The 54,889-nt window shown below is 63.3% G+C and carries 60 protein-coding genes and 3 pseudogenes (2 of these 63 running past the window's edge); 36 read left to right on the forward strand and 27 right to left on the reverse strand.

Translation table 11 applies throughout. The features are described 5' to 3' along the window. The 5 genes from DC366_RS04425 to DC366_RS04445 all read left to right on the forward strand — a co-directional run. On the forward strand, positions 1-532 hold the final stretch of the coding sequence (locus DC366_RS04425) for an NAD(P)/FAD-dependent oxidoreductase (RefSeq protein ID WP_108691002.1). Its footprint begins 686 nt before the window's first position; only the last 532 of its 1,218 coding nucleotides appear in the window; its start codon lies beyond the left edge, outside the window; it ends in the stop codon at positions 530-532. A gap of 71 nt (positions 533-603) precedes the next feature. Further along, positions 604-1,641 (forward strand): amino acid ABC transporter substrate-binding protein, encoded by a 1,038-nt coding sequence (locus DC366_RS04430; RefSeq protein ID WP_108691003.1) that lies wholly within the window; start codon positions 604-606, stop codon positions 1,639-1,641. 181 nt (positions 1,642-1,822) lie between these two features. Beyond that, positions 1,823-2,992: an amino acid ABC transporter permease gene (locus DC366_RS04435; RefSeq protein ID WP_108691004.1), complete on the forward strand. Its 1,170-nt coding sequence runs from the start codon at positions 1,823-1,825 to the stop codon at positions 2,990-2,992. 10 nt (positions 2,993-3,002) lie between these two features. Next, positions 3,003-4,079: an amino acid ABC transporter permease gene (locus DC366_RS04440; RefSeq protein ID WP_108691005.1), complete on the forward strand. Its 1,077-nt coding sequence runs from the start codon at positions 3,003-3,005 to the stop codon at positions 4,077-4,079. Positions 4,080-4,088: 9 nt separating this feature from the next. After that, positions 4,089-4,838 carry an amino acid ABC transporter ATP-binding protein gene (locus DC366_RS04445; protein ID WP_108691006.1) on the forward strand — a complete coding sequence of 250 codons (750 nt, stop codon included), beginning with the start codon at positions 4,089-4,091 and terminating at the stop codon, positions 4,836-4,838. 121 nt (positions 4,839-4,959) lie between these two features. On the opposite strand, the gene DC366_RS04450 is transcribed toward DC366_RS04445, so the two are convergent. Then, positions 4,960-5,733, reverse strand: a complete 774-nt coding sequence (locus DC366_RS04450) for a FadR/GntR family transcriptional regulator (protein WP_165802845.1) — start codon at positions 5,731-5,733, stop codon at positions 4,960-4,962. 223 nt (positions 5,734-5,956) lie between these two features. Between DC366_RS04450 and DC366_RS04455 the strand changes: the two genes are divergently transcribed. The 5 genes from DC366_RS04455 (at position 5,957) to DC366_RS20445 (ending at position 10,902) form a co-directional block, all read left to right on the forward strand. After that, complete coding sequence (locus tag DC366_RS04455) at positions 5,957-7,612, forward strand: thiamine pyrophosphate-dependent enzyme (RefSeq protein ID WP_108691339.1); 1,656 nt, start codon at positions 5,957-5,959, stop codon at positions 7,610-7,612. Positions 7,613-8,046: 434 nt separating this feature from the next. Further along, entirely contained in the window at positions 8,047-8,412 is a 366-nt protein-coding gene (locus tag DC366_RS04465) for a 2Fe-2S iron-sulfur cluster-binding protein (protein ID WP_108691009.1), read from the forward strand. Positions 8,413-8,460: 48 nt separating this feature from the next. Next, complete coding sequence (locus DC366_RS04470; protein WP_108691010.1) at positions 8,461-9,912, forward strand: L-lactate permease; 1,452 nt, start codon at positions 8,461-8,463, stop codon at positions 9,910-9,912. Positions 9,913-10,003: 91 nt separating this feature from the next. Beyond that, positions 10,004-10,495 carry an arginase family protein gene (locus DC366_RS20440; RefSeq protein ID WP_108691011.1) on the forward strand — a complete coding sequence of 164 codons (492 nt, stop codon included), beginning with the start codon at positions 10,004-10,006 and terminating at the stop codon, positions 10,493-10,495. Next, positions 10,399-10,902, forward strand: a complete 504-nt coding sequence (locus DC366_RS20445; RefSeq protein WP_108691340.1) for an arginase family protein — start codon at positions 10,399-10,401, stop codon at positions 10,900-10,902. The genes DC366_RS20440 and DC366_RS20445 overlap by 97 nt, the downstream gene beginning before the upstream one ends. A 44-nt stretch (positions 10,903-10,946) precedes the next feature. Here the strand turns inward: DC366_RS20445 and DC366_RS20550 are convergent. The 4 genes and pseudogenes from DC366_RS20550 to DC366_RS04500 form a co-directional block, all read right to left on the reverse strand. Further along, positions 10,947-11,554 (reverse strand): annotated as a pseudogene (locus DC366_RS20550) (DUF1203 domain-containing protein). Continuing rightward, the gene (locus tag DC366_RS04490) at positions 11,496-11,789 is read right to left on the reverse strand and encodes a pyridoxal-phosphate dependent enzyme (protein ID WP_243405036.1); all 294 of its coding nucleotides are present in this window, start codon (positions 11,787-11,789) and stop codon (positions 11,496-11,498) included. Before DC366_RS04490 ends, DC366_RS20550 begins: the two are co-directional and overlap by 59 nt. Continuing rightward, complete coding sequence (locus tag DC366_RS20210; protein ID WP_243405037.1) at positions 11,701-12,339, reverse strand: cytochrome b/b6 domain-containing protein; 639 nt, start codon at positions 12,337-12,339, stop codon at positions 11,701-11,703. The genes DC366_RS04490 and DC366_RS20210 overlap by 89 nt, the downstream gene beginning before the upstream one ends. Positions 12,340-12,354: 15 nt before the next feature. Then, positions 12,355-12,792: a hypothetical protein gene (locus DC366_RS04500; RefSeq protein WP_108691012.1), complete on the reverse strand. Its 438-nt coding sequence runs from the start codon at positions 12,790-12,792 to the stop codon at positions 12,355-12,357. Positions 12,793-12,875: 83 nt separating this feature from the next. On the opposite strand from DC366_RS04500, the gene DC366_RS04505 reads away from it, so the two are divergent. Beyond that, on the forward strand, positions 12,876-13,346 hold the full coding sequence (locus DC366_RS04505) for a MarR family winged helix-turn-helix transcriptional regulator (protein ID WP_108691013.1): 471 nt from the start codon (positions 12,876-12,878) through the stop codon (positions 13,344-13,346). Between the two features lie 72 nt (positions 13,347-13,418). On the opposite strand, the gene DC366_RS04510 is transcribed toward DC366_RS04505, so the two are convergent. Genes DC366_RS04510 through DC366_RS04535 form a run of 6 tightly spaced genes read right to left on the reverse strand, consistent with a single transcriptional unit; the run spans position 13,419 to position 17,169 of the window. Beyond that, on the reverse strand, positions 13,419-13,688 hold the full coding sequence (locus DC366_RS04510) for a hypothetical protein (RefSeq protein WP_133176169.1): 270 nt from the start codon (positions 13,686-13,688) through the stop codon (positions 13,419-13,421). Between the two features lie 52 nt (positions 13,689-13,740). Next, positions 13,741-14,421, reverse strand: coding sequence for a hypothetical protein (locus tag DC366_RS04515; protein ID WP_108691015.1), 681 nt, complete (start codon positions 14,419-14,421; stop codon positions 13,741-13,743). Next, complete coding sequence (locus tag DC366_RS04520) at positions 14,418-15,233, reverse strand: hypothetical protein (RefSeq protein WP_108691016.1); 816 nt, start codon at positions 15,231-15,233, stop codon at positions 14,418-14,420. The genes DC366_RS04515 and DC366_RS04520 overlap by 4 nt, the downstream gene beginning before the upstream one ends. Next, entirely contained in the window at positions 15,230-16,198 is a 969-nt protein-coding gene (locus DC366_RS04525) for a hypothetical protein (RefSeq protein ID WP_108691017.1), read from the reverse strand. Before DC366_RS04525 ends, DC366_RS04520 begins: the two co-directional genes overlap by 4 nt. Positions 16,199-16,201: 3 nt before the next feature. Continuing rightward, positions 16,202-16,669 carry a DUF4150 domain-containing protein gene (locus DC366_RS04530; RefSeq protein ID WP_108691018.1) on the reverse strand — a complete coding sequence of 156 codons (468 nt, stop codon included), beginning with the start codon at positions 16,667-16,669 and terminating at the stop codon, positions 16,202-16,204. Then, positions 16,669-17,169, reverse strand: coding sequence for a DUF2169 domain-containing protein (locus DC366_RS04535; protein ID WP_108691019.1), 501 nt, complete (start codon positions 17,167-17,169; stop codon positions 16,669-16,671). The genes DC366_RS04530 and DC366_RS04535 overlap by 1 nt, the downstream gene beginning before the upstream one ends. A 364-nt stretch (positions 17,170-17,533) precedes the next feature. On the opposite strand from DC366_RS04535, the gene DC366_RS04540 reads away from it, so the two are divergent. Both DC366_RS04540 and DC366_RS20555 read left to right on the forward strand, forming a co-directional pair. After that, entirely contained in the window at positions 17,534-18,250 is a 717-nt protein-coding gene (locus DC366_RS04540) for a F0F1 ATP synthase subunit gamma (RefSeq protein ID WP_108691020.1), read from the forward strand. Between the two features lie 148 nt (positions 18,251-18,398). Then, positions 18,399-18,686: pseudogene (locus tag DC366_RS20555) on the forward strand (CBS domain-containing protein); the annotation flags it as partial. A 62-nt stretch (positions 18,687-18,748) separates the two neighbouring features. Here the strand turns inward: DC366_RS20555 and DC366_RS04550 are convergent. Continuing rightward, on the reverse strand, positions 18,749-19,195 hold the full coding sequence (locus DC366_RS04550; RefSeq protein WP_207768658.1) for a MarR family winged helix-turn-helix transcriptional regulator: 447 nt from the start codon (positions 19,193-19,195) through the stop codon (positions 18,749-18,751). Between the two features lie 237 nt (positions 19,196-19,432). On the opposite strand from DC366_RS04550, the gene DC366_RS04555 reads away from it, so the two are divergent. The 7 genes from DC366_RS04555 to DC366_RS04585 all read left to right on the forward strand — a co-directional run bounded on the left by DC366_RS04555 (position 19,433) and on the right by DC366_RS04585 (position 24,628). Further along, the gene (locus DC366_RS04555) at positions 19,433-19,858 is read left to right on the forward strand and encodes a VOC family protein (protein WP_108691022.1); all 426 of its coding nucleotides are present in this window, start codon (positions 19,433-19,435) and stop codon (positions 19,856-19,858) included. Between the two features lie 69 nt (positions 19,859-19,927). Continuing rightward, positions 19,928-20,722, forward strand: coding sequence for a VOC family protein (locus tag DC366_RS04560; protein WP_108691023.1), 795 nt, complete (start codon positions 19,928-19,930; stop codon positions 20,720-20,722). Further along, positions 20,719-21,195, forward strand: coding sequence for a VOC family protein (locus tag DC366_RS04565; protein WP_243405038.1), 477 nt, complete (start codon positions 20,719-20,721; stop codon positions 21,193-21,195). Before DC366_RS04560 ends, DC366_RS04565 begins: the two co-directional genes overlap by 4 nt. A gap of 34 nt (positions 21,196-21,229) precedes the next feature. Beyond that, the gene (locus DC366_RS04570) at positions 21,230-21,853 is read left to right on the forward strand and encodes a glutathione S-transferase family protein (RefSeq protein WP_108691024.1); all 624 of its coding nucleotides are present in this window, start codon (positions 21,230-21,232) and stop codon (positions 21,851-21,853) included. Then, complete coding sequence (locus DC366_RS04575; protein ID WP_108691025.1) at positions 21,850-22,197, forward strand: VOC family protein; 348 nt, start codon at positions 21,850-21,852, stop codon at positions 22,195-22,197. Before DC366_RS04570 ends, DC366_RS04575 begins: the two co-directional genes overlap by 4 nt. Positions 22,198-22,565: 368 nt before the next feature. After that, a complete protein-coding gene (locus DC366_RS04580; protein WP_108691342.1) occupies positions 22,566-22,940 on the forward strand; it encodes a DUF542 domain-containing protein in 375 nt (124 codons plus the stop codon). Between the two features lie 32 nt (positions 22,941-22,972). Continuing rightward, positions 22,973-24,628 carry a cytochrome c oxidase subunit I gene (locus DC366_RS04585; RefSeq protein ID WP_108691026.1) on the forward strand — a complete coding sequence of 552 codons (1,656 nt, stop codon included), beginning with the start codon at positions 22,973-22,975 and terminating at the stop codon, positions 24,626-24,628. Positions 24,629-24,755: 127 nt separating this feature from the next. On the opposite strand, the gene DC366_RS04590 is transcribed toward DC366_RS04585, so the two are convergent. The 3 genes from DC366_RS04590 to DC366_RS04600 all read right to left on the reverse strand — a co-directional run bounded on the left by DC366_RS04590 (position 24,756) and on the right by DC366_RS04600 (position 27,517). Then, positions 24,756-25,148, reverse strand: coding sequence for a cytochrome C-552 (locus DC366_RS04590; protein ID WP_108691027.1), 393 nt, complete (start codon positions 25,146-25,148; stop codon positions 24,756-24,758). Between the two features lie 60 nt (positions 25,149-25,208). Next, a complete protein-coding gene (locus tag DC366_RS04595; protein WP_108691028.1) occupies positions 25,209-26,474 on the reverse strand; it encodes a sulfite oxidase in 1,266 nt (421 codons plus the stop codon). 158 nt (positions 26,475-26,632) lie between these two features. After that, a complete protein-coding gene (locus DC366_RS04600) occupies positions 26,633-27,517 on the reverse strand; it encodes an HAD-IIA family hydrolase (RefSeq protein ID WP_108691029.1) in 885 nt (294 codons plus the stop codon). 247 nt (positions 27,518-27,764) lie between these two features. Between DC366_RS04600 and DC366_RS04605 the strand changes: the two genes are divergently transcribed. The 6 genes from DC366_RS04605 to DC366_RS04630 all read left to right on the forward strand — a co-directional run bounded on the left by DC366_RS04605 (position 27,765) and on the right by DC366_RS04630 (position 33,455). Next, positions 27,765-28,544: a DeoR/GlpR family DNA-binding transcription regulator gene (locus tag DC366_RS04605; protein ID WP_108691343.1), complete on the forward strand. Its 780-nt coding sequence runs from the start codon at positions 27,765-27,767 to the stop codon at positions 28,542-28,544. Further along, positions 28,541-29,557: an ABC transporter ATP-binding protein gene (locus tag DC366_RS04610; protein WP_108691030.1), complete on the forward strand. Its 1,017-nt coding sequence runs from the start codon at positions 28,541-28,543 to the stop codon at positions 29,555-29,557. Before DC366_RS04605 ends, DC366_RS04610 begins: the two co-directional genes overlap by 4 nt. Positions 29,558-29,620: 63 nt before the next feature. Continuing rightward, positions 29,621-30,895 (forward strand): ABC transporter substrate-binding protein, encoded by a 1,275-nt coding sequence (locus tag DC366_RS04615; protein ID WP_108691031.1) that lies wholly within the window; start codon positions 29,621-29,623, stop codon positions 30,893-30,895. 66 nt (positions 30,896-30,961) lie between these two features. After that, positions 30,962-31,855 (forward strand): carbohydrate ABC transporter permease, encoded by an 894-nt coding sequence (locus tag DC366_RS04620; protein WP_108691344.1) that lies wholly within the window; start codon positions 30,962-30,964, stop codon positions 31,853-31,855. After that, a complete protein-coding gene (locus tag DC366_RS04625) occupies positions 31,852-32,661 on the forward strand; it encodes a carbohydrate ABC transporter permease (protein ID WP_108691032.1) in 810 nt (269 codons plus the stop codon). Before DC366_RS04620 ends, DC366_RS04625 begins: the two co-directional genes overlap by 4 nt. A 5-nt stretch (positions 32,662-32,666) precedes the next feature. Next, entirely contained in the window at positions 32,667-33,455 is a 789-nt protein-coding gene (locus DC366_RS04630; protein WP_341476681.1) for a phosphodiesterase, read from the forward strand. Between the two features lie 77 nt (positions 33,456-33,532). Here DC366_RS04630 and DC366_RS04635 read toward each other — a convergent pair whose 3' ends face one another. From DC366_RS04635 to DC366_RS04655, 5 genes are all read right to left on the reverse strand, one after another. Then, positions 33,533-34,342 carry an ABC transporter permease gene (locus DC366_RS04635; RefSeq protein WP_108691034.1) on the reverse strand — a complete coding sequence of 270 codons (810 nt, stop codon included), beginning with the start codon at positions 34,340-34,342 and terminating at the stop codon, positions 33,533-33,535. Beyond that, complete coding sequence (locus tag DC366_RS04640; protein ID WP_108691035.1) at positions 34,339-35,160, reverse strand: ABC transporter permease; 822 nt, start codon at positions 35,158-35,160, stop codon at positions 34,339-34,341. The genes DC366_RS04635 and DC366_RS04640 overlap by 4 nt, the downstream gene beginning before the upstream one ends. A 58-nt stretch (positions 35,161-35,218) precedes the next feature. After that, complete coding sequence (locus tag DC366_RS04645; RefSeq protein ID WP_108691036.1) at positions 35,219-36,340, reverse strand: ABC transporter substrate-binding protein; 1,122 nt, start codon at positions 36,338-36,340, stop codon at positions 35,219-35,221. Between the two features lie 27 nt (positions 36,341-36,367). Further along, positions 36,368-37,435, reverse strand: coding sequence for an ABC transporter ATP-binding protein (locus DC366_RS04650; RefSeq protein ID WP_108691037.1), 1,068 nt, complete (start codon positions 37,433-37,435; stop codon positions 36,368-36,370). 88 nt (positions 37,436-37,523) lie between these two features. After that, complete coding sequence (locus DC366_RS04655) at positions 37,524-38,426, reverse strand: LysR substrate-binding domain-containing protein (RefSeq protein WP_108691038.1); 903 nt, start codon at positions 38,424-38,426, stop codon at positions 37,524-37,526. A 155-nt stretch (positions 38,427-38,581) separates the two neighbouring features. Between DC366_RS04655 and DC366_RS04660 the strand changes: the two genes are divergently transcribed. The 6 genes and pseudogenes from DC366_RS04660 to DC366_RS04685 all read left to right on the forward strand — a co-directional run bounded on the left by DC366_RS04660 (position 38,582) and on the right by DC366_RS04685 (position 45,050). Beyond that, a complete protein-coding gene (locus tag DC366_RS04660) occupies positions 38,582-40,162 on the forward strand; it encodes a zinc-binding metallopeptidase family protein (RefSeq protein WP_207768659.1) in 1,581 nt (526 codons plus the stop codon). Positions 40,163-40,175: 13 nt separating this feature from the next. Next, complete coding sequence (locus DC366_RS04665; protein ID WP_207768660.1) at positions 40,176-41,093, forward strand: dimethylarginine dimethylaminohydrolase family protein; 918 nt, start codon at positions 40,176-40,178, stop codon at positions 41,091-41,093. 414 nt (positions 41,094-41,507) lie between these two features. Beyond that, positions 41,508-42,785, forward strand: a complete 1,278-nt coding sequence (locus DC366_RS04670; RefSeq protein WP_108691040.1) for a flavin-containing monooxygenase — start codon at positions 41,508-41,510, stop codon at positions 42,783-42,785. 15 nt (positions 42,786-42,800) lie between these two features. Then, on the forward strand, positions 42,801-43,229 hold the full coding sequence (locus tag DC366_RS04675; protein ID WP_108691041.1) for a RidA family protein: 429 nt from the start codon (positions 42,801-42,803) through the stop codon (positions 43,227-43,229). Next, on the forward strand, positions 43,226-43,900 hold the full coding sequence (locus DC366_RS04680; RefSeq protein ID WP_108691042.1) for a DUF1028 domain-containing protein: 675 nt from the start codon (positions 43,226-43,228) through the stop codon (positions 43,898-43,900). Before DC366_RS04675 ends, DC366_RS04680 begins: the two co-directional genes overlap by 4 nt. A 99-nt stretch (positions 43,901-43,999) precedes the next feature. Further along, a pseudogene (locus tag DC366_RS04685) lies at positions 44,000-45,050 on the forward strand (aldehyde dehydrogenase family protein). Here DC366_RS04685 and DC366_RS04690 read toward each other — a convergent pair. Beyond that, positions 45,036-45,977, reverse strand: coding sequence for a LysR substrate-binding domain-containing protein (locus DC366_RS04690; protein ID WP_108691043.1), 942 nt, complete (start codon positions 45,975-45,977; stop codon positions 45,036-45,038). The pseudogene DC366_RS04685 and the gene DC366_RS04690 overlap by 15 nt on opposite strands. 32 nt (positions 45,978-46,009) lie before the next feature. Beyond that, complete coding sequence (locus DC366_RS04695) at positions 46,010-47,569, reverse strand: 4-hydroxyphenylacetate 3-hydroxylase family protein (protein ID WP_108691044.1); 1,560 nt, start codon at positions 47,567-47,569, stop codon at positions 46,010-46,012. A gap of 441 nt (positions 47,570-48,010) precedes the next feature. Here DC366_RS04695 and DC366_RS20560 point away from each other — a divergent pair, with 441 nt between their 5' ends. The 4 genes from DC366_RS20560 to DC366_RS04710 all read left to right on the forward strand — a co-directional run bounded on the left by DC366_RS20560 (position 48,011) and on the right by DC366_RS04710 (position 50,465). Continuing rightward, positions 48,011-48,862: an ABC transporter ATP-binding protein gene (locus DC366_RS20560; protein ID WP_369333108.1), complete on the forward strand. Its 852-nt coding sequence runs from the start codon at positions 48,011-48,013 to the stop codon at positions 48,860-48,862. A gap of 2 nt (positions 48,863-48,864) precedes the next feature. Beyond that, positions 48,865-49,152, forward strand: coding sequence for a GMC family oxidoreductase N-terminal domain-containing protein (locus DC366_RS20220; protein ID WP_243405039.1), 288 nt, complete (start codon positions 48,865-48,867; stop codon positions 49,150-49,152). A 79-nt stretch (positions 49,153-49,231) separates the two neighbouring features. After that, a complete protein-coding gene (locus DC366_RS04705) occupies positions 49,232-49,981 on the forward strand; it encodes a GMC family oxidoreductase (protein WP_243405040.1) in 750 nt (249 codons plus the stop codon). Between the two features lie 187 nt (positions 49,982-50,168). After that, complete coding sequence (locus DC366_RS04710) at positions 50,169-50,465, forward strand: PRC-barrel domain-containing protein (RefSeq protein ID WP_108691045.1); 297 nt, start codon at positions 50,169-50,171, stop codon at positions 50,463-50,465. A gap of 319 nt (positions 50,466-50,784) precedes the next feature. Here DC366_RS04710 and DC366_RS04715 read toward each other — a convergent pair whose 3' ends face one another. The 5 genes from DC366_RS04715 to DC366_RS04735 all read right to left on the reverse strand — a co-directional run. Next, positions 50,785-51,945 (reverse strand): oxygenase MpaB family protein, encoded by a 1,161-nt coding sequence (locus DC366_RS04715; protein ID WP_108691046.1) that lies wholly within the window; start codon positions 51,943-51,945, stop codon positions 50,785-50,787. After that, on the reverse strand, positions 51,945-52,703 hold the full coding sequence (locus tag DC366_RS04720) for a hypothetical protein (protein WP_108691047.1): 759 nt from the start codon (positions 52,701-52,703) through the stop codon (positions 51,945-51,947). The genes DC366_RS04715 and DC366_RS04720 overlap by 1 nt, the downstream gene beginning before the upstream one ends. Positions 52,704-52,909: 206 nt before the next feature. After that, entirely contained in the window at positions 52,910-53,470 is a 561-nt protein-coding gene (locus DC366_RS04725; RefSeq protein WP_108691048.1) for an NADPH-dependent FMN reductase, read from the reverse strand. Between the two features lie 93 nt (positions 53,471-53,563). Then, entirely contained in the window at positions 53,564-54,532 is a 969-nt protein-coding gene (locus tag DC366_RS04730; protein ID WP_108691346.1) for a glutathione S-transferase family protein, read from the reverse strand. A 106-nt stretch (positions 54,533-54,638) separates the two neighbouring features. Further along, positions 54,639-54,889, reverse strand: partial view of a DoxX family protein gene (locus DC366_RS04735; protein ID WP_108691049.1) — the 3' portion only. Its footprint extends 151 nt past the window's final position; 251 of the gene's 402 nt are visible here — the last part of the coding sequence; its start codon lies beyond the right edge, outside the window — the gene reads right to left on this strand; the stop codon is at positions 54,639-54,641.

Genomic DNA, 54,889 nt, shown 5'->3' on the forward strand with positions numbered 1-54,889 from the left:
GGTGGCGGGCATGGCGGGGCTTAGCATTCCGGTCGAGCCGCGCAAACGGCACAGCTTTGTCTTTGCCAGCCGCAATCCGATACCGGGCCGGATGCCCAACGTCATCGACCCCGGCGGCACGTTCGTGCGCCCTGAGCACGAGCTTTTCCTTACCGGCAACACGCCCACCCCCGACGGGCCGGCGGATTCGGAGGATTTCGAGACCAAGCACGACGAGTTCGACGATTATATCTGGCCCGCCCTCTATCACCGCATCCCGGCTTTCGACGCGCTCAAGGTGCAGCAGTTCTGGACCGGGCATTACGCCTATAACACCTTGGATCACAACGCGATTGTCGGGTTTCATTCGACTGTGCGAAATTTCATGTTTGCCAACGGATATTCGGGCCACGGGTTGCAGCAATCCCCCGCGGTCGGGCGCGGGGTGGCCGAACTGATCGTGCATGGCGAGTACCGCACGCTCGACCTCAGCCCGCTTTGCTACGAGCGCACCGAAAGGAACGAGCCGTTTCTGGAAGAGGCGGTCATATGATGATTGCGGAGTGAGTCATAATATGTATGATCTATGATGAATGACAGGGAAACGCAGAGGAGGAGATTGGAATGACAAAGGGGATTTTGGCCACACTTGGCGCTGGCGCGCTGGCCGCGGCGGGTTTTGCCGCACCGGCGCTGGCGGATGCAGGACCGACACTGAAAGAGGTGCAGGAGCGCGGTTCGCTGAATTGCACCGGGCATAACGGATCATGGCTGGGCTTTGCCGAGGTGGACGATCAGGGCAACTGGACCGGCCTCGACGTGGATTTGTGCCGCGCCGTGTCGGTCGCGATCTTCGGCGATCTCGACTCGCTCAACATCGTGCCTGTCAGTTGGGCGCAGCGTTGGCCGTCTCTGCAATCCGGTGATGTCGATCTGGTCATCAAGGCGTCGGGCGGCACGTTCAGCCGCGACACCGAACTGGGCCTGCAATTCTCGCGCCCCTACTATCTGGGCACGACCGTGGTGATGACGCACAAGGATCTGGGCGTAGAGGATTTCGCCGGTCTTGACGGCGGCTCGGTCTGCATCCCAGCCGGCACCACGATCGAACGCCAGGTCGCCGCCTATGCCGATCGTGTCGGGATCGAAGTGGAATCTGTGACGTTCGAAAAGACCGAGGAACTGCGCGAGGCGTATTTCTCGAAGCGCTGCGACGCCTATGCGCAGTGGGGTCCGACCGTGGGCATCGCGCGTTCGGTTTCCGACAATCCCGAGGGTCACGTGATCCTCGACGACGTTCTGGCGCTGGAGCCGGAGGTCGCGATCATGCGTCAGGGTGATGATCAATGGGTCGATGTGGTCAACTGGGTCTTTTCCGCGCTCTGGTTCGCCGAGCAGGAAGGTGTCAATTCCGACAACGTCGATGAAATGAAGGCCAATCCGCCGACCGCCGAGGTAGGCAAGGTTCTTGGCGCGACGCCGGGTGTCGGCGGGCCTCTGGGCCTGTCGGATGACTGGGCCTATAACGTCATCAAGCATGTCGGCAACTACGGCGAAATCTTCGGCCGCAACATCGGCGAGCAGTCCGATTACGGCATGCCGCGCGGCCTGAACAAGCTGTGGAACGATGGCGGCATCCACTACCCGATGGTCTTCGACTAAATCCATCCTTCCTGCGGCTCCGACCCGGCGTGGTTGGAGCCGTTCTTTCCTAAAGCGTTTCGCCTTTAACCTGAGACATCAGATAAAGGCGAAACACGGGCAAGACTGATATGTCATACGCGTTTCGCGAAAATCTGTGATGCACGTTTTTCGCGAAACGCTTTAGCGCACGGATGCCTGCATGCTGACCGTCTGGAACAACATCAAGTTGCGCAACGCGCTGTTGCAAATCTTCTATGTGGGCGGGTTCGTCGCATTGGTCGCAACGCTGATCGTGATGGGGCGCACCAACCTGCAAGAGCAGGGCATCATCTCGGGGTTTGACTTCCTGTGGAAATCGACCGGCTGGGACGTCAGCTTTTCGCTGATCGAATTTACCTCCCGCGATCCTTACTGGCTGGTGCTGGTCGTCGGTATTCTCAATACGCTGTTTCTGGGCATCATCGGGCTGGTTCTGGCCACGGTAATCGGTGTCGTCATCGGCATGGCACGCACCTCGGAGAATGATCTCGCGCGCCTGTTGGGCGCGATTTATGTCGAGGTGTTTCGAAATATCCCGCTGATCGTGCAGGTGTTTTTCTGGTACGCGGTCGTCACCCGCTTTCCGGGGCCGCGTCAGGCGATCAATCTGGCCGACAGCGTGTTCCTGTCCAGTCGGGGATTATACGCGCCGGGTCTGAACATCACCGGCCTGTCGGCATTCCTGGGTATCCTCGCCTTTCTGGCCGGGCTGGGCGTGATCGTCTGGATCAGCGCCGCGCAGCGGTTTCGCCGGATGGAGCCTGCGCACAAAGCGCGTCTGCGATGGCTGATCCTGCTGGGTGCGATCATTGCCACCGGCGTCATCTTCTGGGCTGGCCGTCTGCCCGATACCGCGCTGGTGAGCATGCCCGCCTTGAAGGGGCTGAATTTTCGCGGCGGCATCCGCATCTCAACCGAACTGTCGGCAATGGCGATTTCCATCGCCATCTACGGCGGCGCCTATATCGCCGAGATCGTGCGCGGCGGGTTCAAGTCGGTTGGACGCGGCCAGATCGAAGCTGCGCAATCGGTCGGCCTGACCAACTGGCAGGTGTTTTCGCGCGTGCGCTTCCCACTGGCGCTGCGCGCGATGCTGCCGATCCTGACCAACCAGTATGTCTGGCTCATCAAGGCGACGACGATGGGCATCGCCATCGGGTTCGCCGATTTCTTCATGGTGGTTTCGACCGCGATCAACCAATCCGGCCAGACGCTGGAGCTGCTGGGCATCCTGATGGGCGGTTTCCTCCTCATCAATTTCTCGCTTGCGGCGGTGCTGAACCGGATCAACCGCGCCATCGCCCTCAAGGGCGACGGGCTGAGAAGCTGAGGAGCAGGCGATGGCAATGACGGATCAGATGGGACGGACCGGCATGTTGGCAGTGCTGCGCGAGCGGTATTTCTCGTCGCCGGGCAACACGATCCTGTCGATCATCTGTTTCGCAATCCTCGCGCTGATCGTCTGGACTGTTCTTGACTGGGCGATCTTTTCGGCCGTGTTTTCGGCCGCGAAAGGTCCCGGGGCGTGCAAGGCGGCAGATGGCGCCTGCTGGGCCGTGATAGACGCGCGCTGGCAGCTGATCCTGTTCGGCCTTTATCCGCACGAGGAACACTGGCGCTCGGGGCTGGCCTGCCTTGTCGTCGTGGTGATGACGGTGCTCAGCTGTATCCCCTATTTCTGGAACGGGCGGTCGATCTCGATCATCTGGATCGGCGGCTTTCTGACGTTCTATTTCCTGATGAAGGGCGGCATTTTCGGCATGACCGTCGTTGACGAGCAGCGTTGGGGCGGGCTGTCGCTGACCGTGTTCATCTTTGTCTCGACGGTTCTCGTCGGAATGCCGCTGTCGATCCTTCTGGCGCTGCTGCGCCGCTCCGATCTGCCGTGGATTTCGGGCCTCACCGGCATCATCATCGACAGCGTCCGCTCATTGCCGTTGCTGACGATCCTCTTTGCCTTCGCGGTGGTTTTGCCTTTCGTGCTACCGGACTGGGCGTCGGGGGACAAGCTCTACCGCGCGATCCTTGGCTCGGCGCTTTTCTTTGCCGCCTATCAGGCCGAGATCATCCGCGGCGGGATGCAGGGCGTGCCAACCGGGCAGGAAGAGGCAGCAAAATCGCTGGGTGTGCGCTATTTTCACCGCATCCAGCGCATCCTGCTGCCGCAGGCGTTCAAGAACGCACTGCCCGCGACGATCAATCAATTCGTCATTACGTTCAAGGAAACATCGCTGTTCATCATCATCGGATTCTTTGAAATCCTCGCCTCGGGCAATGCCGCCTATGGCACCGGCAACTGGACCTTCGCCTTTGTCGAGGTCTACGCCTTTATCGCGCTGATTTATTTTGCCTTCGTGTTCTCCCTGTCGCGCTACGGCGCGTTTCTGGAGCGGCGGATGGATGTCGGCGACCAATAGGATCCTGTCATGACACAAACTTCTGAGCCCGCCATCACCATCCGGGGCATGAACAAATTTTATGGCACCTTTCACGCGCTGAAAGATATTGATCTGACCGTCGAGCAAGGCGAGCGGATCGTGATCTGCGGCCCTTCAGGGTCCGGCAAATCGACGCTGATCCGCTGTGTTAACCACCTTGAAGCGCATCAGAGCGGTAACATTACCGTTCTTGGCACTGCTCTGGACAACAACATCGCCCATATCGACGAAGTCCGTCGCGAGGTCGGCATGGTGTTCCAGCATTTTAACCTGTTTCCGCATATGACGGTGCTGGAAAACTGCGCGCTGGCACCGATGCTGGTGCGCAAATGGCCCCGCGCCAAGGCCGAAGAACTGGCGATGCAGTATCTGGAAAAGGTCAAAATTCCCGATCAGGCCGAGAAGTTTCCCGGCCAATTATCGGGTGGGCAGCAACAGCGTGTGGCCATCGCCCGCTCGCTCAGCATGCAACCCAAGGTACTGCTGTTCGACGAGCCGACATCGGCGCTGGACCCCGAGATGATTTCCGAGGTGCTGGATGTCATGGTGTCGCTGGCAAATGAGGGCATGACGATGCTCTGCGTCACGCATGAGATGGGGTTCGCACGGCAGGTGGCCGACCGGGTGATTTTTATGGATCAGGGCGAAATCATCGAACAGAACCCACCGGAAGAATTTTTCGGCAATCCGCAAAGCGAGCGCACTCAGAAATTCCTGTCGCAGATTTTGGGGCATTAAAGCGTTTCTCGAAAAACCTGGATCACAGATTTTCGCGAAACGCGCGCGACATATGGGCGTTGCGCGCGCGCGCCTCTACCTGATGTCTCAGGCTAGAGGCAAACGCTTTGAGTCACCGGCGTCAGCCCGGATCGACGTCCTTGAGGAAATCCATGATCGGGATTTCGGTCCCGTCCACGCGATCCTTGGCACCGACCTTGCGCGATAGTGCGCGCAAGCGATCCAAGCTATTCAGAAGATGCAGGCGCATGGCCTTCTGCGCCGCGTGCGGATCCAGCGATTCGATGGCAACAACGATGGCGCTATGCTCTTCGTGGATCACTTCGTAATATCGTTCCTTGAACTCCTGCGAGACCAGCGTGCTCAGTTGGAACCGGCGGGTGAAGGTTGGCTCAAGGAATTTCAGGAAACGATGAAAATAAGGGTTTTGCGTGCCTTGCGCGATGGCAAGGTGAAATTCGAAATCATAATGCACCTCGACGATGTCGGGATCGCCGTGGCGGGCGTCCACTTCCTCCATCACACGGCGGATATTGCGCGCATCCTCGTCCGAACGGCGCTCGGCGCAGAGGCTGGCGGATTCCACCTCGATGGCGAGGCGCAGTTCCAGAATGGCGATGGTTTCGGGCAGCGTGTTCAGCGCATCTGAGTTCAGTTCGAACTTGGACGAAAACGGGTATTTCGAGACAAACATGCCCCGGCCCTGACGCGAGACCAACAGCCCGTCCGAACGCAGTTGCGCCACCGCCTCACGCACCACTGTGCGGCTGACCTCGAACTGCTCGCACAGCTCGGTTTCCGTGGGCAGCTGCTCGCCCGGCTTCAGCGTGCCGTCCAGCACCCGTTTTGACAGATCTTCCGCCACGATTGCCGTCAGTGTCTTGCGCCGCGCCATTCTTTTCCCCGCCCGTGTATTTCTGTTTCGTCGAATTTGCAGACCAAAGGCTGATTTTCCACCCGTAAACGCGCCGTCCTTAGACATACATAACAGCTTACGATCTGCCGACCACCATATGTCTGTCGTTGCAGTTCTTGCACAGGCGCTATTGTGTCATATGATGTCTTATGAATACAAGTATGACAAACGCGCCTTGGCGCATGCGAGGCAAGGATACATCATGACACAGAATGGCGGACAGCTATTGGTCGAAAGTTTACGCGCACTTGGCGCGACCAAGGCGTTTGGCGTGCCGGGAGAGAGCTATCTGGCGGTGCTGGATGCGCTATACGATACCCAGGGCAGCCTCGATTTCATTCTCTGCCGCAACGAGGGCGGTGCTGCCTTCATGGCAGCCGCCTATGGCAAACTGACAGGCAGCCCCGGCATCTGCATGGTCACGCGCGGGCCGGGTGCGACCAACGCGTCGATCGGAGTTCATACCGCGATGCAGGACAGCGCGCCGATGATCCTGTTCGTCGGGCAGGTCGGCACCGACATGAAGGGGCGCGAGGCCTTTCAGGAACTGGATTATCGCGCGGTGTTCGGCACCATGGCGAAATGGGCGGTCGAGATCGACGAGACCGCCCGCATCCCGGAAATCCTGGCCCGCGCCTGGGCGCTGGCCACCACGGGCCGTCCCGGACCGGTGGTCATCGCGCTGCCCGAAGACATGCTGAGCGCCTTGTCTGATGCGCAGCCGCTCAAGGGGCCGATGACATACCACGCGCCGCAACCGGCTGCCGAGGCGATCCGCGCGGCTCAGACTATGCTGGATGGGGCCGAACGACCTTTGATTCTGATGGGGGGGTGCAACTGGTCGCCTGAGGGCGCCACCGCACTGCAAGGATTTGCCGAGGCCTCCGATATTCCGGTGGTCGCCGCGTTTCGATATCAGGATCAATTCGACAATCATTCCGCAGTGTTCTGCGGCGAGGCGGGCGTTGGCATGCCCGCCCATGTCCAACGCCTGATGCGCGAGGCCGATGTCATTTTGGCTGTCAACGCCCGCTTTGGCGAAATGACTACAGGCGGTTACACCCTGCTGGACGTACCGCAGCCGCGACAAAAGTTGATCCATGTCCATGGGTCGGATCTGGAGATCGGTAAGATTTATCAGCCTGCCATCGGCATTCATGCCGGACCTGACCAATTTGCGCAGGCACTCAGCCCCGTCAAAGGTGGTTGGGCTGAGTGGCGCCGCGAAGCGCGCGCGGCATATGAGGGCAGTTTTGATCTGCCATCGCTGCCGTCGCCTGTCGATATGGGGCAGGTCAGCGCATGGCTGCGCGCAAACCTGCCGCCGGACGTTATCGTCACCAATGGCGCTGGAAACTTCACCGTCTGGCCAAACAAGTTTCTGACCTACGGCCCAGAAGCCCGCCTATTGGCACCGCAGTCCGGCGCGATGGGCTATGGTCTGCCCGCGGCCGTCGCGGCCAGGGTGGCATGCCCGGATCGCACGGTCGTCTGCTTTGCCGGGGATGGCGATTTCCAGATGAACTGCCCCGAGATGGGTACGGCAATGCAGGCGGGCGCGCAGCCCATCATCCTGTTGCTGAACAACGGTATTTACGGCACGATCCGCGCGCATCAGGAGCAGCACTATCCCGCGCGCGTCTCAGGCACGACATTGAAAAACCCTGATTTTGTGGCACTGGCGCAGTCCTATGGCTTTCACGCCGAAAAAGTGGCGGAAACTGCTGATTTTCCCGCCGCGTTCCAGCGTGCCATGGCCTCGGATACCGGCGCGTTGCTGGACTTGGCGATCTCGCCCGAGGCGATAACGCCGCGCCGGACCCTGGCTCAGATCCGCCAAGCCGGGCAGGGCGGCTGACGTGCTGCGCGGCGCTGCATTTCCGGGTTCGGGTGAGGTCAACGTGAACATGCCGGCCCAGTTCATGCGCTATTTCGGGCATATGTATTGCGTGTCTACGCGACGGTGAAAACCGGCGGCACTTTGATGACGCGTTCGCGGGGCCAGATTTCAGACCGGTTCACGCCTGATGCGGTGGCGGGGGCGGCAGTCCAAGAGACTCCGCCGCCGCTTCATGACTGGCCGAGAACTGCGGAGATCACGGCGGTGATCGAGGAGGCTGACGGGATCCGCTCTATCTGGTTCTGCAATTCCTTGGCGGCATTGGGGTCTTTGGATGTCTATGAAGCAGCGCAGCACATCCGGCTGCAGGCCCTGGACGGGCGGGCAGTCTGGCGAGCCTATACTATTTCCGGTGTCGCGCACGGGTCGTCCTGTGCGGCGCGGAAGAGTTCATGACAGCGGCACGGCAGCCTTTCGCAACGGCAGGTGTGCCTGATGCGTCCGTCGTGTCGGAGACATTCATCTCGCCGGATATCGAGATGGATTTGGGCGCCCCCACCGCGACCGGGCCGTTCGAAGTAAAGCTCCGGGCATCGTGTATCGTCGCCGAGTGGACAGCCAAGCACGGCACGCTGCTTGACCTCGCCGAGGCCAATGGCATTGTTGCGCCCTCACATTGCCGGGCAGGGCTGTGCGGCACTTGCCGCACAACGGTTCATTCCGGAGACACGGAAAGCCTGACAGGAGCCGCAACACATGATGCAACAATCCTCACATGTTGTTCGGCGCCTTTAGGGCCGGTGGAGCTTGATCTTTAGAATGCTGCCCCGGTTCGATACTCACCCTGTGCAGAGAATGATTTAAGCGTGAGCGCAGTTCTCGCGGCCCTTCCGATTGTCATCGCGCTTGCGCTGTTGCTCCTGCAGGCTGGTCCCGTTCGCGGCGCTCTCGCGGGGGTGGTCAGTGCATTTGCAATTGCGATGCTGGCATTTCCCGCGCCCCTTCCACGCCTTCTGGCCGCACAGATCGATATGGCGCCGGTCGCTCTGGAGGTGGCCCTCATCCTCTTGGGCGGGCTGATCCTGAGCAATCTGATGAGCGCGAGTGGCGCGCAGGAGCGGTTGGGGCATTGGGTGATTGCCGCGTGCCGCAATCAGATCCGCGCTGTGCTGCTCGTCGTGCTTGGCGTCATCCCCTTTGCGGAATCGGTCACGGGCTTCGGGATCGGTGTGGTCGTCGGCATCCCGCTTCTGGTTCAGATCGGGCTGAGTGGTCGGCGTGCCGCTGTCGTCGGCCTGTTGGGCCTTGTGACCGTTCCGTGGGGGGCGCTGGCCCCCGGCACTCTTGTGGCGTCCCGTCTGGCCGGTGTCGATTTTCAGGGGCTGGGCGTGGCCAGTGCATGGCTTTCGGGGCCGGTGTTTCTGGTGGCAGGGGCGGGCGCGGTGATCGTCGCCTTTGGCTGGCGGATGGCCTTGCGATCTGCGCCGGACCTGTTTTTTGCGGTGATCCTTCTCTGGCTGGGGGTTTGGGGGTCGAACACTTTGATCGGGACGCCGCTTGCGGGCGTCTTGGGCAGTCTATTCACCATCGCCATCCTGCTGCTGCGTGCGCGGTTTTCGGGACCGGGTCAGCGAACAAATAAAGGCCGCCTGTTGCAGGAGTCCGCACCTTACCTGATCCTTGTCGCCGGGCTGCTGGCGGCGAAGGCACTTTCCCTTGTCGTGTCGCCAGCCTTCCTCCCGGCGCTTGAGATACTCGGCAGCCCGGCCACCTGGCTGTTTCTGGCGAGCGCCACGATTCCGATGGTGCAAAAGCTGCCCGCCAACAGGGCTCGAACCCTGACGACTGCCTCCGCCAAGCAGTGGCACCCGATTGCACTGACCACGGTGCTGTTCCTCATCCTCGGTGTCATACTGGCGGCCAGCGGCATGAGCGAAGCACTGGCAAACGCAGGCGCACGAGCAGGTTACCTCTACCCCGCCATTGCCCCGTGGATCGGCGCCTTGGGCGGCTTCCTCACCGGATCAAACACCGGTGCGAGCGCCATGTTCGCAGCAAGTCAGGCGCAGGCCGCGCAGGTGGTCGGCTATCCGGTTCCGACCCTCGTTGCCCTGCACAACGTCGGTGCGTCGCTTGCGATGATGGCCGCCATCCCCAAGGTGATGATGTCCACCCGCCTTGCCGAGGACGCGACAGGGCAGGCAACTGATCCGGTGCGGCAGCGGATTTCAACATCAGCCGTGTTCGTGCCGGTGGCGGTGATTAACGTGGCAATCCTGGCTATTCTGTCGGTGTTGGCGCTGCTGTTGGCGCCATGACCAGACCGGCGGATGGAAGAGGTTATCACGTGACCGATGCGCTCAAAGCCCCGCAATTTGCGTCTTCACCGGACACAAAGAAGGAAAACCAATGACTGAAAAGCCCTTCTCGATGATCGGCGTGCCGATAGATTGCCTCGGCTTTGGTGGCCCGCTTCAGGCGGTGGAGCGCATGCCGGAAAGCCTGCGCAGGGCCGATCTGGCCAAGCGGCTGGATGCCAAAGACCTCGGCGATCTGGAGGTACGGATCGGCAAGGGCGTGCGCGATGCGCAGACCGGCCTGATCTCGCTGGACGACTGCCGCGCCACCACCCGAACGATGCGCGCGGAAACCGTCAGGCTTTTGCGGGGCGGATTGCGTCCGTTCTTTGTCGGCGGATGTTGTTCGATGGTGCCGGGGATCACGGCCGGGCTGCGGGACGTGCATGGGCAGGCTGCGCTGGTCTATGTGGACGGTCACATGGACCTTTATGACGGCGAGACGTCGTGGCAGGGCGAAATGGCGGACATGCCGCTGGGCATCGTTCTGGGGCCGGCCCGGCTGAGGCGTTCCGCGAGGATCTGGGCGGGTTATCGGGGCTGAACGAGGCGGTTTTTCTGGTAGGATACAGGGATGAGGACGAGGCGCGGGGGCGCGGTTCCAAACTGCCCGAGGCGTTTGAGCCGCAGCTGACGGCATGGACGCTGGAAGAAATCGTCGACAAGGGGTTCGGCCCGTCAGGAACGCTGCTCGCAGAGCGACTCTCGGAGGTGTCCCGCCCGTTTCATCTGCATCTCGATCTCGACGTTCTGGACGAAAGCGTTTTTCCCGCCACCATGTATCAGCTTCCCCGCGGCATGCTGTGGGCGGAGCTGGCGGCATTTCTGGCGCCGGTTGTGGCGCACCCGAAGCTCGCCTCGGTGTCCGTGGGCTGCTATGATCCTGACATGGATGAGGGCGAGGCGCTGGCCCCCGCTATCGCGGCAAATCTGGGACGGATATTCGGGTGACCGCCGCCTGGGCCACCCGTTTCCTGCAGTCTTGCCTGCGTTGTTCAGGCCCGCTCGATCCGGCCCGAGTAGCAGCCGCGTTTGGCGTTGTGGACCTGAATGTAGCTGATCTCGGGGCGGGCGAGCCACTCCCTGACCAGCGGTTCCATCTCGGCACCCTCAAGGATCTCGGCGTCGACCATCATGTGCGCCGCGTCGAATGCCCGAAGCGCCACTTGCCGGACGCGCATGACATCGGGGATTCGTTGATCCGGTCGTAGGTTTGCGTCGCCCCCTCGCGCACAAAGATCGCATGGCGCGCGCCGTAAGGTGTATCTTCGGGCTGGTAGGTATGGTTGAGCAGCAAAAGCGTCTCACCGGGTTCGCAATCGCGCATTTCGATCCGGTCGGGAAAGCCGGGCGTCTTGTCGGCCACATAGCGCAGGGCGCCCTGTGCTTTCAATTCTGCATCTGAAAGGCCGTAAAGGTGGCTGAACTGGTCGGCAGGCAGGCCGGTCACGCGATAATCCATGGGGGTCTCCGTGTGGTAAGCTGCATGTCCTGCCAATTTACCCGGCACCGCCGTCCGGTCCGACCCGTTTCCTGCGCAAAGCTCACGCCGGAACAGGTGTCGCGCCCTCCAGCACTTGCCGGAACCAGCCGGTGTCGACATTGCCGCCGCTGGCGATGAGAGCAACGCGGCGGCCTGCCATCAGGTCCTTTTCCTGCATGAGCGCCGCCAGCGGGGCGGCCCCTGCGCCTTCGACCACGTTATGCGTGGCGCAAAAATAGAGCAGCATCGCTTCGGCGATCTCCTCGTCACTGACCGCGACGATCCGCTCGGCGCCGCTGTCGAACGCACCCGCCACAGGCACGCGCACGGCCATGCCATCGGCGAAAGTGCGCACGCTGTCGGTGGGCGTCAGAGTCCCTGTATCGAACGACAGTTTCGCGGTCCGCCCCGTTTTCGCACACGACGCCGACAACTCTGGTTTTCACCCTCAAAGCATCGCGCGCGATGATCGTGCCGGAGATGCCCGAGCCGCAGCCGATGGGGACATGGACGGTATCGAGGTCCGGCGCGGCGGTGAACAGTTCCAGCGCGTAGGTGGCCACGTCGCGCACCAGTTCGGGGCGAAAGGGCGGCACCATGACCAGCCCCTCGTCTGCCGCCACACGCCGCGCCTCGCCGTCGGCAGCGATCTGCTGGCTGCGGGATTGGTTCGGCAATGGAGCGGGCCTGCGGTCGACGAATGCCCGCCAGCCGATCCTGCGCAGTGTCAGCGCCAGGATCGCCAGGTCCAGCGGGACGTGCAGTTGCAAAAGCGCTGTCCTGGCAGATACATCGGTCAATGAAGCGGCGCGGAAGCCCGTGCCCAGCAGGGCGAGGATAAGCGCTGCGCTCAGCCCATGAAGGGTGATCGCGACGGTGCCGTATCGGATGGAGGCGCTTTTCATCGGAATGCTCCTAGGTCAGTGCGCGGCGCTTGCCGTCATTCGCAAACCGTCGCGCATGTTGAGGCCCAGAAGCGTGATGTTGACCGCGCCCGCGCCAAGTTCCAGCGCCTGCACGGTGTAGAAGGCCGTGTCGAACGCGCCCGCCTGTGCTTTGAATGACAGGTAAAATGCGGCGGGAATCAGGATCAGGATGCCGTTGGCGGCGATGATCGGCATGCGCTTTTGCTTGGCGGCTACCAGCGGTCCGCGGCGTTTCCTTGCCATTTGAAACCCCGATCCGCCCACCGCCATCAGGGCGGGGATCAGAATGATGAAACCCCATGGAATCAGGGTCTTGACGGTGCTCACGGCCTCCAGCCCCATGAAGAGCTCCGACAGGGCGGTGGAAAGCCAGAAGACGGCGATCATCAGTAGCGCGATGGCGCCTGCGATCGGGTGAATGGTCCTGGTCACTGCATTGCTCCTCGCATTGAAACATATCCATAGCAGGCTATTTAACATTGCATAGCAGGCTATCCAGGTGATAGGCAAGAGGCATGGCATTCGTGAAGGATCAATCGGCGGGATATCTCGCAAACCACATAGCGCGGTTGTTCGCACGCGGGCTTGCGGCGCGGATCAAGCCGCTGGGGCTGACGACGGGGACGTTTCCCGCGCTGCTTGAGCTGTGGGAAAAGGACGGGCTGACGCAAAAGGATCTGGTGGCGCGGCTGGATATCGAACAGGCGACGATGGCCAACACGCTGGCCCGTATGGAGCGGGACGGGCTGATCGTCCGCCGCAAGGATGCCAGCGACGGGCGCAAGCAGCGCGTCTGGCTGACCGAACGGGCGCGGGGCTTGCAAGGGCCGGCGATAGAAGCAGCGATTGCGGAAAATGCCGATGCCTTGAGCGGCCTTACAGAAGAGGAGCGCCGCCAGTTTGTCAGCCTGATGCGCAAGGTGATCGAGACGAGCAAACCGGAAGAAACGCCGCATCAACCCGGCGGCGCGATTATCTCAGGTTGACTTGATGGTGCGAGCACCGCCAAAGCAGTGACAGGGCCATTGAGCACCGCACGCTTGATCAAGCATTTTCGATTAGATTCCCGGCACCGACATGGTCAACGCGCTCTTTGCATGCCCGCCCGTCCCACCGGACACGCTGATCAGCGTTGTGCCGGTCCGCATCAAGCCCATCAGCAGCGCCAGCCCCGGGCCCGACGCACCGGTTTCACCGAAAATCAGCGGTGCGTGGGTCCGTTCGGCCCCAGTGGCAAGCGTGCGCCCCAGCCGCAAGTGGGCGTAGGACATCTCCGCCGCGCGATAGCGGTTGTTGTTCCAGTCGCCGATCCATGTGTCGACGGACATGTCAGGGGGCACGGCGGCGCGGCAGGCCACGCTCAGCGCGCGGTAATCGCTCTCACCGGGATCGTCTTCGGCTACCGGATCCTGGGCTGTGGCGAAGTCCAGAATCGTCGGGGCCGGGCGTCTGGCACTCTCCGACCATGCGCAGCATGAGGGCCACCGCCCCCTCGCCCGGAACGAAACCATAGGGTGTGCGATTGCTGAAAAGCAGGCCCTGATCCGCCAAGGGGCCAAGCCGCGCGCGGTCGTTGTAGCTGTCAACGCTCACGAGGAGGATCGGCGTTTCGGCCAACGCGTCGGCGCGGGCCGCCTCCAGCGCCGAAACCATTGCGGCAGGGCCGTCAAGGTGGACCGCCACATGCTGCGCACGGCAACCGACAGTCTGCGTTGCAAGCCGGGTCAAATCCTCAACCAGTTTCTGCGGATCGGTCAATGCATCGGGCCGGGGGCCGCAGATCGCCACTCGAAATCCTGAATCTTCCATGCTTGGGGCGACGCCCTGCAGTTGGCCGGTCAGATCGTCCAGCGCCTGTCCGGCCAACTCGCGCAGCCGTGCGTCGAGCGTGCCGTGCGTCACGAACGCATCAAATGCCGTCAACTGCGGTCGAAAATCGGCGCCGATGAAGCTGCGCTGGCGTCTCAGCGGCGTGCGCCCTTCCGTAAGCGCCGCCACGGTGGTCTTCAGGCCCGGGCCGAACGCCGTGGCGACGCCCATGGCAACGATGGCCTGCCTCATGGGGCGTCAGCGTCCGGTTCCACGCGAAGCAATGCGCCCCGGCCGCCTGTCACCACATCGAGCAACTCGGCCAGCCAGGCAGGATCGCCCTTCCAGCCATCCACGACCAGCCGCCCGTCGGCGAGAAAAATCTCGGGCTCGGACGGCACAGGGCCCGGCGCCGCGAAGAGGCCCAGTCCGAAAAGCGTCAGAAACCCGTCGTCGATCGCCTCGGTCCAGCCGTCGAACGCCGCACCCTCGAAGATCAGCCGCTCCGCATCCGCCGGGATGGCGCCGGCCAGCCCGTCCAAGGTGGCGCGGGCGGGCCGCGCCATGGGGTCGAACGGTGCTGTCACCTGCTCTGTGCCCGCTCCCGTAATTTCGATGCGTTCGACATCTTCCGCGAAGGATAACGCGCTGAACACCGCGCGGGCCTCTGCCTCGTCACCGTCCAGAAGGTCCACCAGACCGGCGAATGCGCCATCGGGTGTTTGGGAATGTGCCTCGATCACGCGGGACAGAACGGCAGCGAAGACGAGCGCATGCGCGGCCCCGGTCACGGACAGCACGAATCCGGTCTTTGTCACGGTCACTGCACCCGACAGACGGGCGGCGGCGTTCGGTGCTGCATTCGCCGCACCGCAAAATCCCGCAGCGAAAAGCGGTATCGCAGCCTCCAGCGTGCGCTCCACCTCATTCGCGACGCGCGCCGGAACGCCGCGCGCGATTGCATCGGGCGTATAAACGACACGCAGTTGCAGATCGGCGAGGATTGCGGGCAATCCGCCCGGTGGCAGCACGAGGGCGCGGCGCAGCGCCTCGGGTCGGCTCATGGCAGTGATCCTTTCGACAGGCGCTGAAAATAGCCTCGCGTGGCGGCTTTCTCGGCTGGGGTGCGGTCGCCCCACATGCGTTTGTCCAGAATGCTCTGGTCGGCGTAGGCCGGTCGCAGATAGGCGTAGGCGGCGGCGAGGGCCGACAGGTTTTCGCCCGCGTTGACGTCCCCCATTCGGGTGCGGGCCCGGCGGTGACGCAAACCGCCTCGCCGTGGTCCTCTACCGTTACACCCGCCGCGTGCGGGCGCCGGATCGCCCAGCCGGTCGCGGTAGTCCGCGCCCACATAGGTTCGCCAGCCCATGTCGGGGATGCCGGGCGTGTAGTCACCGATGCGGCGCGCCACGTTGTCCATCCGAAAGAGGGCTTCTTCCGGTGCGACGTCGAACGCGCTCATGACGGCGGCGCGAAATCGCTCGTGGGCAGGTAGCAGATTGCGCTGGCCGAAACTGCTGAACGGCGGCGTGCCGAAGCCAAACCCCTGATAGCCCCAGCGCAGCCGCGTGTTGCCGAGGATCGCATGGACCTTGTCGGCGAAATCGCGCAGATCGGACATATCATGCGGAACGGCGAACTGGATGGACAGCAAGTCCTTCCTGAGCGCGGCCACAATTTCGAAGTAGGGCAGATATGGCTGCTGCAAAGCGGTCGTGTCGGGGCCGTAAAGCCGCGCGCACCACAAGGCACGGGTGCCGTTCACGACCGGCGCAGCCTGAGGCGCGCGGAGCTGCTGGCGTTTCGCCGTCGTGGCCTTGATCGCGCGATAGGCGCGCGCCGGATCGGTGCCGATGGTCAGGAATGAAATTTGTGTGTCAAAGCGTGCGGCGAACAGGTCGTGAAGCGCGCTGCGCAGGTCTCCCTCGGTCCGGACGTCGTTATCGACAATGGCGCCGATGCGCAGGCACGGCAGGGCGATTATCGTTTCGGCATGGCAGGGCGGCAGCCCCTTCAGGGGAATGGACATAACCTAGCTGGTTCCAACGATGGGTGGCCCGCGCCGTGTGTCGCAATCGCAGGTCGCGTTGCCCACTGCACTCGGATCGCGTCCGGTCTGGCCGCAAATCGTATTCCTGGAATTCATGAACAGCTTGTCCGACAGCCGGCAGATATTCTGCCCTTCGGCATAGACGTTGGGCGAATACGTGATCCATTCGCTGATATCGGCTGTGGTGCCCGATACGACACCACTCATCGATCCGGCCTCGTCACCGGTGCATTTCGAAAAGATCGACGGCTTGTGCGCGATCATGTTGCCACCATCGGCGAGCACCGTCGTCGTTCCGCGGACGATATCCGGATTGAACGCGGTAATGGAGTAGGGCACCGGCGCGCCGCTACCCGGCGTCTTGCAAACGTCGGGGGCGGAGTTCCTGTGTGAGCCGCCGGAGCCGCGATGCGTAATGGTCAAGCCATTTACGTTTAACGTAACTGCCATCAGCTTGCCTCCCTGACTTGCGCGGAACGCGCGAAATGCCCGATATCATCAGGGCGCACGTGAAAGCTGTTCCATTCGTTCAGCATGACGCGCGTTTGCGAAATGTCCACATCCTTGGCGGCGCTCGCGATCGGCCATGTTTCCAGATAGGTCAACGACACGGTGGCTGAGTTCAGGTCCAGCGCGATGCCCTGCAATGCGGTCGGCGCGATGGTCCATTCTCCGGCGATCCGGGTGGCGCAATGCAGATCCAGATGCGGAAGCATATACGCTCCGTCGGCAAGACCGAAGCCGGTCAGCACCAGCGGGTCATCCGGTGTCACCGGGCGCGGTATCTGCTGCTCCGGCTGGACGGATTGCCAGTAGCCCGGATCGAGGTCGGCTGGCAGAAGTGGCGCGCGTTCGGCTTGCCAGGTTGCGTCAAAAGTTCCCGCAAGGTCGCGGAGGGACGGCGGCTGAAACCGGTCCGAGATGTGACGGAACACGCGCTTTCGCGTCACCTGCCTGCGTCAGGGGGGCATATCGTTCGTGCCATGACCTCGCCCGAACGGATTGGTCTCATATCCGGGACAGCCATAGGCGCTGCGCGCGTCAATTCGTCCCATCCGGCAATAGTCGAAAAACCGAAAGCTGTCTTGGGCAGAAACGCGTTCACCTTTTCATGTGTAAAGTGGGCCATCTGATGTCTCAGGTTGAAGGCGAAACGCTTTAGCTTACAGATCTTTTGGTCCTGTATCGAATATACGATACAGAAGCTTGGGTCCGAAGGCTATCATTACGAAAAGACTCGTCCAGTGGAGGAAAGTCAGATGGCCCAAGACATAACCTAGCACCGTGAAGATCAGCCCTCCGAGGACAGCGGCGATGAGCACAAAAGTCCCACTTGAGATCTTGATTTTGTGCGGCATGCTACATCTCCCAGTATTTCTTCAGGTTGGACGGATCAATTCTATCTCCGAAGACATCTCGAAACTGTGCATCCGTAACTTCATCATTCTGAAATCGCTGCATGATGACTTCGCGGATTTGTTCCTGTTGTTCCAGCGCGTTGTGGTAGGCAAGCGTTCCGTGGGCGATTACAACCGCCCCGACTATCCCAGCCCGCGCTGGTGTCACCCGCAAACTGGTGCGGCGCTGGATTTCTTCAAGAAGCGGTCCTTGCCCCGCGAGCCTTCTGGCGCCGCGTTCTACGCCCGCGCGAACCGAATTTTGCTTGGAGGCTTCCGCCACGCCTGCCGCTGCCGCACTTGCACCAGCACCGACACCGAGTGGACGTCGCGCGGTCTGCCGCAGTTTTCAGTGCCCGCCAAAGATCTGCTGGCGTCGCTCGTCCGCAACCTGGTGTTTGCCACGCTTTACCGCGCGGCCGCAGAGGCGCTGGTGACCGAGAACGCCGCGCGCCTTGCCCGGATGCAGCAGGCCGAGCAATCCGTGGACGAGAATCTGGAAGAGCTGAAATCGGAAACCCGTCCGGTCCGGCAAAGCGAGATCACGACTGAACTGTTGGACGTCATCGTCGGCTTCGAGGCACTGAAGAGGCGGGATCGGCGTCGAAAACGCAAAGACGCGGCAAGCCGCTAAAGCGTCCCGCCTTATGCCTGAGACAGGAACAGGGCGGGCCGCAGCGCAACTTATGAAGGTGTCGCGCGCTCGGCTTAAAACCCGTGATTCAGGTTTTGAGCGGAACGCTTTAGGGAAGCGGGATGGCAAAATGCTGGTACGCCAGATCATGCAAACGCGCGTTACCGTCATCGGGCCGAACACCTCTGTGAGGGCTGCGGCGGCACTGATGGGGGATCGTAATATCGGGATGCTGCCGATTTGCCGGAACGGCAGGCCCATTGGGGTCGTCACCGACCGCGATCTGGTGATCCGCCTGATGTTCAATCTGGGGCCCGTCGCGGACCAGCCGGTGCAAACGGTCATGTCGCACCCCGTCATCGTATGTCGCGCTGACCACGACATCATCGAGGCCGCACGCCTGCTCCGCTCTGAGCATTGGAAAGCTCTATCAAGGTATCCGTTTTGCGATCAATCAACCTGTGTGCAGCGCATTTTCCACCAGCATTTTGCGAATGCTCACGACCGCTTTTCAGGTTCAGAATCCGCAACCGTTGTCAGTGCGTTCAGTTCGCCTCGAAGGGCATCGACATCGCCGTCCAGACCGCGCTCGATCTCTTCGTGGGTCGCGATCCAGATCGGAATGGCCTGTTCCAGCAATGCCAGACCGTCATCGGTCAGGGACAGCCGGCGGGCGCGGCGGTCCTTGGTGTCGGGCGTCACGGTCAACAATCCTCGGCGCTCAAGCGGTTTGAGGTTCGCCGTCAGCGTCGTGCGATCCATCGCCAGCAGATCTGCCACCGATCCGACCGTGGGCGGCTCGGGCCGGTTGAGCGATATCAGGATCGAGAATTGCCCGCTTCGCAGCCCGGCAGGGCGAAGTGCCTCATCGAAGCGGCGGGCAACGGCGCGGGCTGCGCGTTGCGTGTGCAGGCACAGGCAGCTGTCCCGGACGCGCAAAGTCATGCCGAAAGTGGCGTGTTTTGAAACTGCATTTGACATGAAGCCATTTACGTTGATATCAACTTAATAGTCAATCGAATCGCGAAAGAGTGATGGCGCCATTTTGATCCCAAGGTCGGATTCGGCTGCGAACATGAGAACATCTTGCTGCTCGACACCTACCCGAATGGTGCGGGCCGGATCGGTATCCGATGCCCGGCCGCCAGACGGTTCACGCCCACCGCAAAAAGGGAAACGCCCATGACCCAGATGATCTTCATCAACCTTCCGGTTGCAGATGTTCACGCCTCCGCGCGGTTCTACGAGGCGGTCGGCGCGACAAAAAACGACACCTTCTCGGACGAGACCTGCGCGAGCATGGTGATCAGCGACACCATCACCGCCATGCTGCTGTCGCACGAGCGCTGGCGGGATTTCACGTCAAAGCAGATACCGGACGCCAAGACATCGGCGCAGATGCTGCTGTGTCTTTCGATGGACAGCCGCGCGGCCTGCGATGCGGCGGTGGATGCGGCGGTCAAGGCCGGAGGTGTGGCCGACCCCATCCCGAAACAGGATCACGGCTTCATGTATGGCCGCTCCTACGAGGATCCCGACGGCCATATCTGGGAGGCCATGTGGATGGACATGGCGGAGATGCAAAAGGCAATGGCTGCAGAAGGCTGAGAGGCCCGCGGCACCCCTGCGGGGGTGCTTTGCCAAGATAAAGCAAATTGAAAACAAGGAGGAAGGACCATGACCAACCGCGACGGAACCCCGATCTGGTATGAATTGATGACCGACGCGCCCGATGTGGCGCAGGATTTTTACGGCAAGGTCATGGGCTGGCAATTCCGGAAACCGCCCGGCGGGTTGGACCGGGATTACCGCACCTTCGCCACCGAGGAAGGCGAAGGCGTGGGCGGCGTGATGCACACACCCGACCGTGCAAAGGGACGGCCCGCCACCTGGGACGTCTATTTCGGTGTGGCGGACGTCGATGCCATGGCCGCCAAGGTCGAGGAACTGGGCGGCAGCATCCACATGGAGCCGCAGGACATTCCCGGCGTCGGCCGCTTTGCCTTCGTTTCCGATCCGCAAGGCGCCACATTCTACCTGATGCGCGGCGACAGCGACGGCCAGAGCACCGCCTTTGCACCGATGAAGGCCGGGCATTGCAGCTGGAACGAACTTGTGACCTCCGATCAGGTGGCGGCGCTGGAGTTCTACGGCAAGCTCTTCGGCTGGAAGAAGACCGGCGCGATGCCGATGGGGCCGAACGGCGATTATACCTTTGTCGGACAGGACGATAGCGACATGATCGGCGCGATGATGAACGCGGAAAAACCGGGCGAGGCGCCGTTCTGGAACTTTGCCTTCAACGTGCCCGACATCGACACGGCGAAAGCCGCGGTTGAGGCGGGCGCCGGCACCGTCACCCACGGGCCGATGGAGTTGCCGGGCGACGAGGGTGACTGGCTGATCCAGGCGAACGATCCGCAGGGAGCCAAGGTAATGTTCACCGGAAAACGCAATCAGGGAGCGAAATGATGGGCAAGATCAGTACGTTCCTGTGGTTCGACGGGCAGGCCGAGGAGGCCGCGGCGTTCTATACGGGCCTCTTTCCGGACAGCAGCATTGACCAGACGACGCGCAGCCCGATGGACTATCCCGGCGGCACGGAGGGCGACGTCATCACCGTCGGCTTCACCCTCACGGGCCGCAGCTTCATCGCCATGAACGGCGGGCCGGATCATCCGTTCACCGACGCCATCTCACTTTCCATCGATTGCGCCGACCAGGCGGAGGTCGACCGCTACTGGGACGCGCTGGGGGAGGGCGGCGAGCCGGTGATGTGCGGCTGGATCAGGGACCGCTTCGGCCTGTCCTGGCAGGTGACGCCCCGCATCCTGCCGCAGCTTCTGGCCGATCCGGACCGGGCAAAGGCGAAGCGGGTCATGGAGGCGATGGGGCAGATGCTGAAGATCGACGTGGCCGCGATCGAGGCGGCGGCGAAAGGGTGACACGGAAACTGAACAGAACCGAAACAAGGATCCCATGGCCGACTACATCTTCTTCTTCAACCCGATGAGCCGGGCGCAGATCGCCCGCTGGGCCCTGCACGAGGCAGGCACGGATTACGATCCCGTCATGGTGCCTTGGGAGGACAAACCCGCGGCGCTGATCCGCGCGAACCCGATGGCCAAGGTGCCGACGATCATCCATCACCGTGCGGATGGCGACCGGAGCGTCAGCGAGGCAGCGGCCATCTGCCACTATTTGGCCGAGGCCGAGGCGCCGGACCTCCTGCCGAAGGACAGCGAGAAGGCGGATTACTTCCGCTGGCTGTTCTTCGCCGCAGGCCCGCTGGAGCAGGCAGTCACGGCAAAGGCGCTTGGCTGGACGGTCAGCGACAAGGAGCAGGCCATGGCCGGGTTCGGCAGCTACGAGCGGACGGTCGATGCGCTGGAAGGCTGGCTTTCGGCCCACGATTACGTCTGCGGCGCGCGCTTTACCATGGCGGATGTCTATGTCGGCAGCGCGGTGGACTGGGGGCTTCAGTTCAAATCCCTGCCGGAACGCGGGGCCTTCACCGCCTACCAGGCGCGCATCGCGGAACGCGCGGCCTACAAGGCAGCAAAGGCGATCGACAACAAGCTGATCGAGGAGATGCAGGCATGAAGGTCAACCATGTGTTCATCAGCATCAACGCGGCGGATTTCGCCGCCCAGTCCGACTGGTGGGCAAGGCTGATCGGCCGCCGCCGGGACCGGGCGCCGATGCCGTCCTGCCATGAGTGGGATCTGACGGAGCACGTGTTGTTCCAGGTGCTCGACAGTGCCGAGGGACGTGGGCGCGCGACCGTGACAATGCATGTCGCCGACCTCGATGCCGAGATCGCACGGCTGGCGAAGGTCGGGATCGACCTGCCGGACCCGGTGAAGATCGAGGGCTTCGACACCCTGCGCTATGCCGAGTTCACCGACCCCGAAGGCAACACGGTCGGTTTGCTGGATGGCGCCTGAAAAGGATGTGGTGGGCGAAAGGGCGGCGGCAGCACCGATTTAACCTCCGTTCCTTGCACCTCGCGACTTTCCGCCCCGTCCGCCCGTTCCGCGCCAGATCCTGCACGCCTTGATCAGGTGACGCTGCGAGACCTTGAACTGCGCGGCCAGATCGGCGGCCCGAACCGCTCGTCCGGTGAACAGGCAAGACGCATGAGAACCCGCAATCCGTAGGCGGCAAAAGTCGCAAGGTGCATCCGCATTCTTTAATTGGTATTGACAATACTGATTATTGGGTGCCATGATTGGCATTGTGAACTCCAATTCAAGTGACGTGCTGGCCGGTTGCGAACGGATTGCGCTCCGACCATGTAGCAATGGAGCGTCCGATGTCTTGTGTTTCAGACCCGTTTCAGACCCGGCCCGTTGGTCAAATCACTGCACCCTTGCCGGGCGCGACAAGCGTCTTCCGACATATCAAACTCGTTTTTTGCTGTCATGGCGACGTGCCGCTGCAAGAGGCGGCAGATCGGCGTGGGATGGACGCTTTTATCGACCGTATGCGCCACGACGATGATGATGACGGCCAGACATTGCAGCGCCACGACAGCCCGACCTACGATCGAACACCATCCGAAGATAATTACCCGTCCTCGCAGGCTCTCTATTCGGGATTGGCGCAGTTCAAGGCCGATTTGATGGAGCATATCCATCTGGAAAACAACATTCGTTTCCCGCGGTTCGAAGGCGCCTCGCACGCCTGACTTCGACCCGCCTGATGTAAAGGGAAGGTCCGATGAGCGAAGCAGCATTGAACGAGAGCTATGACCGGCGCGGTTTCTTTACCCGTTGGTTCATGTCCACCAACCACAAGGACATCGGCATTCTCTATCTGTTCACCTCGGCCGGGGTCGGGCTGATCGCGGCGGGGCTGTCGGTCTTCATGCGGCTGGAGCTGATGGATCCGGGGGTGCAGTATATGTGCCTTGAAGGTCTGCGATTCTGGCCCTCGGCGGCGGATTGCACGCCTGACGGGCATTTGTGGAACATCATCGTCACCTATCACGGCATCCTGATGATGTTCTTCGTGGTGATCCCGGCGCTCTTCGGCGGTTTCGGCAATTATTTCATGCCGCTGATGATCGGCGCGCCCGACATGGCGTTTCCGCGGCTGAACAACCTCAGCTACTGGCTGTTCGTCGCGGGCACCAGCCTCGCCGTGGGATCGTTCTTTGCGCCGGGCGGGGATGCGTCGCATGGGGCCGGAGTGGGCTGGACGCTTTATGCGCCGCTATCGGTGAAGGATGGCGGCATCTCGATGGATCTGGCGATTTTCGCCATCCACGTTTCGGGGGCCAGTTCGATCCTCGGCGCGATCAACATGATCACGACGTTTCTCAACATGCGCGCGCCGGGGATGAGCCTGTTCAAGGTGCCGCTCTTTGCATGGTCGGTGTTCATCACCGCCTGGATGCTGCTGATGGCAGTGCCGGTGCTGGCCGGCGCCGTGACGATGCTGCTGGTTGACCGCAACTTTGCCACGACATTCTTCAACCCCTCGGGCGGGGGCGATCCGATGCTCTATCAGCATCTGTTCTGGTTCTTCGGCCACCCCGAGGTCTACATCGTCGTCCTTCCCGGTTTCGGCATCATCAGCCACGTCATCGCCACCTTCAGCAAGAAGCCGATCTTCGGCTACCTTCCGATGGTCTGGGCGCTGATCGCCATTGGCGGCCTCGGCTTTCTGGTCTGGGCGCATCACATGTTCACGGTCGGCATGTCGATCACGCAGCAAAGCTTTTTCCAGATCGCGTCGGTCACGATCGCGGTGCCGACGGGGATCAAGATATTCTCGTGGCTGGCGACCATGTGGGGCGGTTCGATCCAGTTCAGGACGCCGATGCTGTTCGCCATCGGGTTCATCTTCCTGTTCATGGTCGGCGGCGTGACCGGCGTGGTCGTGGCACAAGCCGGCCTCGACCGGGCCTATCACGACACCTATTATGTCGTGGCCCATTTCCACTACGTGATGAGCCTCGGCGCGGTGTTCGCGCTGATCGCCGGGGTCTATTATTGGCTGGCCAAGATGTCGGGGCGGCAATACCCGGAATGGGCGGGCCAACTGCATTTCTGGATGTTCTTCATCGGTGCCAACCTGACGTTCTTCCCACAGCATTTCCTCGGTCGCCAAGGCATGCCGCGCCGCTATATCGACTACCCCGAGGCGTTCGGCCTGTGGAACGCGGTTTCAAGCTGGGGCGCGCTGCTGTCCTTCGCATCGTTCCTGCTGTTCATCGGGATCGTCTTTTACACGCTTCTGGCCGGCAAGCGCGAGACGCGGGCGAGCTATTGGAACGACTACGCCGATACGCTGGAATGGACCCTGCCGTCGCCGGTGCCGGAGCATACGTTCGAGCATTTGCCAGAACCCGCGGATTGGGACAGGCGATAGGGGGACCAGGTTACTCCATCGGTATCTTCCGCGCGTGCCCGGTGATCGCTGCGCCGGCCCGCGGCCCGGAAACGCAGCGTCACTTGTCCTGCACGTGGTCCAAAGCGCCAAAATTTGCCGCCCTGATCTACCGCTCCGACGAAAAGTGCGTTTTCAGATAATTTAGGATCACGTCCTTGGTCTCGTCATCAGGCTCATACATTCCCTGATCCTCTATCATCCATGTCCACAGATAATCCCAGCGTTCATCGCTCAGGCGCTGTTGCCGGATAATCGCCGTCGAATGGCATGCGACGCATTGGTAATACGTGTCTTCGGCACCCGGTCCGACAGGCAGGTTTCCCAATTCGGGGTCCAGCTCGACCTCAGGCGCATCGGGCGTCTGGACGGACGCGCCGGGCGAGAGCGGATTGCCCGCCGGGCGCATCGGATCATACGCCTCCTGCGCGACCGACGCAGTCGCATACACTACAACAGACGCGCAGAGCGCGGCCCGAAGAAACGTCAGCTTCTCTTTCATGTTGGCTTCCTTAGGCTGGTAGGCCGGAACCGGGCAACATGACCCGGCTCCATTGCAGGGTCAGGTGGCGATCAGTGCGATGCGGTGCTGCATGTTGTTGCCATAGCCACGGGGGTTCCAGCCCGGCACGACCGGAGGCTGGGCAATGCCGTTCATGTCGGTCGCCCGCGCCCAGACTTCGTAATAACCCGCCTCTGGCAGTGTCACGTCCGCGCGGAACCGCTGCCAGGCAAACTTGTTCTTGGCGGGCTCAAGCGTGGCGGAAATCCAGGTCTGGCCAAAGTCGATGGACACATCGACGGCCTCGATATCGCCGCTCCCCGCCCAGGCATGGCCGCGCACCTCGGCTGCCTGCCCGGCCGGTGTCTCCGTGCCTGATTTCGGGAATGTGATCAAGGATTTGACCGGCATTTCGGTCATGATGACCATGTCTTCCTCGGGCACCTCGGTGCCCGGCGCGACAGGGTAGGCCGGCAGGCGATAGGAATATCCCGTCATCTTCGCGCCGTCATGCACCTGATCCCGCACCCAGATGCGGTTGAGGTATTTCTGGGATGCCGATCCGGGATAGCCCGGAATGATGACACGCAGGGGAAAGCCGTGGACCGCCGGAATGGGTTCGCCGTTCATCTCCCATGCGATCATGCCGCCCTCGGCCAGAGCCTTCTCGATCGGCGCGCCGCGTGAAATCGCGTCCTTTTCGGGATCGCCCGAAAGATGCGGATCATTGCCGTAATGGGCGGTATAGACAGCGCTGTCCTTTACCCCCGCCGCGTTCAGCACATCGCTCAGCCGCACGCCGGTCCAGTCGGCGCAGCCCACGGCCCCGGTCGTCCATTGGTTGCCCGACGCGCCGGGGGTGAAGAACGCGCGCCCGTTGCCGCCGCATTCCACCACCAGCCGGTTGGTCACCACCTCGAATTGCTCCTTGAGATCGGCAATGCTCAACTCCAGCGGTTTGTCCACCTCGCCATCGATGGTCAGGGTCCAGCCTTCGGCGTCCATGTCCAGTGCGGTGTCGGGAACAAGCCCATTGTTGCGAATGAAAAAATGTTCATATGGCGTCACATCGGCATCCAGCAGATGCGCGGGCGTCTCGGCGTTGAGCGGCCGGTCGTTCATCAGGATCAGCCCGTCCTTGCCGGCCATGATGTCCTCTTCGCTCATCCCCTGTGCGAGCGCCATCAGGTTGCCCTCGAAGGGGATGTTCATGCCCACATAGGCGCCCAGCGCCGTAAGGCCGGTGTTCTTCAGGAACGCCCGGCGCGCGGGCCTATCAGCGGCGTCGATGTCAGTTTCATTCTTTCGCGAAATATCGTCAGCCATGATTCAGTGCCTCCCATTGAATTAATGACAGCTTACTGAAGTGGGGCCTTATTACAACAGAAACAGAAACATCGGTTTCGCGGCAAATGCGAGCGCCCTTGGTCCGGAGGCGCCGCATCGCCGATCTGCCCTTTTCGAACGTGTTTTAGGTCGAAGGCTTATATCCGCGGCAGGCGCCAATCGGGGTGCAGCGCAGCGCGATCGCAGAAATCGGCGGTGTCGTGGCCGGCGAAAAGGCCATCGCGCGCAACCAGAACCGTGCGCCATCCACGCGCGGCCGCCCCGAGGATGTCGGTGTGCAGTGTGTCACCGCACATGACGATCCGGTCGCGTGCCGTGCCGCTCAAGGTGGCTTCGACCAGATCATAGACCTCGGGGAAAGGTTTGCCGAAGAAACGCACCTGACCCGCCCCGCCATCCAGCAGAAGGTGCCCGTAATGTCCGGGCTCAAGCGAGAAGCCGTCATCGCGTGGTGCCACCAGATCGGCGTTCGCGATCAGAACGGGGCGGTCCCGCACCGAAAGCGACGCCTGCAACAGGGCCTGTCGCGCATCCGTCCATCCGCTGGAGGATAGGAAGAGGAAGCCGTCGACGCGATCGTAAGCCCTTGGATCATCGCCGAGACGCAGGACGTCCTGGCCGATATCCTGCAGGCCGTCCTCCGGCGCCGCGATAGCGCCCCAGAGGCCCGGTGTCACGCTGCCCAGTGCGGCATCACGGCTGGTGATAATCTCATCCGGTGCGATGTTGATCCCCAGATTGGCGAATTTCGTCACGGCCCCCGCGCGGTCATAGCTGGCGGCATTGGTCAGGATGCGGATCTGGCAGTTCAGAGCGCGCAGCTCATCCAGACGGCGGTCAGCGCCTTCGATCAATGTGTCGCCCACATTCAGAACCCCGAACGCGTCAAAGACGAAGGCGGCCGCGTCGCTCGCGATGTCAGTCAGCGCGGTGATGTTCTGCGTGCCGGAACGCGGCGGGGCCGACGGCAGGCGCGGCCTGATTTGCTCGTATCGGTCGAAGATCTTCGGTGCGCTCAACATGGATGGTCTGGTCCCTCACTATCCGCTGCGGTGCCTCGCTCGGGGAGGACTGCGATACGGGCTGACTGTAGGGATCGCGCCCGAAATGACAAAGAGGCAAAGCGCTCAAAGCGACATTTTTTCCGGCGTTTGTTTGTCATGTAACCGTCTTGTAGCCGCAATATTACCGTTACATGGGAAATTTATGTTGTTTTGAGGCTTTGGCGCCTTTAGCGTTTGAGGCGGAAAGTCAGCCGTTGGGGGGATGATGTCTGAACGTAGGCTCAAGCGGCGTGATACCATTCTGGGGATCGTGCGCGAGCGCGGCATGGTCACCGTCGATGCGCTGGCCGAGATGCTCGGCGTGTCGATGCAGACCATCCGCCGTGACATCGACATCCTTTGCGAGGATGACGCATTGCACCGGCGCCATGGCCGGATCGAGCTGGCACATCAGTCGCAGAACACGCCCTTTGATCTGCGTGCGGCCACCAATCCTTCGGGCAAGCATCGGATTGGCGAGGCGGCGGCGCGGCTGATCCCGGACGGGGCGACGATCTTCATCTCCATCGGCTCGACAACGCTCAGCACCGCGCGGGCGCTGCGCAGCCGCCGCAACCTGACGGTCATCACCAACAATCTCAGCGCGGCGATGGCGCTGAGTGATGAGATGTCCAACCGCATCATCCTGCCGGGCGGCGAATTGCGCCTGCCCGACAGGGACATACTAGGGAGTGACGTGGTGGATTTCTTTAACCGCTACCGCGCGGAATACGCGATTTTCGGCGCGGCGGGCGTTGCCGAGGATGGCAGCCTGCTGGAGTTTCACACCGTCGAGGTGCGCGCCCGCGAGCGCATCCGCGAGAACGCGCGCAGCTCGATCCTGGTGCTCGACAGCATGAAATTCGGCCGCCTCGCCCCCGCGGCGGGCGAGAATATTCGCGAGGTCGATCACCTGGTTCTTGACCGGATGCCGGGCGACGAATTCGCGGGCATCGTCGAGGATATGGGCGCGCGTCTGATCCTTGCCGAAGGGAGGGCAGCATGACGGCCGCGCCCTATGTTCGCCTTAAGGGCATTGCCAAGCGCTGGAATGGCCAGCTTGGGGTCGAGGACATATCGCTCGACATCGAGGAGGGCGCGTTCGTCGCGCTTCTTGGCCCCTCGGGATGCGGCAAATCCACCACCTTGCGGCTTCTGGCCGGTCTTGAGCTGCCGGACGAAGGTACGATCCACATTGACGGGCGCGACGTGACGACCAGCGCCGCGTCGGACCGCAATCTGTCGATGGTGTTCCAGTCCTACGCGCTTTTCCCGCATCTGTCGGTGGCCGAGAATGTGGTCTTCGGCCTGAAGGTCCGCCGCGTGCCACGCGCCGAGCGACAGGAAAAGATGGCCCGCGCGCTGGAGATCACCGGCCTCACCGGCCTTGAGGCGCGCAAACCCGCCGAGTTGTCGGGGGGCCAGCGTCAGCGCGTGGCACTCGCGCGCGCCATCATCGCCGGGCAGCGCCTGTGCCTGATGGACGAGCCTCTGTCCAACCTGGACGCCAAGCTGCGCAATGCCGTGCGCAAGGACATCAAGAAGTTGCAGCGCGATCTGGGGATCACGGTCGTCTATGTCACCCATGACCAGACCGAGGCGATGAGCATGGCCGACAAGGTCGTCCTGATGAAGGAAGGGCGCATCCAGCAGATCGGCTCGCCCGATGATCTCTACAACCGCCCGGCCAACACATTTGTCGCCGAATTCATCGGCGCGCCGCCGATGGCGTTGATGCCCTCCGCGCAGGTGGCGGGGTTCGACGAAAACCTCACGCTGGGACTTCGGGCCGAGCATGTGCGCGTCGTGCCGCGCGGGCAGGGGCGCCTGTCCTGCACCGTGAGCGAGGCGGAGTTTCTGGGCTCCGAGACGCTGATCGGCCTCGACTGCGCAGAGGCGTCGGGCCTGTCGGTGCTGCTGCCGGGGCTGCGGGTGATGCCCGAAGGCGAACATGTGGATGTTACATTCGACGACGAGAATCTGCACAGATTCGACCCCTCCGGCCAGCGCATCGGGTGATGCGGCGGCGGAAGGGACCAGAGATTTGAGACGACGACTTCACACCAAGAGCGAGGACCTGACATGAGACATTTCACCAGACTGACCACCACGCTGAGCCTGAGCACCGCGCTGGTTGCGAGCGCCGCCACCATGGCCGCCGCCGAGACCGAACTGACCATGTATTACCCCATCGCCGTCGGCGGCGCGCTGACGGATGTGGTCGATGGCATTGTTGCTGATTTCGAGGCGGAAAACCCCGATATCAAGGTAAACGCGATCTATTCGGGCAACTATGACGACACCCGTGTGCGGGCCCTTTCGGCGCTGAATTCGGGCGAGCCTGCGCAGCTGGCCGTCATGTTCTCGATCGACGCCTATGACCTGATCGAACAGGACCTGATCGCGCCCTTCGACGATCTGGTCGAAGGTGAGGATGGGGAGGCGTGGCTGAACGGCTTCTACCCCGCGCTCATGGCGAACGGCCAGATCGAGGGCCAGACATGGGGCATCCCGTTCCAGCGCTCGACCATCGTGGCCTATTACAACAAGGACATGTTTCGCGAGGCGGGGCTCGACCCCGAAGCGCCGCCCAGCACGTGGGACGAGATGGTCGAGATGGGCAAGGCCCTGACCAAGGACGGCACCAGCGGCCTCATGATCCCGTCGACGGGCTATCCCTACTGGATGTTCCAGGCGCTGGCGATCCAGAACGGCAAGGAGCTGATGTCAGGCGATGGCCTGACCACCTATTTCGACGATCCCGCCGTCGTCGACACGCTGGAATTCTGGAAGTCGCTCTCGACCGAGCATGGCATCATGCCCGAGGGCACCGTCGAATGGGGCACGCTGCGCCAGGCCTTCCTTGAGGGGCAGACGGCGATGATGTGGCACTCCACCGGCAACCTGACTGCGGTCAAGGATGCGGCCAGCTTCGATTTCGGCGTGGCCGAGCTTCCTGCGAACGAGCGTAAGGGCTCGCCCACCGGGGGCGGCAATTTCTACATCTTCAAGGACACCAGCGACGAGGAACGCGCCGCCGCGCTCAAGCTGATCCGCTTCATGACCGCGCCCGAACAGGCGGCGGAATGGTCGATCGCCACGGGCTATATGGGCGTGTCGCCCGCCGCCTACGAGACCGAGGCGCTCATGGCCTATACCGAAGAGTTCCCGCCCGCGCTGGTCGCGCGCAATCAGCTGGAATCCGCGGTCGCCGAATTCTCGACCTTCGAGACGGCGCGCGTGCGCGAGGGTCTGAACAACGCGATCCAGTCGGCCCTGACCGGCGCCAAGGAACCTGCCGAGGCATTGGCCGAGGCGCAGACCGCGGCCGAACGCCTGCTGCAGCCCTACCAGTGACATGACCCTGCGCCGCCGCCGTGACCCTTGGGGCGCGGCGGCGGCGCCCCTTTTGAAGGCCGCTACATGAGCAGACATGTCAATATCGAACGCCGCCGCCAGGCCATCTATGGATGGCTCCTGCTGTCGCCTGCCGCGGTTCTCCTGTCGCTCTTTGCCTTCTACCCGTCGGCGGCCACCTTCTGGTCGAGCCTCTTTTCGCGCGGCACGAGGCGCAATCCTTCGGAATTCATCGGCACCGAAAACTACGCCGATCTCTTCGCCGATCCGACCTTCTGGCTGGTGACCAAGAACAACCTTTTCTACGCGGGCATCACGATCCCCGTCTCGATCATCATCGCGCTGGCCATGGCGCTTTGGGCCAATTCCAAACTGCCGGCGCGCGGGTTCCTGCGGACCGCCTATTTCACGCCTACCGTGCTGCCGATGATCGCGGCGGCGAACCTGTGGCTCTTCTTCTACACGCCCGGCCTTGGCGTGCTGGACCAGATCGGCGCGCTTTTCGGCCTCCCGTCAGTCAACTGGCTGGGCCAGCCGGAAACCGCGCTCTGGGCGATCATCATCGTGACGATCTGGAAAGAGGCGGGGTTCTTCATGATCTTCTATCTCGCCGCGCTTCAGACCATCCCCGAGGATCTGAAAGAGGCCGCCGATATCGAGGGCGCGAGCCGCTGGACCTATACCCGCCGCATCGTGCTGCCTCTGCTTATGCCCACAACGCTCTTCATCATGGTCAACGCGATGATCAACTCGGTCAAGCTGATCGACCACCTCTTCATCCTGACCAAAGGCGGCCCGTCGGACGCGTCCAAGCTGATCCTCTATTACATCTGGGAAATGGCATTCGCCTTTTTCGATCGGCCCCATGCAGCGGCCATGACGATGCTGGTCCTTGGCGTGCTTTGCGTCGTGGCGGCGATCCAGTTCTTCTATCTCGACCGCCGGACGCATTACCAATGAGCGGGCTGGCGCGATATATCGAGGGCGCGGGCGCGTTCCTTCTGGCGATCATCTGGATCTCGCCGCTGGTCTTTGCCTTCTGGGCGGCCTTTCATACCACATCGGACGCGGTGAACTTCAACCTTGCCGCGCCCTGGACGATGGACAATTTCCGCACCGCGTGGGCCGGGGCGCCGTGGCTCAGGTATTTTCTCAACACTTTTCTGCTGGTCACCATCGTCCTCATCGGCCAGTTCATCCTGACGACGCTCGCGGGCTTCGCCTTTGCCAAGCTGGACTTTCCGGGCAAGAATATCGTCTTCATCCTCGTGCTGATGCAGCTCTTCATCCTGCCCGAAGTGCTGATCGTGGAAAATTATGCGATGATCTCGCGCCTGGGCCTGTTCGACACCATTCTCGGCGTCGGCATGCCCTACATGGCCAGTGCTTTTGGCATCTTCCTGATGCGGCAGGCGTTCAAATCCGTCCCGATCGAGCTGCACGAGGCCGCGCGGATCGAGGGCTGCGGTCTTTTGGGCATCATCTGGCGGGTCTATGTGCCGCTGGCCAAACCGACCTACCTGGCCTACGCGCTGATCTCTGTCTCGACCCATTGGAACAACTTCCTCTGGCCGCTGATCGTGACGAATTCGCCCGATACAAGGCCCCTGACGGTGGGCCTGTCGATCTTTGGCGCCCCCGAGAATGGCGTCGATATCAGCGTCATCTCAGCGGCCACGATGATGACCGTCGCGCCGCTCTTGCTGGCGTTCCTGCTCTTCCAGCGGCAATTCGTGCAGGCCTTTTTGCGGGCGGGGATCAAGTGACGAGCGTGTTGCAAATCTCGGATCTTCACATCGCGCGCGAGGGTCAACTGGTCTCGGACCGGCTGGACACGGCGGCATCGCTGGAGCGTCTGGTGACGCGCATCGCCGAAATCCTTCCAGCCATCGAACCGCTCGATGCGATCCTGATCAGTGGTGATCTCAGCGACGACGGCAGCGCCGAGAGCTACCGCCTTTTGCGGCAGAGCCTCGCGCGGCTGGACGTGCCGCTCTTTGCCATACCCGGCAATCACGATCTGCGCGAGCCGATGCGCGCGGCCTTCGCGGCGGAGGGCTATCTGCCCTCCTTGGGCGGCTTGCACTGGGCGCGGCAGCTGGGCGACATCGAGCTTATCGGCCTCGATACGCTGGTGGAAGGGCAGGGCGGCGGTGCCCTCGACGCCGCCGCCCTCGATTTTCTGGAGCATGCGCTCGAAGCCTCGGGCGAACGGCCCGTTCTTTTGGCGCTTCACCACCCGCCCTTCGCCAGCGGCATCGCGTTCATGGACCGCATCGGCCTTTCCGGGATCGACGGGCTGGAGAAGATCCTTGCACGCAGCCCGTCAGAGATCCGCATCATCTGCGGCCATATCCACAGCACCATGGTTGCCACGGTCGCGGGGCGGGTTGCGCTATCGGCGCCCTCGCCCTGCAGCAGTTTCGCGTTTGACAGGCGCCCCGACGCGCCGGTGGGCTATCATATAAGCGAGGACGGGATGCTGCTTCATACCTGGCATGGCGCGTTCCGATCGGTGCGGATCCCGATATGCGCAGGGGCGGGGCCTTATCCGTTCTGATGCCGCCCCGCTGCTTTCTGCACAGATTTCCTGAACGGCTGTAGACGTTGCCGCACAAGCCTGTTGGTACCGGCGGATCAGGTCCCGCGCTGCCGGAGCGCCGTCACCGCTGCGCGGCCGATCACGACCGTCGCCACGATCACGATCAGCACCACCGAAATGGCGGCGATGGCCGGGTCGATATTGTCGCGCAGGCCCTGCCACATGAGGCGGGGCAGGGTGACGGCCTCGACCGAGGTGATGAAGATCGTGACCGCGATCTCTTCCCATGACAGCACGAAGGTCAGGAAGAACGCGGCGATCACGCCGAACTTGATGTTCGGCAGGATCACCTTGAACACCCGCGTTCCCAGCGAGGCGCCCATCGCGCGGGCGGCAAGGTCCATCCGCCGGTCCACCTGCGCCAGCGACACGCTGACCAGCACGACGGCGAAGGGCACGATCATCACCGAATGCGCCAGCGCCACGCCCAGCATCGTGTCATAGGCCACGACGCCGTTCAGTTTGGTCAGGGTGATCAGGAAGAAATAGAGCGTCAGCGCCGACACCACCGGCGGCGCGACCATCGGCAGCAGCGCAATCCCCATCAGCAGCCCGGCAAAGCGGGGCCGGAACATCCAGATGCCCAGGCTGAAGAGCGTGCCCAAGGCGGTCGCGAACCCGGCGCTCAGCAGTCCGATGCGCAGCGACAGCCATATGCCTTCGGCCCATTCGCGATCCTCGAAGAGCGTGCGATAATGGCGCAGCGACAGCTCGTCCGTGGGGATCGACAGGAACCGCTTGGGCGTGAACGATACCGGCACCACGGCGAGGAGCGGCATCAGCATGAAAATGCCCACCAGAACAGCGAGAAGCGTGGCAATCAGACCGGGGCGCAGGCGGATCATCGGGCACCTTTGGGGCTGAGCTGTTTGAGTAAGAGCGTCAGCAGCGCCGAGATGGCGACCATCAGGATCACGCTGATCGCGGCGGCAAGGCCCCAGTCCGGGCTCTGGAAGATGCGCAGATAGATCAGCTCGGCCACCATGACGCTGCGGCCGCCGCCGAGGATGGCGGGCGTGATGAAGAACCCGATGGCGAAGACGAACACCAGCAGCGCGGCGCCCATCAGACCCGCGGCCGTCATCGGGACAAACACCTGCCAAAAGCTGCGCGTGCGGCTGGCGCCCATGCCGCGCGCGGCCATCAGCACCCGCTCGTCCACGTTGCGCATGGCCGAGGCCAGCGGAAAGACCGCGAAAGGGATCATGAAATGCACCATGCCCACGATCACGCCGAATTCGTTGCGCACCAGGCGCAGCGGGTCGTCGATCAGCCCGGACGCCTCCAGCCAACCGTTGATCAGCCCGCGATTGGACAAAAGCGCCAGCCACCCAAAGGCGCGGGTCAGGACCGAAATCCAGAACGGGATGAGGATGCAAAGCTCGGTCAGCATGCGCACCAGCGGCGTGCCGCGCACCCACAGAAGCGACAGGATATACCCCATCACCACCGAAACCACGGTGACGATGACGCAGATGCGCAAGGTCCGCCAGAAGACCGACAGGATCAGCGGATCGGTGACGGCGGCCGCGTAATTCTGCACCCCCGGCTCGGGCAGGGTCACGCTCCAGCCCACGACGCCGGCGAAGGGCAGCACGTAGGCCAGCGCCAGGAATGCCAGAAGCGGCGCCAGCAGGATGAGGGGGCGGGTGATCCGGGTCATGCTGTCTCCTCGGGCGGGGCCGCCCCGGCCTGTGCGGGGCAGGGGCGGCCGAAGGTCATCAGGCCGACACGATGGCGAGGTATTCGTCCAGCGCGGGGCCGTAGTTTTCCTCGTACCATGCCACGTCCAGCGGCACCTGCAGCGCGAAATTGTCTGGCGCCACGGGGTTGTAGCGGCGCTGATCCTCTGGGATCAGCTCGTCTGCGGCGGGGTTCGCGGGCCCTTGGCTCAGCATGTCGAACATGACCAGCTGCTTTTCGGGATCCTGCGCGGAGGCGATGAACTTCATCGCGGCCTCGGCGCCGCCCGGGTTGCCCTTGATGACCGCCATTGCACCGGGCGAGATGATGCCGTCCTGCCAGGTGAAGCTGACATCGCCGTCGGTGTCCTGCTCCAGCAGCCGCGCGCGCGTGGACCAGATCAGGGCCATCGACGCCTCGCCGTTCAGCATCAGGGTCTGGCTTTCGGCGCCGTTGCCCCAGAAGCTGATGACGTGCTGTTTGAAATCCTTCAGCTTGTTATGCGCGCGCACCAGGTCCAGCGGGTAGAGATCCGCCTGCGCCACGCCGTCGCCCATCAAGAGCGCCTCCCACATGCCGGCGCCCCATTTGTACATCGAGCGCTTGCCGGGGAATTTCTCGATATCGAAGAAATCCGCCATGGTGGTCGGAGGGTTGTCGCCGAATTTCGCGGCGTCATAGGCGATGATGTAGCTGAAGAAATAGGTCGAGGCCGAATATTCCCAGCCAAAGCCCTCGCGCATCTTGGACTTGTCGACGACATCATAGTCGATCGGCTCGATCATGCCCTTCTTGCCCAGCGTTTCGGCGGAAAAGGCGTCGGCGTCGACGATGTCCCAGGATGGGCTGCCGCTTTCATACTGGGCCTGGATCGCGCCCTCGGTCGGGCCGGAGCCGTCCTGGCGCACGCGGATCCCGGTTTCCTCCTCGAAGGGCTTGCCGTAGGCGTCGTCATAGGCATCGACCGCGTCGCCGCCCCAGCTGACGAACACCAGTTGCCCGTCCTCGGCCAGCACGGGCGCGCCGCGCGTGGCAACCGCCGTCGCGCCCAGCAATGCCATGCCCAGCTGCGTGAACTTGCGGCGGCTGATCTTGCCCTGCCGGGCCTTATCGGCCAGCAGCTCCAGCTGATCGTCGGTGAATCTGTCGTTCTGTTTCATTTTTTATCTCCCTTGTTGGTCGTCGCGTTACAGAAGAAATCCCTTCTGCTCGGGCCAGCTGGCCCAGATGTCGCTGCCGGGGGCGAGGCCGGGCGGCAAATCGTCGGTCGGGTGGTTCAGCGTGATCTGCGTGTCCTCAGGGCCGGTCAGGTCGATGCGCGTGGCCGCGCCCAGATAGGTCAGATCGCGGACCGTGGCCGGGATGGCATTGCCGCTGTCCGGCGCGGTCCGGCCGAGGCGCATGTATTCGGGCCGCACCGCCAGCGTGTGCCCGTCCTCGTGGCCCGGCGCGCGCAAGGTGTGCCCGCCGAATTGCCCGCGCAGCATGTCGCCGTCGCGGGCGGTATCCGAGAGAGGCAGCAGATTGATATCGCCCAAAAATTCGGCAACGAACCGGTTTTCCGGCCGCTCATAGATCTCGCGCGGCGGGGCGATCTGTTGCAGCTTGCCTTGCTCGAAAATGGCGACGCGGCTGGACAGGGCCAGCGCCTCGGACTGATCGTGCGTGACAAAGACGAAGGTGGTGCCCGTCTCGCGGTGGAGGCGGCGGACCTCGTCCTGCATCTGGCCGCGCAGGTTCTTGTCCAGCGCCGAGAACGGCTCGTCCAGCAAGAGGACGGGCGGCTCGCAGGCCAGCGCGCGGGCCAGCGCGACGCGCTGCTGCTGCCCGCCCGACAGCGCATCGGGGCGCTTGCGTGCGTGCCCGCCAAGGCCGACCATCTCGACGATTTCGGACACGCGCGCCTTGATTTCGGCCGCGCCGCGCTTCTGCACCTTGAGCGGAAAGGCGATGTTCTGCTCGACCGTCATGTGCGGGAACAGCGCATAGCCCTGAAACACCATGCCGAAGCCACGCTTTTCGGCCGGCACGTCGGTCATGTCGCGCCCGTCCAGCGTCATGGTGCCGCGCGTCGCCTCCTCGAACCCGGCCAGCAGCATCAGGAACGTCGTCTTGCCCGACCCCGAGGGGCCGAGCAGCGTCAGGAACTCGCCACGGCCGATGGTCAGCGAGATATCGTCAAGGGCGGTGAAGTTGCCGAAATCCTTGCCGATGCCGCTTACACCGATCTCGGCGGCGCGGGTTTGTGTGGTCATGGCGTCCTCCCTTCGGAGTTCAAGCGTAGTGGTGCGCGGCAAGGCGGCGCAATCGAATTGTTTTCGCCTGTTCGGAAAACATCGTTTGTCATTGCGCCGCCGGTCGCTTGCGCTGGGGCAGGGCATCGACGATCCAGCAGCGAAAGGCGAGGGCGGGGGCAAGCTCGGCCTTTTGCGGCGGCGTGCAGAGGAAATAGGCATCGGGCGAGGTGATGCGCACATCGCCGACGCGGATGAGCTGCCCCGCCTCCATCGCCGCGTTGCCGATCAGGACGTCGCCCATGGAAATGCCCTGTCCGGCAATCGTGGCCGCATAGACAAGGTTCATGTCGGAAAAGACTGGCCCCTTGTCCGCCGCGCTCTGCGGCAGGCCCGCCGCGTGCAGCCAGTGGCGCCAGTCGGCCGTGTCGCCAAGATGCAGCAGATCGGCCCGCAGCACGTCGGCGGGCGCCTCGATCCCGCCGAGGCGGTTGGCCAGTACCGGAGAGATCAGCGGCGCGAACTCGACCTGTTGCAGCAGCTCGACCTCGACGCCCTGCATCGCGCCGCTGCCGAAGGCGATGAAGATGTCGGCGCCCGGGTTCGACACGTCATCAAGGCGCCGGGGCGTCACGATGCGCAGATCGACCTCCGGGCAGACGGCGCGAAACCCGCCGATGCGTGGCGCGAGCCAGAAGGCGGCGAAGCCCGGCGTGCAACTCACCGTGAGGCTGCCCGACAGGCCGTGGCCCGCATTGCGCGCCGCGGATCCGGCGATGGCCGACAGCGCGCCGCGCACGTCGCCCGCATAGGCCCGCCCGCGCGCCGTCAGCTCGATCCGCGTGCCGACACGGTTGAAAAGGGCAAAGCCGAGGTCGCGCTCCAGCAGGCGCAACTGGTGGCTGACGGCGCTGCGGGTCAAGTTCAACTCGTCCGCCGCGCCCCAAACCGTCCCGTGGCGGGCGAAACATTCCAGCGCGCGCAGCGCCTGGGTCGAGGGGATGCGGGACATCGGCGGGCTCCTTCCGGCCCATCTTATCCGCCGGTCACCGCCCGTCCACCATTTTAGGTGAGCGAAATTTGCCGATCGCGGGAAAAGGTTTCACTTTGATGCGCGCCCGGCCGGTGGCTAACTCTTTGCTCAGAAGGAAGCTCAGGAGGATGCCCGTGACATTGAGCGACGCCCAGACCCACGCGCTGCAGACCGTCGATGCACGGATGCCCGAGCTGTCGGAGTGGTGCGCCACGATCTTCGGCTATGGCGAGACGGCCTGGCGCGAGTATCGCTCGGCCGAATGGTATGTGGCGCGGCTGCGCGCGGAAGGGTTCACTGTCGAGGAAGGGTCGGGCGGGATGCCCACCGCCTTCTGCGCCGAATGGTCGAATGGCGACGGGCCGATCATCGGGATGTACGGCGAATATGACGCCATTCCGGGCAATTGTCAGGCCGCCGCGACGCATCGCGCGCCCCGCGAGGGGCTGGGCTATCAGGCCGGCGGGCATACCGATCCGCATTCGGGGCTGGGCATCGGCGCGCTGGGCGGGCTTCTGGCGACCAAGGCCGCGATGGAGGCCAAGGGCATCCGGGGCGGGCTGCGCTTCACCGGCGAGCCTGCCGAGAAAGTGCGCGGATCGAAGCCAATTCATGCGGCGGCGGGCTATTACGACGGGCTGGCAGCGATGCTGTCGTTCCATCCGTTCTACATGCTGCCGATGTGCAACACGGTGCGCTGGGACACCCACTGCGGCGCGGCCTATTCGATCATCTACCGCTTCATCTGCGACGCGCCCGAGACGTGGGGCGTGGGCGACGGCGCGCCGATCCCGCAATCGCATAGCGCCATCCGCGCGCCCGGCGCCTCCGAGGCGCTGGTGCAGATGTATGCGCTGTCGAAGGGTCTGCGCGAATCGATGCTGCCGCATCAGGGCGGTTGGTCCATCTCCGAGGCGATCCTGACGGCGGGGCAGGCCACGGCGGACAACCAGCCGGCCGGCCTCGCCGAACTGCAATACATGATGCGCACCCCGACCGTGGACATGGCCGAGCAGGTGACAGCGGCGCTGGATCGCAACGCCGCCGCCGTCGCCGCCATGACCGGCTGCCGGTGGGAGCGGCACTGGGTCTGCAAATCGCGCCCCGGCCTTGCCAATCACGCGATGGCGAATGTCGTCTGGGACGCGCTGCAAGCGGCCGGTGCGCCGCAATGGGGCGCGGACGCGGTGAAGGTGGCGCAGGAGATCCAGCGCAATCTGGGGCAGGAACCGATGGCCGAGCCCTTCATCGACGAGATGAGCCGCCTGATCTCCCCGCAGGACGCCGAGGCGATCCTGCGCCGCGATCTGCCGCCCAGTCAGCAAAACAGCACCAGCGACGACTATACCGACATGAGCTGGCACGCCCCGCTGGCGCGGTTCTATATCGCGCGCCCGGCGCTGAAGTCGAACGGCGCGCCCTATCCCAGCTGGGTGATGAACGCGCTGGGCGGTATTCCCGCCACGATCGACCCGATGGTGCGCACCGCCGCGCGCGTCTGCGCCCTGTCGGCTCTTCGCCTGCTGGAGGACGAAGCCGCGCGCGAGGCCGCCATGGCCGAATTCAAGCACCGCACCGGCGGCGGTGTGGGCGGCGACAAGTGGCTGGCGCCACTTTGCGATTACAAGCCGCCCATCCATTTCCGCTGGCCGGAATATGTTGAAACCCCGCGCGGGCGCGACTGGTGGATTCCCTCCGCCATGCCCGGCGCGTAACAGGAGACTGCACATGCTCGACAAGACAATCAGCGAATTCACCCTTCAGCGCCGCAAGCGCGGCGGCGGCACCCAGCCGATGCAGCATTGGCATCTGCCGAACGAGACTGACCCGCTCAGCAATGTCCTGCTGGGCTCGCCCGCGCATCTGAAGCATCTGTCGACCTCCAGCCTGTCGTCGAAGCACCTGCGCGAGAACCCCTGCAACATTCAGGTCGCGCAGAGCCAGCATGCCGAGATGGTCGCCGCCTACGAGCATTTCGGCGTCAAGGTGCAGATGCATGCGCCCCAGCCCGAACTGCCGATGCAGGTCTATGCGCGCGACAGCTCGGTCATGACGCCCTATGGCGCGATCATCACCGCGATGTCGCAATGGTGGCGCCGGGGCGAGAATTACGAGGCGATCCGCACCTACGAACGCCTTGGCATCCCGATCTACGACATGGTCACCGCCGGCACGTTCGAGGGCGGCGATTTCAACGTGATCGAGGAAGGTTGCGTCCTGATCGGCTGCGGCGGCGCGCGCACCAACGAGGCCGGGGCGCGGCAGGTGGCGGGCTGGTTCGAGGACGAGGGCTGGGAAGTGAAGCTGGCCTTCATCGACGAATATTATGTGCATATCGACCTGATGGTCGTGCCCATCGCCGAAAAGCTGACGGCGGTCTGCCTCGACTGCACCGACCCGTGGATCGTGGACTGGCTGAAAGGCAAGGGGCATGAGATCATCGATGTGCCGTTCCGCGATACGATGAACCTTGGGTGCAACGTGATGAGCCTTGGCAATGGCAAGGTGATCGCGCCCAAGGCGTCGACGGTGCTGGTCGAGGCGCTGCGCGCGCGCGGCTTCGAGGTGGCGGCCATCGATACGGCCGAAATCTCGAAAACCGGCGGCGGTATTCACTGCATGGCGCAGGCGCTCAACCGCGGCTGACGCGTCCCGGTGACGCATGCCTGCCGCGGGGCAGCCAAGGCTTGGCGCGCCCGCGGCAGGCGGCCCGGCACAGGGTTTGCGCGGTATTCGCAGCAGCGGGGCGGTTATGGCTTGCTGGTCCGCTGCTTCTAATGGGTTGAATTCGCAGCGCAAATCCCGCGGCATCAGAATTCTGCGACACCGCCGATAGATGGCAGCGATTTTCAGAGCGACGAACACGCCTGCCGGGCCGCTTGCAGGAGCGTCTCAGGCGGTGAGGCGTGGAAAAAGGATCGCAGGCGCAGGTCCCTTTAGGCTCACCCTAAGCAATGATGACGGAATTCGTAATTTTCCCATTTCCGTGCACCGGATAAGGAGGGTGCAAGGCTCCGCTGGTGGGCAGGTTTTCGGCAAACGAATGGGAGAAGCGCTGACATGACGGTTGAGCAGACAGACACGCTTGTTGTCGGTGGCGGGCAGGCGGGGATCGCGATGAGCGAGCATCTGGGCCGCGCGGGTATCCCGCACCTTGTGCTGGAGAAGAATCGCACGGCGGAGGCCTGGCGCACGGGGCGGTGGGATAATCTGGTCGCCAACGGCCCCGCGTGGCATGACCGCTTTCCGGGGATGGAGTTCGAGGATTGCGATCCTGATGAGTTCGTCACCAAGGATCGGTTCGCGCAATATCTGGTCGATTATGCCGCGATGATCGACGCGCCGATCCGCGAGGGGGTCGAGGTGATCGAGGCGCGCCGCCTCGAAGGCAAGGACGGTTTTCTGGTCAAGACCAGCCAGGGCGATATCGAGGCCCGCCGCATCGTCGCGGCAACCGGCGCGTTCCAGCATCCGGTGATCCCGCCCATCGTGCCGGAGGCGGCCGGTGTGCAGCAGCTTCACTCGTTCCACTACAAGCGGCCCGATCAGCTGCCCGAGGGCGCGGTCATGGTGGTCGGCCCCGGATCGTCCGGCGCGCAGATCGCCGACGAGCTGAACCGCGCGGGGCGCAAGGTGTTCCTGTCGGTCGGCCCCCATGACCGCCCGCCGCGCCGCTACCGGGGCCGCGACAATGTCTGGTGGCTGGGGGTTCTGGGCCTGTGGGACATGACCGCGCCCGCGCCCGGCACCGAGCATGTGACCATCTCGGTCAGCGGCGCGCGCGGCGGGCAGACCATGGATTTCCGCAGGCTCGGCGGCGAGGGCGTGATCCTCACCGGGCGCACCAGCGGGTACGAGGACGGCGTTCTGCGCTTTGAGGACGATCTGCAGCGCAACATCGCCGCGGGGGATGCCAATTATCACGAGGTGCTGGACATGGCCGATGCCTATGTCGCCCGCACCGGGATCGACCTGCCCGAGGAGCCCGAGGCGCGGCAGGCCTATCCCGACCCGGACAGCCTGACCCATCCGATCCGCTCGATCGACCTGGCCGAGGAGGGCGTCACCTCGATCATCTGGGCCACCGGCTTCCGGCAGGATTTCAGCTGGCTCAGGATCGACGCGTTTGATGGCAAGGGCGCGCCGATCCACCAGCGCGGACTGTCGGCCGAGCCGGGGGTCTATTTTCTGGGTCTGCCTTGGCAATCGCGGCGCGGCTCGTCCTTCCTGTGGGGGGTGTGGCATGATGCAAAACACATCGCCGATCAGATCGAGATCCAGCGCGCCTATCGGCGCTATGACGGCAGCGCCGCCATCGTCCAGACCGCCGCAGAATAATCCGAGGATTACACCATGACCCACACCCGCATTCGCAAGTTCAACACGTCCCAGACCTATCCCGAGCAGAAGCTCGACAACGATCTGTGCCAGGCCGTGGTCACGCAAGGCGGCAAGACCGTCTGGCTGCGCGGCCAGTGCCCGCAGAACCTGGACGATGCCAGGAACATCGACAGCCACGATCCGGTGGAGCAGACCCACAAGGTGATGCAGAACATCCGCCAGCTGATCGAAGAGGCGGGCGGCGAGATGGCGCATCTGGTAAAGGTGGTCGTCTACCTCACCGATGTGCGCCACCGCGAGGCGGTTTACCGGACGATGGGCGAGTATATCAAGGGCGTGCATCCCGTCTCGACCGGCATCGTGGTGCAGGCTTTGGCGCGGCCCGAATGGCTGGTCGAGATCGACGGCACCGCGGTGATTCCAGAAGGATATGGCACATGACTTTTTCATTGGTCGCGCGCTGCGCGGAGACCGGCATGCTCGGTGTCGCCATCTCATCCTCGTCCCCCGCAGTGGCCGCGCGCTGCTCCTACACCCGCGCCGGTGTGGGCGCGGTCGCCTCGCAGAACGTGACGGATCCGACGCTGGGGCCGCTGACGCTGGACCTGATGGAGCGCGGGATGAGCGCCGAGGAGGCGATCGCGCAAATGTCCGCGCAGTCGCGCTTCATGGAATACCGGCAGGTTCTGGCCGTCGATGCGCAGGGCCGCACGGCGATCCACTCGGGGCCGAATTCGCTGGGCATATGGACGCAGGCAGAGGCCGAGAACGTGGCCTCCGGCGGCAACCTTCTGGCCAATGACACCGTCTCGCAGGCCATCGTCGACGGCTATCTGTCCGCCGCCGGCCATATCGGCGACCGCCTGATCGCCGCCATGCGCGCGGGCCTTGCCGCGGGCGGCGAGGCGGGGCCGGTGCATTCGGCTGGCATGCAGATCGCGGGCAAGGTCAGCTGGCCCGTCGCCGATCTGCGCTGCGACTGGACCGAGGATTGCCCGATCGCGGCCATCGCCGCCGCATGGGAGGTCTACAAACCGCAGCTGGATGCCTACATCCAGCGCGCCCTCGATCCCCGCGAGGCGCCATCCTACGGTGTGCCCGGCGACGATTGAAGAAAGGGAGAATCCACGCTCGATCATACGCATCAGGACTGGAAAACGCGCGCTGCCAATCTCGGCTGTTCGCAACAGGCCTTCATTGACGGCAAGTTCGTGGATGCGGCGTCGGGCAGAACGTTCGACAGCATCAACCCGGCCACCGGCGCTGTTCTGACCGCCGTGGCCGAATGTGACGCCGAAGACGTGGACCGCGCCGTTGCCGCTGGTCGCCGCGCATTCGAGGCCGGGCATTGGTCGCGCATGGCGCCGGGGGATCGCAAGACCGTGCTGTTGAAGCTGGCCGATCTCATCCGCGCCAACCTTGAGGAAATGGCCCTGCTCGACAGTCTCGATATGGGCAAGACGATCACCGACGCGTCCACCGTGGACGCGCCCGGATCGGCGCATTTCTTTCAATGGTATGCCGAAGCCATCGACAAGATTTATGACGAGGTCGCCCCGAACGCCCCGGCGATCTGGCGCTGGTGCGCCGCGTTCCGTTGGGCGTGGTCGGCGCGGTGACGCCCTGGAACTTCCCGCTGGACATGGCGACGTGGAAGGCGGCGGCGCTGGCGGCGGGCAATTCCGTCGTGCTGAAGCCCGCCGAGCAATCACCGCTCAGCGCGCTGCGTCTGGCCGAACTGGCGGCCGAGGCGGGTGTGCCGGTGGCGTGTTCAACGTGGTGCCGGGGTGCGGGCACATTGCGGGTAAGGCGCTGGGTCTGCACATGGATGTCGATTGGCTGGCCTTCACCGGCTCGACCGCCATCGGCAAGATGTTCATGCAGTATTCCGGTCAGTCGAACCTGAAACAGGTCTGGCCCGAAACCGGCGGCAAAAGCCCCAGTATCGTCTTTGCCGATTGCGAAAACCTCGATGGGGCCGCCGATATGGCCGCCTTCGGGATCTTCTTCAATCAGGGCGAGGTCTGCTCGGCCAACTCGCGGCTCTATGTGGAGCGCGCCATCAAGGACGACCTTGTCGCCAAGCTGAAGGATTGCAACGGCGGCGACTATCGCGATTCGTCGGCGGCGGCGGAAATGCGCGGCATCAAGTCCCAGGGCGGCTGGGCCGTGATTTTTACCGGTCACCGCTATGCGCGCGAGATGGACGGAGCAGACATCGGCGACCACGGCGATGTCCAGCTCCGGTCAGTCGCGCGGTGACGGCACGCCCAGCAGCTTGGAGGCGTGGCTTTCAATCCAGCTTTGCGCGTGGCTGACGAAGGCTTTGTGCAGCTGCGTGCGATCGGATCCCGCGCTGGTCAGGATGCCCAGCTTCATCGGGCGCTGCTTGCCGGTCAGCGGAACGAAGCGGATGGGCTTGCCGTCCGGGGCCAGATCGTTCTGCGGGCGCACGTTCATGATGGAATAGCCGAAACCATTGGCGACCAGCCCGCGCATCACCGCCATGTCGCGGGTGCGCTCGGAAATATTCGCGCGCAGGCCCTGTTCGGCGAAAAACGACAGGAAATACTCCGCGCTGTGCGGCAGATCCAGCAATACCATCGGATGGGGGGCCAGATCGGTGATCGAAATCGCCGGCAGATGGGCCAGCGGGTGGGCCTCGTGCAGCGCGACAAGGGGGGGCAATTCGAGGATCGGAAGGAATGTCAGATCGCGGGGCAGGTCCAGATCATAGGTCAGGGCAAGGTCTATCTTGGCCTGCCGCTGAAGGCTGAAAAGACCCGATTGATCGGCCTCGATCTGGGTGATGCGCACGTCGGAATGCTGCTCGACAAAGCTGTGCCGCAATCCGGGCAAGACGATCTGGGCAAAGGTGCTCAGACAGCCGATGGCCAGCGGGCCGCGCACGCTGCCTGACAGGTCCCCGGCCAGATCGCGCAGAACGCCCGCCTGTTGCAGAACGTATCGCGCGTGGTCAAGCAGTCTGCGCCCGGCCGGGGTCGGGGTCAGCCCTTGCGCGTGGTGGCGGACAAACAGCTTGACGCCCAGCTCTTCCTCAAGCTGCGAGACACCCGCCGACACCGACGGCGACGAGACGTTCACCTGCTGCGATGCCCCCGCGATGCTGCCGGTTTCGCCGACCGCGACGAAATACTCCAATTGTCTGAGCGTGTAGCGTAGCGGCATTTCGAGTTTCGATCCGGCAAGGGTGCCGCCGGTCAGGTTTCGAAGTAATCATCGAGATTGACCAACGACCTCTTTACCCGTGGTAGTTTCGGATCGTGCCAGCCGCAAGCGCCCTGCGAGGGAATCCGCCCGTCACCGGCGGCCGCGGACGCCGAGGATTGCGCCTCCAGCCCCGCCGCATCGCGCACCATTGCCAACGGGCCGTCCCAGTCGAAATGACGATAGACCGACGCAAGCTGCGCATAGGCCGGCGATTGTGCAAAGAGCTGAAGCCCCAGTCTGTGGCCCGCGTAATCAGAGCTGACAAGATCGCGCGCAAACGCCATCAGCTTGCGCCGCTCCTCGGCAGACCAGGTATCGCCCTGCGCGTAGTATTTCGCCAGCCAGGCTTCGGTTTCGGGCGCTTCGAACGCCGCCGCGCTCGGCGTCAGGGACACTTGCCCACCGCAAAGCTCGCGCGTGATGTTCACCATCTCGTGCAGGCAGGCAGTCGCATGAACGCGCCCCGCATGGAGCAGCGATTGGTTCGGCATCATCAGACCTGCCGGTGATTTTTCCCCCAGCGCAATCGCCGCCGTAAGATGCGCATGAAGCCCCTCGCGCCAGACCGCCAGCTTGGCCAGCTTGTCGCGCACGCCCTGCTGTCCCTCCAGCCCCGTGTGGCGCACATTCATCAGCGCCGCCCCGATCAGCATGTCGCCGAACCTCAGGATGCGGTGGACGAAGGCGAAGGCGGAATACCTGTGCAGCGTTGCGCGTATCAGGGTCGCGGCGCGCGGCTGGCGGTAGAACAGCACGTCTTCCCATGGGATCAGCACATCGTCGAAGACCACGAGCGCCTCGATCTCGTCGAACCTGTTGGACAGCGGATAGTCGCGTTCGGTGCCCGGCCGGGCAAAGCCCGAACGGCAGATGAATTTCAATCCCTTCGCGTTCAGATCGCAGACAAAGCCGACGGCGTATTCGGGCGCCAGCCTGTCGCCCCAGGCGGCGATGTTCGGCTTGGTATAGGCGCGGTCCGCATAGGCGGCGCCGGTCTCGAACTTGGCGCCGCGCACGATCACTCCGGCATCGGTTTCGCGCACGACGCGCAGCAGGATGTCAGGGTCCTGGTTCTGCGGGGGCCGCGACCGGTCGCCCTTGGAGTCGGTGTTGGCGGAGACGTTGAAAAGATCGTCCTCGATGGCCGCCCGAACGTGCCGGTCGATATTACCGCCGAACTGCGGGTCCAGATCGACAAGCGCATCGCGGCAATCATGCAGCGCCCAGAATTCGCCGACGGTCTCATCCCCCGTGCGCGCGGCAATGCCGCCGATGTCATCGAGGATGCGATCGGTCGCGCGGCGCTTGGCCCACCAATCGGACTGCGAAAAGGGGAGGGCGGCGCTGACCGTATCGGTCTGGCCCTGGGCGGTTTTGGTCAGGACATCGCGGTGGGCGGGGTCAAGCTGCATGTCGTAGATATGGGCGCGTAGATCGATCAGGGGGGCAAAGGCGGGATGCGTTGCAATATCCGCAACCCGCGCGCCGTCGATGTAGATCTCGCGCTCGGCGCGCATTGCCTCGCGATAGTCTTTTGCTGTCCGGACCATGCCGACCTCCTGCTCATGGGCCTTTTCCCTGAACGACCCTGCCACGTCTGCCGGGCCGGCCCAAAGTAGGCGTTTTGTCACCTGCGTTATGGATTTGCCTAATCCGGCGCGTCTGATCGGTCGCGTCGCCGCCCGGAGCCAGATCGATCTGCGTTCGGGGCAGCAGCGCCGGCCCCAGTGGAAGCAATATTTATTGTCTTATATCAATGGTCTGATCGCCCTTCGCATAGTTAACCTCGGGTCGTTTAGGCGCACCCTAACCAGCACTACGCTCATTTACCTGCGCCATCGGTTTGACGTCTATTTGGCATCACACCGCTCGTATTCAGAGGGCACTGCAAGGCCGGGGCGCGCCTCCAAATATGGGAAAGAAAATGAATGACTCAGCAAACCGCTGTAGAAGTGATCGAGGTCTAGAAAAGCTTTGGCGCCTACCAGGCGCTGAGCTCGGTCAATTTCGATATTCGCCAGAACGAGTTTTTCACCATGCTCGGACCGTCCGGCTGCGGCAAGACCACGTTGCTGCGGATGATGGCGGGTTTCGAGACCCCCGACACCGGACAACTGCTGCTGCATGGCAGCGACATCGTGGACATCCCGCCGCACAAACGGCGCGTGAACACCGTTTTTCAGAGCTACGCGCTGTTTCCCCATATGACGCTGGCCCAGAACGTGACTTTCGGCCTTGAAAACCTCGGCTGGGACAAGGCGCGGATCACCGCCCGCGTCGGCGAGATGCTGGAGCGGGTGCATATGAACGCATTTGCCAACCGCAAGCCCGCGCAGCTTTCGGGCGGGCAGCGGCAGCGCATCGCGCTTGCCCGGGCGCTGGCGCCCGAGCCCGAAGTCCTGCTGCTGGACGAGCCGCTTTCGGCGCTGGATTTGAAGCTGCCGCAGGCCATGCGCGACGAGCTGCGCACGCTTCAGCGCGACACCGGCATCACCTTTGTGTTCGTGACCCACGATCAGGAAGAGGCTCTCGACATGTCCGACCGCATCGCGGTCCTTGGCGGCGGCGAGATTCGGAAAATCGGCACGCCATCCGAGATCTACGAGGAGCCGTCGAACCGGTTTGTCGCGGATTTCGTCGGCGAGACGAATTTCTTCGAGGTCGACGTGCTTGAATCGACGCCGACAACCGCGACCGTCCGCACGCCGTTCGGTCAGTTCATCCGCGTGCCATCCGCGACGCATTTGTCGGCGGGCAAGGCGACGCTGTCGATCCGGCCGGAAAAGCTGAACCTGGGGGATCAGGTTCACGATCTGCGATGGCCGCATCACGTACGAGGCTGATAATGCAGAGCTTTGATTACATCATCATCGGGGCAGGGTCGGCCGGCTGCGTGCTGGCCAACCGCCTGTCGGCCCGGCCCGAAACCCGCGTTCTGGTGATCGAGGCGGGCGGCCGGCCACGCTTTGACTATGGCTATGTCGGCACGCCCCAGCCGGAGCTGAACAACCGGCGCATTCCCGTGAACCGCGGCAAGATGCTGGGCGGCTCGTCGTCGATGAACTCGATGCTTTATATCCGCGGCGCGCCGCAGGATTACGACGACTGGCGCGATCTGGGCTGCGCCGGATAGGGCTGGGATGATGTGCTGCCGGTGTTCAAGGATCTGGAGAAGAACACGATCGGGCAGGATCCTGCATTTCACGGCACGGATGGCCGCCCCAAGGATCCGAACCCCGTCTGCGACGCATTCATCGCGGCGGGAAACGCTGCAACTGCCGCATAACAGCGATTTCAACGGCGCGTCGCAACTGGGGCTGGGCGTCTATGACGTGACGCAGAAAAACGGAATCCGGTTTTCGTCATACAACGCGTTTCTGGAACCCGTGCGGCAGCGCAAGAACCTGACGATCTGGACCGGCGCGGACCTGCGCCGGCTCCTTGTCGATCGGGGCCGCGTGACGGGTGTTGAAATGGTGCGCAAGGGCGAGACCCTTCAGGTGCAGTGCAGCGGCGAGGTTATCCTGAGCGCGGGCGCCATCGGCACGCCCATGGCGGTCATGCAGTCGGGCATCGGCCCGGCGAAGACCTTGCAACAGGCCGACATTGAGGTGTTCGTTGAGGGCATCAAGCTGGCGCGCCGGATTTTCGCGGCAGAACCTATGGCCGATCTGAAAGGCCGCGAGATCCTTCCCGGACCCGGCGTGCAAAGCGACGCGGACATTCTGGCATATCTGCGCGCCGAGGCGCTGACGGTCTATCACCCTGTCGGCACGGCCAAGATGGGCCACGACAGCCTGTCGGTCGTGGAGCCTGCCAGTCTGAAAGTGCGTGACATGCAAAACCTGCGGATTGCGGACGCCTCGATCATGCCGACCCTGCTCGGCGGCAACACCAATGCGCCTGCCATCATGATCGGTGAAAAATGCGCCCGCATGATCCTGGAGCCTCAATCAGCGTGAGCCGGTTGAGCGGACGTCCGATCACGTCAACCCATGCTGTGTGAGAACCCGAATAGCATACGTTGCCTGCCGTGAATTGACATAGGGGCGCGCGGTTCTCCGCCTATCGGGAACCCTCGGCTGCGGAACTTCACCGGTGGTGAGCGGTTGAACATGCACAGATGACATCAACCAACAGGAGGCTATCATGGACCATTCAAATCATACCCCGCTGCGTCCGCAGGATCTGCACGCGGCGGCCGTCGAAGGCGCCAATGTCTATGGCCCCGAGGACAACCACATCGGCGATGTTTCGCATTTCCACGGCACCGGAGACAGCGCGCAGGTGATCGTCGATGTCGGTGGTTTTCTCGGACTGGGCGCCAAGCCGGTGGCGCTGGACATCTCGCGCCTGAACTTCATGCGCGATGAGAATGGCAAGGTTCATGCAACAACCCCGATGACAAAGGACGAGTTGAAGAGCCTGCCGGAACACAAGCACTGAACGTCAGTGATCTTGCAGGTTGGATGGGACGGGCGCCGGAACGCGTTCGTCCCTTTTCCGTGGGGGCGTCATCTGGCGTGGATCGAAAGGCTGAAGGCGTGATTTCGGCATAGGGCGTCAGATGCGCAATCCTTATCTGCGCACCGTGTCCGCTGCCGCAATGCGCTCGGTATCTGTCTTGAAGGCGAAGAACCGCAGCCTCGGCGATGCCGATCCGTTACCGATCATCGGCCTCTAACGCTGGTCTGCCAATGAAGGAAGCAATGAAGGAAGCCCTGCGCCATATCGGGGATTGCGCACCGCCTCCCATTCCCGATCTTCACCCAAGCGTCTCATATTGCGCATCTTCCGCCAGGGTTTTCAGATCCTCGCGCAGCCGCGCCAGATTGCCTTCAGTCATCTTCGTCCACGCATCGGGATCGCCGCGCAGGCGCCTGCGTCTCGCGCGGATGAGCGCGGTTGCCGCACTGACGAGCGGGGTTGCCAGAAGAACCGGTGGTATATTCAGCTCTGCCGCGCGCGCGCTGCCGTGAAAACGGTGTGTCAGATGTCGCAAGAGCATCCGGCCGAGTGGCACGGGAAGGTTGATGTTCTCCTGCAATTGCACGGACACGCTCTCGATCGTTGCCTGCGCGAGGGTCGCCGACTGCGCGGTAAGCGGGCCGGTGACGGCGTCGAACATCGCATCCACCCGCTGCGCCGCGGCGTGCGTCGTGATACCGGACACAAGCCGCGCATCGATGCCGAGCAGGCGGCCGATATAGCCCCAGAGCCGATACATGCGGTCCAGATCGTGGCTGGTCAGGGCATAGCCGAGCGCCGCTTCGGCCTGCCACGACGTATGCGTGAAATCCATCCATACGCGGCCCAGATCCACCTGGTTGATCGGCGTGCCGTAGCGCGCCGCATCATAGCCGCCCTTTGCCGCGTAATGCCGGACTTTCGCGTGCAGCATCCGGACACCGACCGTCGCCACATAGCCCGGCGCGCCGGGGCGCAGCGCGCCGGGCAGCATCGCCTCGCCCAGCCATTTCGCGGTCTCGCGCAGGCGGGCATCGGCCCCGTCGACAAGCCGCCCGGTCCCCGACAGGACGGCGGCGATGGAGGGCGACGCATAGACACGGATCAGCGAGCCGACACTGAGCGAGATCACATGAACCGCGGGCGGCATGGTCCAGAAACCTCGCGCACCATCGGCAAGCAGGTCGTCATCCACCCCGGCGGCCGCCTGCTCGATATCCTCCAGCAGAGCGGCCAGTTCCCGGTCCGGCGCATCGAGCGCCGCAAGGCCGCCCCGCAATCCCAGGTCGAGCGCGTTCGCCAAGTTCCGGTCGCCTTCGGCGATGCGCGCGGCCACCGGGTCGGCAAGCGGATCGCCGGTGGTCAGCGCCCAGTGCATGAGATCCGCGCGATCCGTTCCGAACTGCGTCGCAAGGGCGCCATGAGATGCGCGCGCTGTCGGCCAGGGCAGGGGCGTCATCAGCTCGCCCCCGCGAGCTTGGGCCGCGCCTTTTCAATGGTCGCGCGCAGGGCTTTGGAAAACGCGCCCGCCTCGAACCGGCGCAGCGTCGAATGCGCCGCGCAAAGCGTCCGCGTTTCGGACCACTCCGCCGCGATCCGTTCGGCCCAGTCGCAAAACCGCGCCCCGGCATCCGGGGTGTCCTCCAGCGCATCCTTCAGCGTCGGATGGAATGCGATCTGTTGAACGGGGAGCACCTTGCGGGCGATCTCGGGCAGCGGCAGGACGTTGAAGGTATCGTCAACATGCAGGGCACCGCTGGGCGGGTGAAAGACCAGCAGCGATCCGGCGTGGACGCCCTCGATGTCGCTGATGTAGTCGATGCCTTCCGGCAGTGAAAACGCAAGCTCGGGGTAGCGCGCACGGGCGGCATGGCTTTCCACCTTGTCGGGCGCCCAGGACACCTCCGGCACCTGCCGGGCATGGCGGGACGAGCCGTAGAAGGTGGCCGAGGGAAAATCCTTGGCCATCTGTGCGCAATGCAGCGTATGGAACGGATGAACATTCAACACCGCCTCGACCGCGCGGCCCTGATCGGTCAGTTCCATGACGCGCTCGCGGATGTCGCCGGTCAGCGTGTAGCTGTCGAGAAAGACAAAGCGCCCCTCGCCAAGCCTGACCAGCGAACATTGGGTGCCGACATTCAGGATGCCCTTGATCCGCAGATCGCCGCGGATGTTCCAGAAATCGCCGCTCAGCTCGATTATTTCTTCGGCCATGATTTATGCTCTTCCAGTCTCGATGATCATTTGGTCACAAACATCCTTGCTCATCAGTGCCAGGGCCGTTGCACGCGCCCCGCGTTCGCCGCGAATTGTGACATGGCAAAGAGATGTCTCACCCCGCGTGAAATTCCAGTCAGGGACCGAAATACCTTGCCGCTTGAGAAACCTTCCGGGCTGATCCGGCCGCGACGCCGCACGCTTCAATCGGCGTTTGCCGCCGCAAATTCCGTGAACCCCGCAAGAAATGCCGCCAGCCGCGCGCGCATCTTGTCGTCCGTCATGATGCCCGCCTCGTCAAAGACGCCGCTGGCGCGGGCCACCATCAGCCGCCCTTGATACCATGGCCGGGTGCCGAGCGTGCGCAGCACGCTCAGCCATGCGTCCTGCGACAGGATCGTGCCGAACCCGCCGGGCGAGGCGCCCAGCACCGCCACCGGTTTGCCGCCAAAGATGCGCTCGATGTCGCTGGCCGGACGGCTGGTCCAGTCGATCGCGTTCTTGAAAACGCCGGGGATCGAGTTGTTGTATTCCGGCGTAAACAGCAGCACGCCGTCCGTCGCCGCCATCTGCTCTTTTAGCGTCTCGACAGCGGGCGGAATGCCTGCCTGCGCCTCTTCGTCCGCGTCATAAAGCGGGATGCCGCGAATGCTGCCTTCCTCAAGCGTGGCGCCCTCGGGCATCAGGCCCTGCGCCGTGCGTAAAAGCGCGGTGTTGAAGGAGCTCTGTCGAAGGCTGCCCGAAATTCCCAGAATGCGTGTCATGCTCGTCCGTCCCCGTTTGTGGTCTTGTTGATTCAACATCGTGCCGCCGCCCCTGAACGGCCAAGTTTGCACAGGGGCGGCGGTCCGTTTCAGTCAGCCCCGATTGTGCGGGCGATCCAGATCCAGCACCGGCCCGGCGGGCACGATCCCGTTGGGGTTTATGGTGCCGTGGCTGCGATAGTAATGCTGCTGGATATGGTCGAAATCCACCGTCTCGGCAACGCCCGGATGCTGGTAAAGCTCGCGAGTGTAGTCCCAGAGATTCTCGTAATCCTTCAGCATTTTCAGATTGCACTTGAAATGGCCGTGATAGACCGGATCGAAGCGGATGAGCGTGGTGAAAAGCCGCCAGTCGGCCTCGGTGATGCGGTCGCCGACGAGGTAGCGCTGTCTGCCCAGCCGCTCTTCCAGCGTATCCAGCGCGTCGAAGAGTTTGCGCACCTCGCCCTCATAGACGTCCTGCTCGGTCGCGAAGCCCGCCTTGTAAACGCCGTTGTTGACGGCGTCATAGGTGAGCGCGTTGATCTCGTCGATCTCGCTCAGCAGCGCCTCCGGCGTATAGTCGGTGTCATTCGTGGCGATGCCGTCGAAGGCCGAATTCAGCATGCGGATGATGTCGGCGGATTCGTTGCTGACGATGGTGCCGCGTTCCAGATCCCACAGGACCGGCACGGTCACGCGGCCCGAATAGTCCGGATCGGCGCGCAGATAGACCTGGTACATGTAATCCGCGCCGCCGGGATCGGGGATGACGCCGGGGCCCGGTTCGAACGTCCAGCCATGCGCGCCCATGTAGGGATTGACGACCGACAGGCCGATGGCGTCTTTCAGCCCCTTGAGGCTGCGCAGGATCAGCGTGCGGTTGGCCCAGGGGCAGGCGAGCGAGACATAGAAGTGATAGCGCCCCGCCTCGGCCTTGAAGCCGCCTTCGCCGGTCGGCCCGGCGCTGCCATCCGCCGTGACCCAGTTGCGAAACTGCGATTCGCTGCGCTCGAACCGGCCGCCGGTGCTGTCCGTGTCATACCATTTGTCGTGCCATTCGCCGTCGATGAGAAGTCCCATGGTTTTGTCTCCTGTGTCAGTCAGGCGCATCGGCGCCCGCGAGGGTTGGAAATGAGCGGCAAGGGTGCCGCCGCTGTTATGATCTGGGCCTGCCCTGTTTCGGGCACTACGTTCCGGCGTTGCGCGCCCGAAGCGCGTCAAGGCTCCAGGGGCCGGGGCCGGTGAAGACCAGATAGAGAAAAACGAAGCAGAACAGGATCGCTCCGGCCCCGCCATTGACGGACGGAAAGAAGCTCTGCGGTGCGTGCGCCACGAAATAGGCGACCGCCATCGTGCCGGATGCAACGAACGCGGCGGGCCGTGTGAACAGTCCCAAGGCCAGCAGGGCGCCGGCGACAAGCTCGATCACGCCCGCGT

The organism is Pelagivirga sediminicola (genome assembly GCF_003072125.1).
GTDB lineage: Bacteria > Pseudomonadota > Alphaproteobacteria > Rhodobacterales > Rhodobacteraceae > Roseovarius > Roseovarius sediminicola.

What these genes read in the sequence shown, in the direction of transcription:
- DC366_RS04430 (WP_108691003.1), top strand. Translation starts at nt 604, where the DNA reads ATGACAAAGGGGATTTTGGCCACACTTGGCGCTGGCGCGCTGGCCGCG.
- DC366_RS04435 (WP_108691004.1), top strand. Translation starts at nt 1,823, where the DNA reads ATGCTGACCGTCTGGAACAACATCAAGTTGCGCAACGCGCTGTTGCAA.
- DC366_RS04440 (WP_108691005.1), top strand. Translation starts at nt 3,003, where the DNA reads ATGGCAATGACGGATCAGATGGGACGGACCGGCATGTTGGCAGTGCTG.
- DC366_RS04445 (WP_108691006.1), top strand. Translation starts at nt 4,089, where the DNA reads ATGACACAAACTTCTGAGCCCGCCATCACCATCCGGGGCATGAACAAA.
- DC366_RS04450 (WP_165802845.1), bottom strand. Translation starts at nt 5,733, where the DNA reads ATGGCGCGGCGCAAGACACTGACGGCAATCGTGGCGGAAGATCTGTCA.
- DC366_RS04455 (WP_108691339.1), top strand. Translation starts at nt 5,957, where the DNA reads ATGACACAGAATGGCGGACAGCTATTGGTCGAAAGTTTACGCGCACTT.
- DC366_RS04465 (WP_108691009.1), top strand. Translation starts at nt 8,047, where the DNA reads ATGACAGCGGCACGGCAGCCTTTCGCAACGGCAGGTGTGCCTGATGCG.
- DC366_RS20440 (WP_108691011.1), top strand. Translation starts at nt 10,004, where the DNA reads ATGACTGAAAAGCCCTTCTCGATGATCGGCGTGCCGATAGATTGCCTC.
- DC366_RS20210 (WP_243405037.1), bottom strand. Translation starts at nt 12,339, where the DNA reads ATGAAAAGCGCCTCCATCCGATACGGCACCGTCGCGATCACCCTTCAT.
- DC366_RS04505 (WP_108691013.1), top strand. Translation starts at nt 12,876, where the DNA reads ATGGCATTCGTGAAGGATCAATCGGCGGGATATCTCGCAAACCACATA.
- DC366_RS04510 (WP_133176169.1), bottom strand. Translation starts at nt 13,688, where the DNA reads ATGTCCGTCGACACATGGATCGGCGACTGGAACAACAACCGCTATCGC.
- DC366_RS04515 (WP_108691015.1), bottom strand. Translation starts at nt 14,421, where the DNA reads ATGAGGCAGGCCATCGTTGCCATGGGCGTCGCCACGGCGTTCGGCCCG.
- DC366_RS04520 (WP_108691016.1), bottom strand. Translation starts at nt 15,233, where the DNA reads ATGAGCCGACCCGAGGCGCTGCGCCGCGCCCTCGTGCTGCCACCGGGC.
- DC366_RS04525 (WP_108691017.1), bottom strand. Translation starts at nt 16,198, where the DNA reads ATGTCCATTCCCCTGAAGGGGCTGCCGCCCTGCCATGCCGAAACGATA.
- DC366_RS04530 (WP_108691018.1), bottom strand. Translation starts at nt 16,669, where the DNA reads ATGGCAGTTACGTTAAACGTAAATGGCTTGACCATTACGCATCGCGGC.
- DC366_RS04540 (WP_108691020.1), top strand. Translation starts at nt 17,534, where the DNA reads ATGAGCACAAAAGTCCCACTTGAGATCTTGATTTTGTGCGGCATGCTA.
- DC366_RS04550 (WP_207768658.1), bottom strand. Translation starts at nt 19,195, where the DNA reads ATGACTTTGCGCGTCCGGGACAGCTGCCTGTGCCTGCACACGCAACGC.
- DC366_RS04555 (WP_108691022.1), top strand. Translation starts at nt 19,433, where the DNA reads ATGACCCAGATGATCTTCATCAACCTTCCGGTTGCAGATGTTCACGCC.
- DC366_RS04560 (WP_108691023.1), top strand. Translation starts at nt 19,928, where the DNA reads ATGACCAACCGCGACGGAACCCCGATCTGGTATGAATTGATGACCGAC.
- DC366_RS04565 (WP_243405038.1), top strand. Translation starts at nt 20,719, where the DNA reads ATGATGGGCAAGATCAGTACGTTCCTGTGGTTCGACGGGCAGGCCGAG.
- DC366_RS04570 (WP_108691024.1), top strand. Translation starts at nt 21,230, where the DNA reads ATGGCCGACTACATCTTCTTCTTCAACCCGATGAGCCGGGCGCAGATC.
- DC366_RS04575 (WP_108691025.1), top strand. Translation starts at nt 21,850, where the DNA reads ATGAAGGTCAACCATGTGTTCATCAGCATCAACGCGGCGGATTTCGCC.
- DC366_RS04580 (WP_108691342.1), top strand. Translation starts at nt 22,566, where the DNA reads ATGTCTTGTGTTTCAGACCCGTTTCAGACCCGGCCCGTTGGTCAAATC.
- DC366_RS04585 (WP_108691026.1), top strand. Translation starts at nt 22,973, where the DNA reads ATGAGCGAAGCAGCATTGAACGAGAGCTATGACCGGCGCGGTTTCTTT.
- DC366_RS04590 (WP_108691027.1), bottom strand. Translation starts at nt 25,148, where the DNA reads ATGAAAGAGAAGCTGACGTTTCTTCGGGCCGCGCTCTGCGCGTCTGTT.
- DC366_RS04595 (WP_108691028.1), bottom strand. Translation starts at nt 26,474, where the DNA reads ATGGCTGACGATATTTCGCGAAAGAATGAAACTGACATCGACGCCGCT.
- DC366_RS04600 (WP_108691029.1), bottom strand. Translation starts at nt 27,517, where the DNA reads ATGTTGAGCGCACCGAAGATCTTCGACCGATACGAGCAAATCAGGCCG.
- DC366_RS04605 (WP_108691343.1), top strand. Translation starts at nt 27,765, where the DNA reads ATGTCTGAACGTAGGCTCAAGCGGCGTGATACCATTCTGGGGATCGTG.
- DC366_RS04610 (WP_108691030.1), top strand. Translation starts at nt 28,541, where the DNA reads ATGACGGCCGCGCCCTATGTTCGCCTTAAGGGCATTGCCAAGCGCTGG.
- DC366_RS04615 (WP_108691031.1), top strand. Translation starts at nt 29,621, where the DNA reads ATGAGACATTTCACCAGACTGACCACCACGCTGAGCCTGAGCACCGCG.
- DC366_RS04620 (WP_108691344.1), top strand. Translation starts at nt 30,962, where the DNA reads ATGAGCAGACATGTCAATATCGAACGCCGCCGCCAGGCCATCTATGGA.
- DC366_RS04625 (WP_108691032.1), top strand. Translation starts at nt 31,852, where the DNA reads ATGAGCGGGCTGGCGCGATATATCGAGGGCGCGGGCGCGTTCCTTCTG.
- DC366_RS04635 (WP_108691034.1), bottom strand. Translation starts at nt 34,342, where the DNA reads ATGATCCGCCTGCGCCCCGGTCTGATTGCCACGCTTCTCGCTGTTCTG.
- DC366_RS04640 (WP_108691035.1), bottom strand. Translation starts at nt 35,160, where the DNA reads ATGACCCGGATCACCCGCCCCCTCATCCTGCTGGCGCCGCTTCTGGCA.
- DC366_RS04645 (WP_108691036.1), bottom strand. Translation starts at nt 36,340, where the DNA reads ATGAAACAGAACGACAGATTCACCGACGATCAGCTGGAGCTGCTGGCC.
- DC366_RS04650 (WP_108691037.1), bottom strand. Translation starts at nt 37,435, where the DNA reads ATGACCACACAAACCCGCGCCGCCGAGATCGGTGTAAGCGGCATCGGC.
- DC366_RS04655 (WP_108691038.1), bottom strand. Translation starts at nt 38,426, where the DNA reads ATGTCCCGCATCCCCTCGACCCAGGCGCTGCGCGCGCTGGAATGTTTC.
- DC366_RS04665 (WP_207768660.1), top strand. Translation starts at nt 40,176, where the DNA reads ATGCTCGACAAGACAATCAGCGAATTCACCCTTCAGCGCCGCAAGCGC.
- DC366_RS04670 (WP_108691040.1), top strand. Translation starts at nt 41,508, where the DNA reads ATGACGGTTGAGCAGACAGACACGCTTGTTGTCGGTGGCGGGCAGGCG.
- DC366_RS04675 (WP_108691041.1), top strand. Translation starts at nt 42,801, where the DNA reads ATGACCCACACCCGCATTCGCAAGTTCAACACGTCCCAGACCTATCCC.
- DC366_RS04680 (WP_108691042.1), top strand. Translation starts at nt 43,226, where the DNA reads ATGACTTTTTCATTGGTCGCGCGCTGCGCGGAGACCGGCATGCTCGGT.
- DC366_RS04690 (WP_108691043.1), bottom strand. Translation starts at nt 45,977, where the DNA reads ATGCCGCTACGCTACACGCTCAGACAATTGGAGTATTTCGTCGCGGTC.
- DC366_RS04695 (WP_108691044.1), bottom strand. Translation starts at nt 47,569, where the DNA reads ATGGTCCGGACAGCAAAAGACTATCGCGAGGCAATGCGCGCCGAGCGC.
- DC366_RS20220 (WP_243405039.1), top strand. Translation starts at nt 48,865, where the DNA reads ATGCAGAGCTTTGATTACATCATCATCGGGGCAGGGTCGGCCGGCTGC.
- DC366_RS04705 (WP_243405040.1), top strand. Translation starts at nt 49,232, where the DNA reads ATGGCCGCCCCAAGGATCCGAACCCCGTCTGCGACGCATTCATCGCGG.
- DC366_RS04710 (WP_108691045.1), top strand. Translation starts at nt 50,169, where the DNA reads ATGGACCATTCAAATCATACCCCGCTGCGTCCGCAGGATCTGCACGCG.
- DC366_RS04715 (WP_108691046.1), bottom strand. Translation starts at nt 51,945, where the DNA reads ATGACGCCCCTGCCCTGGCCGACAGCGCGCGCATCTCATGGCGCCCTT.
- DC366_RS04720 (WP_108691047.1), bottom strand. Translation starts at nt 52,703, where the DNA reads ATGGCCGAAGAAATAATCGAGCTGAGCGGCGATTTCTGGAACATCCGC.
- DC366_RS04725 (WP_108691048.1), bottom strand. Translation starts at nt 53,470, where the DNA reads ATGACACGCATTCTGGGAATTTCGGGCAGCCTTCGACAGAGCTCCTTC.
- DC366_RS04730 (WP_108691346.1), bottom strand. Translation starts at nt 54,532, where the DNA reads ATGGGACTTCTCATCGACGGCGAATGGCACGACAAATGGTATGACACG.